This window comes from Photobacterium aquimaris, assembly GCF_002954455.1.
Classification (GTDB): Bacteria; Pseudomonadota; Gammaproteobacteria; order Enterobacterales; family Vibrionaceae; genus Photobacterium; species Photobacterium aquimaris.
Genome location: NZ_MSCC01000002.1, coordinates 639,434 through 697,104, shown reverse-complemented (window position 1 = coordinate 697,104; position 57,671 = coordinate 639,434). Strand labels below are relative to the sequence as shown.

Here is a 57,671-nt window from a genome sequence, read left to right as displayed (position 1 = left end):
TTCAACTAATGACAACCGCGCTTTATAGTCAGAGAGTATTTCTAAATCTGCAGGTTTGGTAGTGATATCCTCATAGCCAAAGTAAATCCCCTTTTTAAATACTTGAATGTATTCCTCGGTTAATGGTTTAGATAGCGTAACCTCATACACTTTAGCGAGCTTTGTTTGTGGCAAACTTATTTGACGCGACCATGCACCATCATTGGTTAATAACACTAACCCTGTGGTATTAAAATCTAAACGACCCACAATGTGTAACTGCTCTTTTTGCGGATGATCAATAAGATCTAATACCGTTTTATGTTTTAAGTCTTTGGTTGCGCTTACAATACCTTGCGGTTTATGCAACATGATATAAATCGGTTTATTATTCTGCAGACATCGTCCATCCAATTCGACTTCTGTAAATTGGGTAACTTTTTGATGAGTAGAGTGCGCTACCAATCCATCGACAATGATTCTTTTTTGAGCCACTAAAAGGCGCGTATCTGAAATAGAATGAGGACTATTTTGACTAATAAAACGATCGAGGCGATGAGTATACGATTTCATGAAATGATGATAGCCATAATATAGAGAAAATTTACCGTTGGAATAATAACAAAAATGAGACGTAGCTATCTTTTAAAACATTAGAATGCAGCTTAAAAAACCGCCCTGCATTCTAAATAAAGCAAATGCTAAAACCTACTGTTTAGTAAGATAAAATTAACGCGTAAACTGATCAGCCCATTGCGGCCATAACGCACTAAGATCCATGTGCTCCTCGATGGTATCAGCAATACGATCAATGCCTTGCTCACGAATTTGTTCAAAATCAGGGGTTTGCGTGGCTTCTAAACCTGCCCATCGTAAAATCGCATCACATCCAGCTTGCTGTTCAAAAATACCATGTAAGTAAGTGCCAAACACCTGATTATCACAACCTAGCTGACCATCAGGGCCATCGGTTAATTGTAATGGTGCATTGGCACTGACACCTTGAGTTACACCGGCATGAATTTCATAACCTTTTACCGTAACAGGTGTTTGATTTGGCAGTGTTAACGTGCCTTTTGTTTGTTGTAGGCATTTGTTTTTCTCAATGGTTGTCGCAATAGATAAATAGCCTAAACCACGGCTTACTCCTGCTTCACCTTCAATTGCATACGGATCGGCAATGGTTTCACCTAACATCTGATAACCACCACAAATTCCTATTACTTTGCCACCTAAACGTAAGTGACGCTGAATCTGCTTATCCCACCCTTGTTGGCGTAAAAAGACTAAATCGCTACGAACACTTTTAGTGCCCGGAATAATGATTAAATCTGCGGCAGGAAATGGCTGTTCTTTACCGACGAACTGTAAATTAACTTGAGGATGCATGCGCAGTGGATCAAAATCAGTATGGTTACTCACTCGAGTTAGAACAGGCACAACCACTTTTAACTGATGATCTGCGGCTTCAACTTGCTGACAATTGATCGCATCTTCAGCCTCAAGCATTAGACCATGTAAATACGGTAAGACATCTAATACAGGCTTACCTGTTTTTTGCTCTAGCCATTCTAAACCAGATTCAAGCAACTTGATGTCACCACGAAAACGATTAATAACAAAGCCTTTAACACGTGCTTGTTCTGATTTAGACAACAATGCCAACGTGCCATAGATATGCGCAAATACACCGCCACGATCAATATCTGCAATAATTATCACGGGCACATCGGCTTTTTCAGCAAAGCCCATATTCGCAACATCATTGTCACGTAGATTAATTTCAGCTGGGCTACCCGCCCCTTCAATAATAATAGTCTGATACTGTTGTTGCAGCAGCGTGAAAGATTCCATAATCGGTGCCATCACCACTTTCTTATAGTTGTGGTAACCAACAGCATTCATATCAGCTAAAGCTTTACCCTGCACGATAACTTGTGCGCCAACATCAGTGTTAGGCTTGAGTAACACTGGATTCATATGCACACTCGGTTCAATACCACATGCTTGTGCTTGAACAGCCTGTGCTCGCCCTATCTCACCACCGTCTTGGGTTACGGCACTGTTTAAGGCCATATTTTGTGATTTAAACGGAGCAACGTTAATTCCGCGGCGTGCCAATACACGACATAATCCCGCCACCAGCACACTTTTACCAGCATCAGAAGTTGTACCTTGTACCATTAGTGCGCGTGTTGTCGGCTGTAATGTATCCGTCATTTACTCATTCCATGTTGATAGTATCGTGCTGCGGTAATCACTCTCGCCGGTACTTATTAAGTATCCGATAGAAAAAGACATTTCAATTATCGCTAATATGATATAAATAGTAACCATTATCATTTTCTATTTATCCTTATATGAATTATCTCCTTTTTCCCTCCATGTTAGTATGGTTATTACTTGCCATCAGTATTGGTTGTGTCTTAGCCAAAAAATCCTATTGGCAACTGCCATTAATACTCACATTAGTAGCAGCAATGACATTTAATGTTCTAACGCCCATCGGTGCCACTATTATCATCAGTGGCCTTGCCATTGCTTATTTTACTGCGCAGCAACATAACAAAGTGCTTATTTATGTTGGCCATAGTGCCGTTATATTGTGGATCATTGGCTTAGTGCTGCACCTCTATCCTGGCATCAATAACTTATTGGTGCTAGACCAAGTCAATAGTGGCCCACTCAGCCGTCCGTTTACGCTTTATTTCAACCTTGATAAACCAATGCTTATTTTTGCACTACTACTATTAGTGCCAAATATAGTAAGCAATAACCAATACAACTGGCGATCTTTTTCACTCTCACGTTCTCAAATAAGTATTATTGGTGGTGGATTGTTCACATTGCTGTTATTCGCGTGGGCATTACAGCTAGTGCGCCCCGAATTAACACTGCCATCATGGTGGTGGATCTTTGCGATGAATAATCTTATTTTTACTTGTGTTGCCGAAGAAGTGCTATTTCGAGGTTATATTCAAGGCTTTTTATTTAAAAAATTAGCGCCTCCTGCTGCCATTATCATTGCCAGTGGTTTATTTGGTTTAGCGCACTTTGGCGGTGGACCACTGTTTATCATAATTGCAACATTGGTTGGCATACTTTATGGACTAAGCTATTATTGGACTAGGAAGATAACGATCGCGATCGTGGTTCATTTTGTATTTAATTTACTACATTTAGTATTTTTCACTTATCCACTCCCACTGTGATAATGCAAATCTGAACACTTTACGACGTGATTTAATAATACAACACAGGGATAAGGGGCAGGATGTCATGTCAAAATTATTGCTCATCGATGTTCTCAATAATCCAAAAATATTACTCAAGGTTGATGACAAACACAGCTATCAAGTTATCACCGAAGCTCGGCACCTATCATTATTAGGCCAATTAAGAGCACGTTGTTATCAAGCACAAATCGAACAAGATTTGCCGCTGCACACTCAACAGCAATTAATGTCAGGCTTTCATAGCTATCAAAAACAACAGCAGCAACTATTACTAGAACATCAGCATCTTACCGAACAGTTACAAGGTATCATTGGCAGTTGGCGTTATTTACGAGGCAGCGCTTTACAGTGGCTTGATAATGATATGTTTGCAGGTCGAGTAAAACGTAATATTGATATTTATGTTCCACCACAGCATGTGGTCAACGTTGAAAAGGCCCTATTAAATAATGGCTGGCGCTATAAAAATATTGCTGACTATGAAGAAACGTTTTATCGCCGCTGGGCGCAACAAACCACCCCACTGATCCACAAACAGCGCCGAACTGAATTGGCTATTCACTTTCAGTTATTACCCAAGACCTTGAGTAATAAACTTAACTCAGGCCCTCTACTACACCATCATTTATCGCCTGTCGCCTGCGAGCCGGCGACATTATTATCACCCGATGCAATGGTGCTTCACCAAGCTATTATGTTATTTAACCAAATAGATTATCAGTATGGGTTGCGTGATATTTACAGCTTATATTTGCAATTTATTTACTTTAGTCAGCAGCCTACTTTTTGGCATAATTTAATTCAACTTCAACAGCAAGTTGGTAATGATAATAGCCTTTATCTAGCGGTAAGTTTATGTCGCGATTTATTCAATTTATCGGTTCCTGAACAAGCATTAACTTATTTTAAACAACAAAAATCACATCGTATCTCTTATTGGATTTATAAGCAGCGCTTTATTGATGCATTTGTTTATCGGTTTCCTTTACACCGCAATGCTGAATATCGAGATGCAGTAAAATCACTGCGTTTTCGAGGCCGTTTAAAGCAAATGCCAATATATTGTATTGTTCCTCATATTATTAAACGATTAATTATTAATAGTATTCCACACGATGATGAAGAAGTAATTTACTAAATACGATAAACGTCTCATATCATCACACCTTATAACAATAACACAAACGCTAATATTCATTGTCATGCTATTATACGAAGTCATTCTATAGCAAGGAAAGCAAATTGAATAACATGCTGTTTTACAAAACATATTCGCATAAAAAAAGCAAAGAATGGGTTGTTTTTGTACATGGTGCTGGCGGAAGCTCTGCAATATGGTTTAAACAAATAAAAGCCTATAAACAGCATTTTAATTTATTGTTACTCGATTTACGTGGCCATGGTAAATCTAATACTATGTTTCAAGACATGATAAATAATAATTACACCTTTAAAATGGTGACTAAAGATATTATTGATGTACTTAATCATCTCAAAATTCAATCTGCCCATTTTGTTGGTATTTCATTAGGTACTATTATTATTCGTCATTTAGCTGAACTTACTCCTGAGCGAGTACAAACAATGACCCTTGGTGGCGCTGTTACACGGCTAAATACCCGTTCTCAATTATTGATAAAACTGGGAAATATCAGTAAACATATTCTGCCTTATATGTGGTTATACCGTTTGTTTGCTTATGTAGTTATGCCACAAAAAAATCAGCGCCAATCAAGGCATTTATTTATTCGTGAAGCTAAGAAGTTATGTCAAAAAGAATTTAAGCGCTGGTTTAAACTTGCTACTGACGTTAACCCAATCATGAAATACTTTAAAGAAAAAGAACTCATGATTCCCACCCTCTATCTAATGGGTGAACATGATTATATGTTTCTTAAATCAGTAAAAGAGATGATTAAACGTCATCAAAATAGTGTTTTAACCCAACTCGCTAATTGTGGTCATGTGTGTAATATTGAGCAGCCAGAAGCATTTAACCGTTATTCTATTGACTTTATTCAACAGCATAGTCAAACATCATTAGCCAACTAGAATATATATAAAAAAAACCAGCGAGGTATTAGTGCCTCACTGGTGTCAATTAACGTATTTTAAGCGGCTAATACGTTACTTAAAAAACGCTGTAATTGTTCGGTTACAAATTGTGGTTGTTCTAAATTACTGATGTGTCCAGCATCTGGAATAAGCACGTATTCACTGCCATCAATCGCATCATGCATTAATTGCGCTTCCAGCGGTGGACGCGGGTTATCTTCAATACCTGACATAATTAATGTTGGTACCGTTAGTTGTTCGATATCATCAAAGGTATCACGACGACCAAACACCATGCGTCCCATGTCAGATACGGCGATAGCACGATCCCCTTGCAAGTTTGATAAATGATCGCGGAAATCACTCACTAATTGTGGATTATAAAGGTGACCGTCACGACGGAAAAATAATGGCGCAATCATATCAATCAATGCTGCAGGAACTTGTTGCTGATCGCGTAACGTATCTAGCATCGCAAAATATTTCGCATGTAGCACCTCCGGTTCATAGCCTAAGAATGTATCCATCAATACTAAAGCTGTTACGCGAGTAGGTGCTTTGAGCGTTAACTCAGCGCCCCACATACCACCGACAGATAATCCAATCATCGCAAATTTTTCAATCTTTAAATGATCAAGTAGTGCTAATACATTATCAGCATAGTCACGTAAGGTACGCGTTGCTATCGGCGCGCTATCAGAGCCTCCATGAGCCCAAAAATCAGGCACAATACAACGATAATGTTGACTTAATACCTCGATTTGTGGGGCCCACATTTCACTATTCCATAAATAGCTATGACCAAAGACCAGTACAGGACCTGTACCTTGATCACGATAAGTCATCTGCTGACCATCAATAGCGAACGTTTGCATTGTTGGTATCCTTTTTAGTTAACATTTTTGATTAATATGGATGAATTATTACACTGCGTTATTACAACACACTAGCGTAACAACTACGCCATTGATGTTACTCAGTATTTATTTCGAATATGCGCAAGTCCTTGACGATAGAATACCCAAGCACATAATCCAGCCGCTATATTACCGATCATTGCTCCAGTAAACAGCCCTGATAAGCCCGCTAAATGGGCTCCAAGCCATAGCACTGGTAAATAACACACAAATAATCGTAATGCAGAAATCAGCAATGCACGCATTGGTAGCCCCATTGCATTACAAACCGACACCATCAACATACAAATACCCAATGCCCCTAAACTGATAGGCACACGGGTTAAATGAATCATTAAGATGTGTTGTACTGAGGTGTCTGTGGTTAATAGCTGTGTTAATGGTTGTGCACTCAAAAATAGCACTGCGGCAATCGCAATTTGCCATAGCAGCACAAATCGCACTGCTATCATGATTAACGCTTCAATACTGGCGATGTCTTTACGTCCCAGCAAACGCCCAACCATAGGTGGCATTGACATAGTGAGCGCAAGTACCACCACCAGCGAAAAGAATTCCAGTCGTGATCCTAATGCCCAAGCTGCAACTGTTGCGGCACCAAAACCAGCCACTAATTTAGTCGCTAAAATCGCTGAAACTGGCGGTAATAATTGGCTTAACATCGCCGGTGCCATAATATGAAGTAATTCTTTAATCGCTTTATAAATCGCTAATCCTCGCCAGTCAAAACTCAACCATTGGCGTTTAATTAACAGCGGATAAACCACCAACATGCCCATAGTGAACGAGGCAATCGTTGCCCATGCTGCGCCATTAATACCCATATTAAAAGTAAACATGAATAATGGATCTAAACCAATGTTAAGCACACTGGTAATAACCATCATAATACCTGGTAACAAAGTATTACCATTGGCACGACAAATGCTATACGCAAAATACACCATCGAGCCACACCAAGCACTTGCTAGCCATACCGGCCAATAAATATCAATGACCGCAAACACATTAGATGGAGCACCAAGCAACCATAGTAATTGATGACGACCAAACCAGATTGCAGTACACAATGCCATAATGCCGAGATCGCCAATAATCACCACCACACCACCGAGTTGACGAGCACGATGATGATCATTATTGCCTAACACTCGTGAAATTAATGCTGTAGTCGCAATGCCTAATCCAACCTGCAAACCAATAACTAACATTTGCATTGGTAAAGTAAACCCTTGCGCAGCTAAAGGTAGAATACCTAGCTGACCAATAAAGGCACTGTCTACTAATTGAAAACTCATTAGCGACAGTACACCAAATAACATCGGCCACGTCATGGTGAACAATTGATGAGCTAAGCCATGGGGTTCGAAATGAGTACGTGTTTTTTGATTCATAATAGTAACTTAAATAAAATTTTTATATAAATATCTAGTGTCAAGCCACAACCTTGTACTCAATACCAATAAAAAATCCCCGCCATAGCGAGGATCAGAAGTAATCTTGAAGCATTAATTAGCGTATAACTAATTTTACTAAATCTGCTGGGCGATAATAAACCGATTTCAACACTTTTCCTGCTCGAATAAGTTTACCATCGACATCTACATCCTGTGCACATTTAGCAATAATATAATCACCTTTGGTGCTTGCCACTAATACAACACCTTGCTTAGCATAGAAAGCTTCTGTTTCGTCGTATTGCTGCTGACTACGACATACTTTGCTCATGTTGCTTGAATGAACTTCATTCCAACAATCAATAAAGTTAAAACCTAGACGCTCAGACATTTGTAAAAGGATATCAATTAAGTAACTGATACCAATATTATCACCAATTTTTTTATCGCCTAAATGAACCAAACGACCCATTAATACATACACTGAATCAACAATGGCATCGGCTTGCTCAACTAAAGAATCAGCTTCAGCCAGTTCCGTCATTTCTTCAACTGCTAATGAGGTATGTAAGGCATCTGCTTGTGCATCAAGACTGGCTGGATTTTCAATATCTAAATCAAAGGTGGAACGAAACTCTCGAATATCGCTGTAAAGGTGATCGAAAAGGGGTTGGTCTAGCGTAGAAAGCTTCATTCGAATATCCTTGTTTCAGGTTTAAAGGCTGGCGGGATTGTAGATTGATCATCAAACTAATGCTCTCAACAAAATCACGCGACGGTCGAAGATACTAATCCAATCCTTTACCAGATACAAAACCAATTACTTAAAAATCGTTAGCTTGATGACAAAATAGACTTAACTATTGTTAGACGACGCTAAAACATAACAATTGAGATATCATTATTCGTATTTAATCACTTGCGAATTAAAGTAAAGCCAATAAAATTTCTACGATAATGCTTATAGCGAGATAATAATATGTATGTTGGAGAAGTGATGATTGCAGGTCACCGTGGCGCTCGTGCAGTCGCCCCAGAAAACACATTAATATCCATGAAAGCCGCAGCTGATGCTGGCGCAACATGGATTGAGACCGATACTCAACTGTGTGATGATTTAATCCCAGTCATTATTCATGATAAAAGTGTTCGTCGTTGTACTAATGGTTCTGGAAGTGTACGCCATAAAACACTCAATGAACTAAAGCAATTAGACGCTGGAAGCTGGTTTGCAACTGAATTTGCAGGCGAAACAATTCCAACATTAACTGAGTTACTGCAAGCTTGTGACGATTACGGATTAAATCTCAATCTTGAAATCAAAGTCCATTATGAAGAAGAAGTCGAACTTCAAGTGCGTAAAACGATTGAAGCGATTAAAGACTATGGTTTCGATACTGAACGCTTAATTCTTTCTAGCTTCTCTTACAACGCAGTAAAGTACTGCTTACAACAATGGCCAGAAGTTCGCCGTGGACTGATTATTGAAGACTGGGTGCCCGATATTGCCCGCTTAGATGCTAAGCTTGATCTCTACAGTATTCATTTAGATCATCATTTACTTAATCAAAAGCTTGCACAAGAAATCACTGATGCTGGTAAAGTGCTCCAAATATGGACCATGAATGATCCTAAAAAAGTAGAGAAATTTACTCGTTGGGGCGTCAGCACTATTATTAGTGATGATCCTGGCTTATTCATTTCAGCAACAAATAACCAATAGCTACTTCCTAAGATATTGTTTGTGGGTCAATTATTTTAAATGATTGACTCGCTACAACACATCCTTTCCCCCTCTTGTTTATTCACTCTTCATTAATCATTGTTAACCTATGATTAAGATAGCTATTATTTACACTTAAAATCGCAACCTTACATTCCAAAATAATACAAACAATTTACGCTTGATCTAATTAAAATGTAACTATATGTTTATAGAGAATATAAATTATTATCATTCTATTTATAACTCTCTTTTATTACACACAAAATCAGATAATTATGCTAACAACCGTCGAACGACAACTTATTTGATATCTAGTGGAGTACACTATTCATGTCAGCTTATGACACCATCTGTATAATGGCAGCTATTGCTATCCTTATATCTATTATTAATCACCGTATCGGTAAGTTTCAGCCGACCATTGCCATCACTGGCTGGTCAATAGCAATATCATTTATTCTCTTAATATTGAGTAAATTAGGCTATATACCATTGAATGATGAACATGCACTGATTCAAATGGTACAAGGTGTAAAATTTGATGATTTCCTACTCAAAGGAGTACTGGGTTTCCTCCTCTTTGGTGGAGCATTAAATATTCAATTACCTCACCTTAAAGATCAAAAGTTTGAAATATCATTTCTAGCACTTGTTGGTACTGTTTTCTCAACCTTCTTTATTGGTACTGTGTTGTGGGTGCTGTTTAAAATTTGCACCATTGATGTTGATTTTATCTATTGTTGTTTATTTGGCTCACTCATCTCACCTACCGATCCAATTGCGGTATTGGCCATTGTCAAAAAACTCAATGCACCTCAACGGATCTCGACCCAAATTGAAGGTGAATCGCTGTTTAATGACGGTGTTGGCTTAGTTATTTTTGTTACTCTGTTTGAAATCGCATTTAGTAAAACTGCTCCTACGGTATCAAGCACTGCACTGCTGTTTATCCGTGAAGCATTAGGCGGTATTGCGTTTGGTGCAGTACTTGGGGTGGTATTCCATTTCTTAATTAAAACCTCACATGACAATATGTTCCGCTTAATTTTAACCATTTTAATTCCAACATTTGGTTATGTGGTAAGTGAGCATATTGAAGTTTCAGCACCGCTTGCGATGGTTATTGCGGGTATTATTATTGGTAACTGGACCCGTAATACGATATCAAAAGAAGCTTCTCACCAGATCTCACATTTATGGGAACTGGCCGATGAAATTTTAAACGCGATTTTATTCTTGCTGATCGGCTTTATGATGATCACCTTTAGTTTCCACTTTATTGATATTTTGGCAGTGGTGATTGCAATACCGCTAGTATTGCTAAGTCGTTATCTAACGATTAAATACTCTTATAAAGTATTTAGCCGCCACCGTCGCTATAACCCACTATCGATTAAAATATTAACGTGGGGAGGATTACGTGGCGGATTAGCGCTAGCAATGGCAATGGCGATTCCAACCGGAATACCGATTGGGTTTAGCCCTGATATTGATGTTAAAGAAATCATTGTATTAATGACTTATGCCGTGGTGATTTTCTCAATCATTGTCCAGGGTTCCACAATTACCCCAATGATTTATCAAGCAAAAGCTGAACAAGAAAAAATGGAGCAAACTGCTGCTGATAGCGTCTCAACCACAGAGCCATCAACATCTGATACCGATAATCGTTAATCGTTAATCGTTAATCGTTAATCGTTAATCAGCATACTGGCCACCGCCAATAACGGTGGCCTTTTTATTCCAAGGTTGCTGAAATTAAACATTAATGTAATAAAAATGTTGACCACTGGAAAATTAATCATATGATGATCATTACTTATTAATTAACCGTTATGACGCTTATGAGCAAGGATTGCACTCTCGTTGAATGGAGCAAAGATCGCATTTGGTATTGCACGATGCCATACCGCGTTGCAGGTGCGCCAATTGACCATCGAATGACAATAATTCGATTGAATAACAATAAACTCTTTATCCACTCTCCTATTGATATTACCCAAAAACTACAGCGACAGATTAGCCAATTAGGTGATGTTGGTTACGTGGTCACCCCGAATAAAAGTCATAATATTTATCTTTCTGATTGGTGGCTCGCTTATCCTCAAGCCTATTTTTATGCACCGCCAGGACTCATTCATAAACGCAGTGATCTTACCTTTGATGATGCCCTTGGTAATAAAACACCCTATCATTGGCAAGGACAATTACTGCAAACCGTTATTCGCGGCAGTGATACGATGGAGGAAATTGCTTTTTGTGATCCTCATTCACAAACGCTTATTTTAGGTGATGCTTTAGCATGGATGGTAGAAAGCCGTCACCCACTGACGTTTGCTATTGCGGTTCTCAATGGTTGCTACTTTAAACCAGCAATGCCGTGGTATTGGCGTATTACTTTTCAAAACCACACCCAACTTCGACAATCAATTCAAGAAATTCTCACTTGGCCTTTTGAGCGTATTATTCTGTCACATGGGAAAGTCATTGATAATAATGCCAAAGCACATTTCTCGAATGCATTCAGTTGGTTAATGGCACATAAAATAAAGATTACCACCACCAAAAAAGCATAAATAAGCTATATATCGATTATTTAAATAGATAGGCCACAATAGATATCAATTTATGTGCAAGATCAATATCGCCACTACTCTAAACGTGCATAGTAATTATAATAATGATAACAACACCCATAGCGATATTTATTATGCTCAGTCGCTAGAGTTTAGGAGTTAATTAATGAACTTATTGAAACTTTATTCTCGTGATATTCTCGGTCTTAGTGTGGTTGGATTTTTTATCCTTAGTGTGCTTGGCTTGATTTTCGGTACCATTGCATTATTCAATTATGTTAGTGGTGATACGGTATTAGCAACATCAAATGCTCAACTTGCAGTATTACATATTGCTTTTATTATTCCGGCACTGATCATCGGCCATTATATTAATCGCCCATCTTGGGTTGCCGCTGTAGAAAAACTAAAATTTACGCGAGAAATAAAATAACGCGACACTGGTATATTCACTGACGCTGATTAATATTATTCTTCTGCAAATTTCTGGCGTAATAACGTTACCATTGCGCGCGTTTTTCAGGTAAAAAACGCCGCGATGGGTAAACTAAGGTCATCATAATATCGGAGTAATTAATATCAGTTAACACTTGAACTAATTTCCCTTGCTGTAAAAATTCCCGCATTAAAATAGTCGGTAATAATCCTATACCCTGCCCTAAACTTGCCATATGTTGAATCATATTAATATCTTCTGATACCAGTCGTATTTTGGATCCTTCCGGCAATAAAGTCGCATTATAACTGCTGGTTAATAACCAATGCTGCTGCAACTCTGCCATATTTTTAGGCTCTGAGTGCTGCTGTAAATAAGCAGGTGATGCAAATAATCCATTGGTCGAGGTTAAGAATGTTTGCTGTACATAATCATGGTTAATAATTTCAACCATATTTGGCAATAACTGCAAGTCAATATTTTCTCTTTCTAAATCAACACTTTTTTGCAAATAAACTAATTCCAACCTCACCAATGGAAATTGGCTAACATAGGTATTTAATACTTCAGCAAACATCGGAGATGAAATAAAAGAGGCTGTCGCCGCTAATCGTAATGTGCCTTGTAAACTATTTTGCTGGCTTTCAAGTAAATTGATTGCATGATTAACATCCGTTAATGGTTGGCTGATATGTTGATACAGTAAGCGCCCATTTTCAGTTAATTCTATGTGACGCGTAGTACGGATCAGTAACTGACAATGAAGCGCTTTTTCTAATTCTTGCAACCGACGACTGACTTTTGAACGTTGTAATCCATGCACTGTCGCAGCCGCACTAATACCACCATGCCTTACTGTTAGCATAAATAAATACAGGTCATCCATTGATGCTTTCATCAAAATATCCACTATTGTCCTATTTTTAGTACGTAAGTGTCACATTTGTTGCAGTATTTAATCAAGCTCAATATTTTTATACTGAATGCTTGATCATGACCACCGGAATATTCTATGCCTAATTCTCATACCACTTTTCAACGTTGGATGCGTTGCCTTATTGTGCTTTTTATTCTACTGATGACTTATATTGTTATTGCTGATAGATACGTTCCATTAACCAGTGAAAGTCGTGTTCAAGGTTATGTTGTACAAATAGCGCCTCAAGTATCAGGAACAATTACCCAAGTCGATATTAAAAATAACCAACCCGTATCCAAAGGCGAGTTGTTATTTCGTATTGATGATAAAAAGTATCGTTTAGCCGTTGATGAAGCACAAGTTGCATTAGAGCAAGCTCACCAACAAGAACAAGGGTTATATGCACAAGCCAATGTAGCTAAGGCTAATATTGCCACCAGCCAAGCTAATTATAATAATGCTCATCGTGACTTTATCCGTATAAATCAGTTAGCCAAAAAAAATCTTGTTTCAGCATCAATGCGTGACAATGCTTATGCAAAAAATGAAACAGCACTGGCTAACTTAGCCGCGGCAAAGCAACAAGCAGTAGTAATCAACACCCAACTGGGGCCTAAACTAGGTCAAAGTACTATCGTCTTAGCAGCTGAAAATGCCTTAGCGCAGGCAAAACTGAATTTAGCCCATACTGATGTCATTGCTCCTAGTAATGGTGTGATCACTAATCTTCAAGTAGATATCGGTACTATGGCAAATGCCAATCAACCGATGCTGACTTTTATTCCTACAGATTCAATGTGGGTAACGGCGGATTTTAGAGAAAAATCTATTGCTAACTTCCATGACCATTCAAAAGCTTATGTCGCTTATGACGCTTTACCTGGTCAAGTATTTCCATTGACCGTTAATAATCGTGATTACGGTGTTGCTGCTGCTCAGCAAATGGCTAATGGTCATCTTACGCATATCGACACCAGTAACCGTTGGGTCCGTGATGCACAACGAGTACGAGTTAATTTCACCAGCCAACAACCATTGCCTCCACAACTCTTTGTTGGCTCTCGTGCAACAGTTGTTGTCTACCCACAACATGATCCTATATGGCAATTATTAGCCAAAATTGAAATCCGTATCGCCAGTGCACTGCATTTTATTTACTAATTCAACTGCGCCATTAATACGCATGGTAATGAATTTACGGAGTCACTACTTATGAAAACAATGCGACTTTGGTTTGGCTGTGTCGTTGGTCTAGCTATTACGATGATATTTGGCTGGTCATATGGATTTTTCGCAGCCTTATTACCAATAATTATTATGACAAATGCCGATCATTGGCATTGGAATAGTTTTCAGCAACTCATCGTTGGCGTTGTTTGGGTCACGATTGAAGTCAGCTTTATTAATGGTTTTTTTCAATCATCGCCCTTACTGTTAACGGTTGTAGTAGGAATATTTTTCCTCGAAAAGTGTATTGCGATGAGCCATAAAAGCAGTTATTTATTTGGCTTTGTCGGTTTACTTGTCGGCTCAATTGCCCTCAATTTTGCCAGCTATAGCAGCTTTGATTTGGAAGACTTTTCAATTACCTTGTGGTGCTGTGCACTTGTTACTGTGCCTATTTGTGCTTTGGCCTATTTTTTATTCCCAGATCCCATCGTTGAACAGGCAGTCGATACAACTCACGATGCACAACGTTACGACCATATCGGTATGATAAGACAAACCGCACTAGGATGGATCATTGCCATGCTGGCATTTGTGGTATTTCAAGTCGGCGATCTTAATGACTCATTATCGGCCCAAGCCTCTATTATTATTGTACTAGCACCAATGACCTTAATTGGTTCATTGGCTGCTGCTAAAATACGTATTATTGGTACTTTTCTGGGGTGTTTAGCTGGGTTAATTATTCAAGTCGGACTCTATTCATGGTCTGATAACGGCATACTCTTTATTATGGCTTATGCTATTGCTGCGGGTTTTTTCTGCTCTTGGCTATCACTTGGCACAATTAAATCGAGTATTGCTTTTTCGGCAATGTCAGCATTAACTGTACCGCTTACCAGTTCATTAATTCCCAATAAAAAAGATGCTGTATATGCTATTTTTTATCGATTTAGCTCTATTGTTGTTGCGGTTGTTTTAACTTCTGTGATGATCTGGATTATTCATCATTTTCTTATCCGTGTGATCAAATCACCTGATGAATCTTTTGGGCACCGATAATAATTGTTGAAACAACCAGACGTTGGTTGTTTCAACAATTACCTCATAAAAACAGAATATAAAGACGATAAAAAAGCCTCCAACGTTGGAGGCTTAATACACTATTTTTATTACGCCAAGTCATCTTTGGTTACACTGACACCTTTAATCTGAGCAAACACTTGATCACCCACTTTAAGAGCTAATTCATCTGCAGCCCATGCGGTAATATTGGCCCATAAATGCGTCTCACCAATACGCAATTTTACTTCAACCTTCTCATCATCAGCATAATGAATTTTATCAACTCGAGCCGCAAGAATATTACGAATACTGCTGGCTTGAGGATAATGGCGCGCAATTGAAACATCGTTAGAAAATATTCGAACACGTACCCATTCCCCTCGTTGATGAGGCAATTGTGTTACCCACAATGAAGCATCATGACTAAGCATCACCTGAGTAAGTGCATAACGTGGATGATTAAGGTTCACTCGCGCGCTCAGCAACGAACTCTGCTCTTTTGCTGGTAACCAAGGACGCATTTCAGGTGAACTCCACACCGAGTTAACATGACCTGAAATTAATACCTTACCCTGATTAAGCATCACCATTGAATCAGCTAACCGTAAGATCTCATCTAAACTATGAGTGACATAAATAATCGGCGTATTTACTTCTTTCGCTAATTTTTCTAAATAAGGCATTAGCTCTTGTTTACGTGGCATATCAAGTGAAGCTAACGGTTCATCCATTAGCAACATATCGGGCTTGGTCAGTAATGCGCGCCCTATTGCCACACGCTGTTTTTCACCGCCAGAGAGTGAAGCCGGATAACGCTGTAATAATGATGATATCCCCAACAGTTTAACCACATCATCAAAATGCTGTTGGTCTGGGTGCTTAACGCCGTAATTCAAATTGCCTTTAACGGTATAATGTGGAAATAAGCGAGCGTCTTGAAATACATAGCCGATATTACGTTTATCAGCACTTAATGCGATCCCTTGTTGGCTATTAAACAATACCCGCTCACCAAGCTGTATATAGCCATTATCGGGATGACTAAGCCCACTTAGAATATTAACTAACGAGGTTTTACCTGCCCCTGAACGACCAAAAATAGCAGTGATCCCTTGCATCGGCACATCAAGATCAATCGCTAATGCCAGATCTCCAAGTTGCTGAGTAAAACACATTTTGAGTCGTTTTTGGTCGATGTTAGTGTTCATTACGCTGCCCCTAATCGTTTTCTGGCAATACGTGTTAGCCATTCAGAGGCAAATAGTGATAATAATGCGATAATAATGGCAACCACACACAGGCGAGCCGCTTCACTTTCTGCACCAGGGGTTTCAATAAAGGAGTACATTGCTAAAGGAATGGTTTGCGTTTGACCAGGAATATTAGACACAAAAGTGATCGTCGCGCCAAATTCACCCAACGCACGTGCAAAGGCTAAAATAGTGCCAGTTAGGATCCCTGGAATCATTAACGGTAAAGTAATGGTAATAAACACTCGCATAGGCGATGCGCCTAAAGTACGTGCTGCTTGTTCTAGCTTCTTATCTACCCCTTCCAATGCTAATCGAATTGAACGAACCATCAATGGGAACGATACTACAGCCACTGCCAATGCTGCACCACGCCAACTAAAGCTAAAACTAAAACCAAACCATTCATATAACAATTTACCAATCGTACCTTGACGGCCCATAGTGATCAGTAATAAATAACCAATGACCACTGGTGGTAACACTAAAGGTAAATGGATCAGCCCATCAAATAAGGATTTACCCCAAAATTGACGTCGTGCTAACACCCACGCACAACCAATGCCTAACGGTAAACTGAAGAACACTGCCACACTGGCAATTTTCAAACTTAATAGTAACGCTTGTAATTCATATTCAGTGAGCACTAACAACAATCCTGTAGCGTTTTGATTCGTTATAGCAATAGCATAGGTAATCATTGACTTTCAGTCAGCAATGATTTGATTTCTGTGCTTTATTCGCCGTCTTTTTAATCATAATCACGTAAAAATATAAAAGGCACTTAGTTTTCACTCAGTACCTTTATTGTTCATTCACAAATGAGCATTGTCGCTAATTATTGCTGTGTAACCTGATCAAAACCATAAGATTTAAAGATAGCTGCAGCTTGAGGTTGCTGTAGATACTGATAAAACCCTTTTGCTGCTGGAGTAACATTGCCTTTCACTAATGCCATTGGGTAGACAATCGGCTTATGTGAATCTGCGGGGAATTGATACACTGTTTTTACTTTTTTAGAAATCTCAGCATCTGTTTTATACACAATTCCTAGTTGCGCTTCACCACGCTCAACTAGCACTAATGCAGAACGGACATTATTTGCACTGGCTAATAATGGCTGTGCTTGTTTCCATACCCCTAATGATTCTAATGCTTGTTTTGCATAAATACCGGCAGGAACATAATTAGGGTCCCCGACCGCTAGACGTGTGCCGTCTAATGCTTTAGCTAAATTCCAACTCGCACTTACTTTGATCTTATTCTGTGGATACGCTAATGGTGCGACCATCACTAAGCTATTTTTAACAATATCTTTACGAGTCTTAGCTACAATTGCCCCTTGCTGCTGCGCATAATCCATCCACTTTTCATTAGCTGATAGATAAATATTAGCCGGCGCACCTTGGCTAACTTGGCGGGCTAATGCTGATGATGATGCAAATGATAACGTGGTTTCAACACCCGTTTGCTGTTGATACTTCGCAGCAATTGCATTAAGTGCATTAGTAAGCGATGACGCAGCAAATACCGTCACTTTCTCAGCAGCTAAAGCAGGTTGTGCAAAAAGAGATAATACAGCGGCGGTAATAACAGCAGATTTTAATGACATAACAGACTCCAAACGATTTCGATATATAGTAATGTATACATCGAAATTTACCAAGGATAACTTGATACTAATATCACCACCCACATTTAAGCTTCGGTAACTATCACCGCCGCATTTACTCTCTATTACAATAAAGAAAGAGATAAATTTAACAAAATAAGTTTTTTATAATTAACGATTTCTATGCACAAAAATAGGCATATTATCAATCAAATAATTAGTGGTTTTTACTACATAATATAGTGAGTAGTATATGAAAATTCTGATCCATGTTAACCAAGCTGAACGTTGGGAGATTGCGTTAAATAATGTCAAAAACATCATTGCAATGGATAACACAGCAATCATTGAATTGGCATTAAACGGAGAAACTCCCGCTCTTGTGACGTCTACAATGCTGGCACAAAATAAACAAACCGAGATTATTAACGATTTCCTACACCATAATGTCATGATCACTGTATGTCACCATTCGCTGACTGCATTAACTATTAGTCCTAAACAGCTTCTTGACGGCATCGAAATAGTACCCTCTGGTGCCTATGAAGTTGCTCTTCGACAGCATCAAGGGTTTGGGTATCTTAAACCTTAACTTCAATCTAAAAAGACATACCAAGGTGTTCAATTTTAAATCCTGTATGATTGAGTATTCTAAAAGCAATCGATTACTATTTTTGAAATTGAGCATCTTTATACCTTTTATTTGTTAAATCAACCTTGTCAACAAGATCTCGATCACAAATAAAAGTAATCCGTGAAATAGTTATTTTCATTCATTTATTGCACTGTATTATCGGCAAAAATCCATCGTCACGGTAATACATCATGTTTAAAAAAACGTTACTTGCTGTTTCTTTAGCTGCCACTTCACTTATTAGCGCATCTGCTTATGCCATCGAAAATGTCGATTTGTTAATAAAAAACGCGACTGTTCTCACCATGGATCAAGACAAAACTGTCTTTGATAATGGCTTAGTCGCCATCAAAGGCAATAAGATCTATGCTGTTACTGATGGTACAAACATTAGTGAATATAAAGCCGCTAAAATAATTGATGCTGATGGCGATATTGTTATGCCAGGTCTAATTAACTCCCATACTCATGCTTCGATGACGGTTTTCCGTTCAATGGCGGATGATGTGCCCGATCGTTTACACCGTTATATTTTCCCATTAGAAAAAAAACTGGTTTCGCGTGATATGGTTCGTATTGGTGCACAACTTGGTAACGTGGAGATGCTAAAAGGCGGCGTCACTACTTACGCTGATATGTATTATTTTGAAGATGAAGTTGCTAAAACTGTAGATCAAATCGGCATGCGTGCGATCTTAGGCGAAACCATTATTCAATTCCCTGTTGCAAGTGCAAAAACACCGGAAGATGGTATTAAGTATACCCTTAATTTTATTGAGCAATATAAAGACCATCCACGCATTACTCCTGCATTTGCACCGCATGGTCCATACACTAACTCAACCGAAACACTGCAAACCATTGCTAAACTATCACTTAAACACGATGTACCTGTGATGATGCACCTTGCTGAATCTGATCGTGAGCGTGAAGTTATTGCCAAGCGTTCAGGTGGTCTATCGCCAATTCAATACATGGAATCAATTGGCGCATTAAACGCTAACTTCTTAGCAGCCCACGTTATTGATGCTAACGATGAAGATATCGCTATTTTAAAAAAACATGATGTGGGTGTGGCTCATAACATGAGTGCGAATATCAAATCAGCCAAAGGTGTAGCACCAGCATTAAAGATGTTTAATGACGGATTACGAATTGGTCTAGGTACTGATGGTCCAATGTCTGGTAATACCTTAAGCACCATTGATGAATTTAACCAAGTAGCAAAAGTACATAAACTGGTTAATAAAGATCGTGCGGCAATGCCTCCAATTAATGTGATTGAAATGGCAACGATTGGTGCAGCACGTGCTTTACATATGGAAGATAAAATTGGCTCTTTAGAAGTTGGTAAGCTAGCTGATATCATTGTTATTGATACCAAAGCACCAAATATGATCCCAGTTTATAATCCTTATTCAGCATTAGTATATTCAGCTTACGCGACCAATGTTAAACACTCAGTTGTTGACGGTAAGTTGCTAATGGAAGACCGTAATATTCTTACTGTTAATGAGAAAACAGTGCGAGATGAAGCATTAAAATTTGCAGATATCGTACGTAAAGCGGTCGTTGAAAGCGGCGAAATTGTACAATAAATTTACACCAGTTGTGGTAGAAAAGAGTGTATTGCACTCTTTTCTATTTTAATCACTCGCATGCTATGCGTGCAATACCTCTAATCGTTGGCTGCACAACCGCTATCATTTTTTGCATTTTTTCATATTGTATTTCTTCAATCACAAATCCAGCATCAGTGATCGATTGTTCAGTAGCTCGATTTAAGTGACAATTATCCGCTACTCGACGCCAAATAAAATTTAGCCGTTGCTGCCAATGATAGCACTGAGATCCAGGTTCAGCGGCAACATGCTCTAAGAAAATAAACCGCCCAGTTGGTTTTAATACTCGCTTAATTTCTTGCAAAGATGCAGCAACATCTTTCACTGAACAACATACTAACGACACAAATACATAATCAAAAAAATCATCATCAGCTTCAATAGATTCCGTTGAGCATGATAATACTGTCGCTTTCATCTCAGATTGTGATTGGAGTTTTTGTTGTAACTGCATTCGCATATGCTGATCGGGCTCAGCTAAATAGAGTGTTAACGATGGTTTAGACGGATACAAGCCTAAACTCGCTCCTGTGCCTGCACCTATTTCCAACACATTGCCATCTACATTTTCAAGTAATGCTCTACGCCATTCAATCAAACAAGCTTGTTCAGTATATTGCATTACTTTGTCATAAAACAAAGCGCTAAAAAAAGACATAAATACTCTTCGCAATCATAAATGATCACCATAGCATGTAAAAGGTCACAAGCAGAGGCTTAAGCCGCTCTTTATTGTTTTCAATCAGCCTAAACAAATGTAAAAACTTGCTAATAAATAGTGATAAAGATAATATTAACAATAGCCACCAATTAGCATATGAACACTAATGAGAACCAACAAAAGAATAGCTGAAGCTTATCGCTATATTGAACCGAACCTTTTTATTATTGGGCTATTTGGTAGTATTGGTTTTCCCGCATACTATTTCATTTGGACTTATCTTTTCCCTCAGCCCTATGAAAATTTGCCATTACGCTTAGTTTGTATGCTGCTATTTGTACCATTTGCCATTAAAGATTATATGCCTAAGCTTTTTTTGCGCTATAAAGAGAAGCATTTTGTTTTTACTATCTGTTTTGGACTACCTTTTTTCTTTTGTTATATGATGATCCGTAATGAATGGTCAATTGAATGGATCATGTCTTTTATGGCTGCCATTTTTTTATCAATTATAATTATCTATGATTGGCTACTTATTCTTATCTCTACCGCAATAGCCGCATGTACCGCAGCTCTCATCGGCTATCTGACTATAGGGAATATTAGCCATGGTTTTCATTATTCTTACGTTGTTGTATTTAGCTTTTCTTACTTTACTGGCATCTGTTTTAATTACCGCAACCGAATAGAAATTGAAAGTAAGCAACTGTTTTCACAATCATTTAGTAGTGGTATTGCCCATGAAATGCGTAACCCTCTTGGTGCTTTATATGCATCTCAAGAAGTCTTGTTAGAACTATTACCTGAAAGTTTAACTGATGATCCTCAGCATAATCGTCTAATATCTAACGCGGAAATAACTAAACTACGCAATATAATTAAAGATAATATTTCAATTATAAATAATGGCCACAGTACAATTAATCTATTACTGAGTTCTATTGATAGTCAAAAAATATCACCTCATTCTTTTCATCATCTTTCTATTGCTGATGTTATTAACGATACGCTTGACGTATATGGCTATCAAACAAAAAGCGATCGAGATTTAGTTTTTTTTCAAATAAACAAAGACAACATTTTATTTGGCAATGATATTCTTCTTCGTTATGTTTTCTTTAATTTATTAAAAAACTCTTTTTATTATAAAGAAAAAACCAATTTTAAAATATTCATCTCTGTGTATAGCAAAAAAAATGAAACCATTGTTAGTGTTAAAGATTACGGTAAAGGTATCCCTTTAACATTAATTAAAAATATATTTGCAGAATATTATACTTCAGGAAAAAAGAACAATACTGGGTTAGGGCTTTCTTTTTGTAAAAAAGTAATAGATGCCTTTGCTGGAAAAATTGAATGTTACTCAACAGAGAATGTATCAACTACATTTATCATTCGTTTACCTAGCGTTTCATCCCCTATTATAGATAAAATTAAATATGATCTAATGGCGATGAAATCTGTACTGTATATAGGTAATAAAAGTAAGATATTATCTGATCTCAATCATCTTGCCTTTTTTTATAATTTTACGCTTCACCGTAAAAAGAACTCGCCACATAATATTGTAGATATTGATAGCGATACTTATGACTGTATTATTATTGATATAAATTCTGTTAATCACCATTTGCTAAAAAAAATACAAAATAAAATTAATACCACAATAATTAACATTATTTTTATTTCACATACAGATTATGATAATAAAATAACTTTGTCTGACACATACAAACCATATTTATTTGAATATAACCATATTGAAGGGTTGCAGAAAAAACTTATAAACCAATTATTCAATAAAAGAAAACCTAATAATAGCCAGCCATCGCCTACTCGTGTTTCTAAAAATAGAATTCTGATTGTTGATGATAATGTTTCACTACGCTTATACTCTGGCATTTTACTAAAGAATGCTGGTTATGACGTAGTAGAGGCTGATAATGGGCTTAATGCTCTCAATTATTTACAAGAAGCTACGGTTGATTTGATTCTAATAGATTCACAAATGCCAGTGATGTCAGGTATTGAGACAACCAAAGAAATTAGAACCAATAATAAATACCATGCACACCAACATATACCTATTATTTGTTATTCTGGATCATTAGATGAAAACCAAAAGGAATCTTTCATCAATGTGGGTATGACTGATTTACTTCTAAAACCAACATCAAAAGCAATATTGCTGCACACTGTCAATAAATGGCTTCAAACATAGTATTAGCCAAAGTAGGTATAAATGATTATACCTACTTTGCACTCTGAATTAGTTCGCCAGTTTACGTCGGCCGTAAACAACTAATGACATCATCATCATCCAAAATAGAGATAAACTGCCGCCAGAGCCACCACCATTATCACTATTTTGAGGCCACTGCGTATTAGAGTCTAATAAATTAATACTCGCTGGCATCACTTCATCATTCGTAACGGCTACTAAATACGTACCTTGATTAGTATCGGCATTATCAAATAATGGATATACCTGATCAAAAGGCAGCGTTACTACTGTTGTTTTACTACCAGCAGTAAAGTTAACATCTATAGGCGCTAATGCCGCTTGCTTATCACCATGCACCTTGGTTGCAACATAAACAGTCGCTTGCTGTGCATTATCAATATCTTTGCTTCTAGTAAGGGTAATTTCAAATTGTTGAGCATTGATATCTTCACGTGGTGAAGCAACTAATGTCTGTACACCAGTTAACGACGTGAGGTTTTCTTTTTTGCTAGCACTATGATTAAGGAGTGTAGCAACATCAGCAATACCTTGATCACAGCCTGCTTGGCCATTCATAAATGGTAAACCATTCGCGTTATTATAACTGGTGAAACCTGACATTAAGCTGGTTGTACCTTCAGCATTACATTGCTTAGTGCCATAGCCATTTTTAAATAGTTCTTGAGTACTATTGACAGCATTGGCTTTGGTATGTTTAGCACCAAAAGTGTGGCCAACCTCATGCGCATATACAAATTGATAACGCTTATTAATAACACTATCGGCACTTAACACTAATGGCGTGTTGTTCATTTCTGCGAAATCTTCATCTCCCATCGGTGAACGTGCGTGGCCTTTGGTAGTATTTGATGGCTGTGCTGCAAATGTGGTTAATGTATTTTTAATAATACTTGGATCATTCTGTATCATTTGCTCAATATCTTCAGATACTTCTTCAATTGTGGCATAAGAATAATCAAGATAACTCACTGTTGCAGGTACTAGATGAATATCAATATTATAATGATCCCATACCTTATTTGCTTGCACGATATTTTGATAATGACCAACAACCCACTGTGAAGCGGTTGGCTGGTTTGATAAATCAGTTGGTAAAATTAATGGTGATTCAAAATTAGCTGCATTTACAGTGCCAGTGAACATTGCTAGTAATAAGCATAATTTTTTCTTTTGCATGATTATCCTTTTTTAAATAATACAATATCGCTTATTTAATGAAGTGAATTCTATTTGTTTCTTAATGTAATTAAATACTACAGAGGCTAAAAACAATATCAACATTTAATTTTATTTATATTTAAAATATTCCCTGAAAGATTATTATCAGACGAAAAACGCATTTAAAACACCATTAGAATAAAAAATACAATTAATTCACAAAAAACAAATAAGCCTACTAAATACTATTAGCAGGCTTAATACCATTTAATTAGTTAATACTATGTTTTAAACTATTACTATATATTAGCTATTATTATGAGACTTGCTTAAAATTAATATTCATCATGGAGCACGCATTTAATATCATATTAATCTCTTTATCTGTTAATTCACTATTCACTGAGAATCGAATTAAGTTTTTATTTTTTGGTGTTGCTGGTGAACAAAAAACAGAACCAAAAACATTCATATCTTCCAAATAATCACGCATAATTTCAGTATTCGTTTCAGTGCCTGTTTCTAGGGCAATAATCTGTGACTGACTTTGAATAGTAAATCCAAGTTTAATCAACCCATAACGTAATTTATCGGCTTGTTCTACTAATCGTGAACGACGATCATCACTGTTTTTTATGACATTTAATGTCGCTTGTAATACCGCAATTTCATGAGGCAATAAAGCAGAACTAAAAATAGCCGGTCGTGCTACAAACGGTAATGCTTGCCCTACTTTATGACTACACAATATCGCCCCAGCACGATAAGCAAACGCTTTTGCTAAACTAACAGTTATGAAGTCAACGTCATCCGTTAACCCTAATTCTGCAACAAGCCCTGCACCTTGTGGTCCATGAGTTCCTAGAGAGTGCGATTCATCAACTAAAATAGCACAACCATATTGTTTAGCTAATGCGACAATTTCAGTTAATGGTGCTACGGTACCAAGCGTACTGTAGACCGAATCAACTAAGATCAACCCTGGCCCATTACGTTTAATCAACTTTTCTAAATGACGAATATTATTATGTAAAAAACTATGAATTTGTGCTTCTGCAATCCGTGCGCCTTCCCATAAAGACATATGCGCAAAGAAATCAATATAAACAGGCATATTAACTGGTAGAATCGTCTGGATTAATCCAATATTAGCGGCCCATCCTGACTGCGATAAAATACAATGCTCAAAACCTGTGTAATCAGCAAGTTGATGTTCAAATGAATGATCATCCTCTTTATGTAGGAATATTGCTGACATAACAACATCTTTTTTATTGTTACGTAATGCATCAATATATACTTTACGGATATAATCATGATTTGAAATTGCCAGGTAATCATTACTTTGTAATAACACCCCATTATCTGTAGGCTTTTTCCCTAAAACTAAATGTTGTTGATTTTTTCGTGGGTAAATAAGCTCCTCTAGATGAAGTTCAATTTTTTTTTATAAATTCTGGTAGCATTTTAGCTGAATTATGAATGGTCATTGATATATACCTTTTATTAAAATAACGTTATTCATACAATTATAAATAACACTGGTATATTATTTATTAATATAACAATAAACAACTATTTATTTATGTTATCTGAGCTTAATTAATCTATTTTGTAATTTAATAATATGAGAAAATATATGAAAAAATAATTACACTGAGAAAATGATGAAATATAATGCCGCAATTTTTGATATGGATGGATTATTGCTTGATACTGAAAAAGTCTGCATGACAGCATTTCAGCAAACATGTATTGAAATGAATATCCCTTTTAAACGTGATATTTATCTCAATATTATTGGCCGTAATCAAGCTGGCATCAAACCGATTATTGAACAAGGGTATGGCGATAGCTTAGATTATGCTGTTTTTCATCCCCGTTGGATGCAACATTATCTTGCCGTCGTTGAACACCAAGCTATTCCTGTAAAAAATGGTGTCATCGAGTTATTACAGTGGCTACAAGCACAGAAGATTCCTATGGTCGTTGCGACATCAACCCATAATGCATTAGCACACAAAAAACTTCATTTAGCTGGGCTGACTCAATATTTTTCACATATAACCAGTGGTGATGAGGTCATTAATGGTAAACCAGCCCCTGAAATATACCTGCTCGCAGCGCAACGCTTAAATATTGATCCTCAACAATGCCTTGCTTTTGAAGATTCAAACAACGGTGTGAAAGCTGCCGTTGCTGCTAATATGACAACCCTACAAATTATCGATTTAGTTGAACCTGATACTTATACGCGCGCATTAGGGCATCATATTTTTAATACTATGGATGAAGCCCTAACATTTTTAAATGCCGTTTAATCAATAGATAATAACGCTTACAGTCAATAAAAAAGCCCACCAGTTATGATTAACCGGTGGGCTTTTTTCGTCAGTCTAGCTTAGAACAAGTAAATGCGTTACTTCACTGCATTTGCTATCTGTGTGGTTAACTCACCAACAGCAGTTGATAATGCTTCAACTTGCGCACTGTAACCATCTTTTGCAAGTGGCACACTAAACTCAAATGGGTGCACTGTTTGCAAATTACCATTCGCACCAATAATCATCCACTCACCGGCTACATTAGCGACACCTGTATATACACCATTAAACTGGTTAATACGTACCTGTAATCGTGACTCTCCCGCGGTTGATAATGTCGGGGTTAATTGTGTTGCCCATAGGTGATGTTGCTTTTGACGCAAATCATGAGTGATACGACGCGTTAATTGTTTTGCTAATGCCTCACCCCATAGATTTTGTTGGGCTTCAACCATTTCAGTTGCCGAGGTCTGATAAACCAAACCATTACCCGCTAAATGGGCAGCTACCTCAACAGGACGTACAATCAATAATGGCTGATTAGTTGCGTGCGATACTGTTAGCGTCTTTCCTGCTGGTAATAAGAATGTATTTACGCCTTCAGGCGCACTACTACAACCACTAGCGGCTAACGTAATTGCTGCGATGACAAACCATTTTTTCATTATTTACGACCTCCAACAGGTACTGGATCTTTTGTTTTCTCATCACCAAACACAAGTGAATTTGGCTTTTCATTGATTTGACGTAACACCGGTTGAAGCTCTGTCATAACAGCTTCAAAACGAGTTAACGCACCTTCAAGATTCTGATATGGTGCAGCATCAGGACCAAAACCATTTAGGGTTGTTTGGATCTGTTTAAGGCTTGCACGTACATCACCAGGCAATGCTTGAGTATCTTTTTGCTTTAGTAATCGGTCTAAATCGTTAATCGTTTTTTGCATCGTCGCCATTGTTTTCTCAGATGCTTTTAATGTCGCTGTCATTGAATTTAACGTATCTTCAACCGGTAACTTATTAAATTTATTCAGCAAATTAGTTAACTGCTTCTGTACTTCAGCCAAATCACCCGCTTTAGTTGGGAATACCTCATAGCCATCATAGGTCATTAATTTTATAGGTTTTTCTGCTTTATAAACATCAGTACCAACATACAATGCACCTGTTAATAAATTACCAGTTTTCAATGTTGCACGTAGACCTTGCTTAAATTCTTTTTCAAGGTTTGCTTTCAATGATGCAAGTGTACCTTCATCTGAACGATCATAAACTCGCCCTAAATCAATGCGCACCAATACTGGAATTTGCTTACTAGTAAAACCTTCTTGGCTGGTAGGTAAACGTAAAGGCACTTTTTGTACTGTACCAATTTGAATACCACGATACTCAATCGGAGCACCGGCTTTTAAGCCTCGAATCGATTCACTAAACAGCATCACAAAATCAAGGTGCTGCTCAAACATTTTTTCACGTACAGCAGTACGAGTATCATATAAGCGGTAATAGGCTTTTTGCTTAAGTTGTGGCGTACCTTGCTCATCTGCCGGTGTTGTAAATGTCACACCACCTGTTATTAATGACTCTAAAGATCCAATTTTTACATTAAAGCCTTCAGCACCCATCTGCACTTGTACACCAGAAGCTAAAATAAAATTACTGCTAGTACGGACCAAACTATCATAAGGTTCAAAAATAAATAATTGATAATTTGCACGCTTACTATTGATATCAAAACTGACTTTCTCTACACGACCAACAGTAAAGCCATCATAAAGAACCGGATCACCAACGCCTAATTTACCCGCTTCACGGCTAGTTAAAATAACCCGTAAACCTTTCGCATCAGCAGGCGCAACAGGAGGGACATCTAAAGCAACAAAATGGTTCTTATCTTTCTTTCCTTCGCCAGGTTGCATTTCAATGTATGAACCAGAGAGCAATGTATCTAAGCCAGACACTCCCCCTTTACCTATGCGCGGCTTAACCACCCAAAATAGGGTGTCATTTTTAAGCATGCGGCCAGTATCATTGTTCATCTGGGCAGTCACGGTGATATAGCTGTAATCTTTACTTAATTGAACTTTTGTAACGACACCAACTTTTACATTCAACGATTTAATCGCTGTTTTTCCAACTTCAATACCCGATGCATTTGGTAATCGAATCGTGATCACAGGTCCTTGGCTATTAAGGTATTGAACAAACATCCAAATACCAATAGCGAGTGCGACTAATGGAACTATCCATATTGGTGAAACTTGTTTCAAACGTTGTACTTTTGCCTCTGCTGGCTGGTTATCACTCATAATCTGCTTTCTCATTTATGTACACTAGGCACTTCTGAATTGGATTCAGGAGCATCTAACTCTGAATCTTGCTTACATGGTTTATTTTTTGGTGTCCAAAATATCCGCGGATCAAAATTCATCGCAGATAACATCGTAAAGATCACCACCGTCGCAAAGCATAACGCTGCCGGACCCGGTGAAATTGCCATCACATTTTGTAACTGTACTAAAGCGACTAAGATAGCAACCACAAAAATATCAACCATAGACCAACGGCCAATAAATTCTGTTAAGCGGTATAATTTTAACCGTTTAATAGCGACATAACTTGAGTCATTAGCGCGTTTACCAGCACAAAAATAAAGCCATGCTAAGGTAAACATTTTTGCCATAGGAATAAAAATACTCGCTATAAATATTACTAACGCTATCGGCCATGATCCCATTTTCCAAAGTAAAACAACGCCACCAAGAATTGTTGAACCTTCAGTTTGCCCTAAACTCACGGTATACATCATTGGATATAAATTGGCGGGAATATAAAACACTATCGATGCGAGTAAATAAGCCCACGAATATTGTAATGACAGGTTAGCGTTAAAAACATGTAATTGACTATCGCAACGTAAACATCGTGCTTTATGCGACGTTGGTAATGGATTAATTTGATTACAGGCATGACAACCCACATGATTATGATCTAAATGGGTATCACCCGCACGTACACCATCTACATGTTTCATAGCAAAGAACTGATCCCACAACCAGGTTCTATCAACTAATGACACACATTTGACCACTAACACACTATAAAGACAAAAAGCCCAAAATGAGTTACCTAAACCAATATGTGCTAATGCAGAAATTTTTACCAGACTGACTAAAACGCCAATTAAAAAAACATCAACCATTAGCCAAGGTTGAATAGTAAATATGATCCGACATAAAAATTTTATCCAAGCGCGAGCATGAACAACATGGCCAACATTCTTTACTTTATGAGCATGATAATAAAGATATAACACCAGCATTATATATACTGCTGGAAAAACAAGAACAGTTACCATTAATAAAATAGCTAATACACTATTTTCAAAATGTTGCAATGTTTCAGCTGCATTTAGCAGTGTAATTTGATGCCCCATACCATTAACTGTAAAAGAGAGAAATGGAAAAGACAGGCTCAAGACTAACATCAACAAACAAGCAATACCGTAAGCAACTGGACGTTGAAAAGGTAAACTAACAGCCTTAGTTAATGTATGCCCACATCGAGGGCAGGTTGCTTTATCACCTTCATTTAAATCAGGGATATCAACGACTAACCCACACTCTTCACACGCAACCATCATTGATTGTTGCACGTCAATCGCCTCTCGTGCGGGCTTAATTTCATTACTCAACGTACATCACCTATAACAAAAATCTGATGGTATAATTCACTGACATTCTAAGCATTGTTTTAAAAACAAACACATACAAGCAAACTATCGCAGATCAATTCGAACTGGTTTATAAATAAATTTAATTTAAATAAATAGTATTATCTATGCTTTCTGATTCAGTACTATCCAATACTAGTCTACTTATTAGAGCTCATTTTGAACGGTATACATTATAGCAGTATTCTCAATTAATACTGTAGTAGATTTGACTTCTCATCATTTCAACAGATATCTAAAGACGACCTTCTAACTCAAATTACTGCTAAGTTTCACTATTTTCACATAAAAAGCTAATTATTATGCAGTAGTGTTTTATAGTAACTTTCAGTTAAAAACATAAGAAATTGTTACAAATAAAGACTATTCATCAATAATTATAAAGCAGTAGAATGCCACATAATTAGCTATCACTACGTTTTCTAATGAAAAAGACACCACAGCATGAACATTAGCCATAGTATTAGAAAAAAAATCATCCACTACACTTTACTATGTCTAAGCTTATTAATTGTATTTAATATCTCTTATTGGTCCTATAACCAATATAGTAATATTCATAAATTACTTTCACGGAATAAAGCTGTTACAGAAAATAACGTTGCAACTATTATTAGCAAGCATACTAATCTACTCACCGCCATTTCAAATGATGATATAGTCAAAGATACGTCATTATTATTAACACAACGAATTGAAATTGTACGTCCTTACCAAGAAGCTTTTAATATCGAAATATTAGGTATCAGTGATATTAAAGGCAACGCAGTAACAACATATAGCGATAGTATCGAAAATATTAGTTATCGTCGCTATTTCCAACAAGCAATACAAAAAAACAAACTAGCAATAAGTAATCTAATCTATTCTCCTATTTCTAATAGCTATGTTTATATTATATGCAAAGCTTTCACTAACGCCGATGACAGCGGTACTATTTTTGCATCTGTCTCATATTCTGAAATAAAGAATGCACTTGCTTATCAAGAAAACACTAGTATTAGAAATGCTATTTTAAATAATTGTAGAGACTCAAATAATAATTGTAGAAATATTAAAATACTTAAAAGTGATAATTTTTATTCTTCATTAGATAGTAAACAAATATCAAAAAACATTACGAATAAAAAAACATTTAATTATTATACAATCAATAATAATTATCAACTTGAAAGATTAACACTTACCCCATTAAAAAACACACCATGGTATTTATTAACAACAATTAATTACAATCAATATTTAAAGGATAAATTTACATTCGTTATCATAAATATTTTAATTTCTATCTTAGCATCAGTCGGACTTGGATTTTATTTAATGAAAAAAGTATCTATCATTACATCACCTATTGATGATTTCATTAAAGAAAGTGCGGGGATTATACCCATTCAATCACAGTCAAAAAATGATAATATTGTAATGAATCACCACTTTAATAACATCATTAGTACAACTAAAGATGGTGTTTATTGCTCACGCACTAATTTATTAAACCGTAAATATTTCATTCAACATGCTAATACTACCATTCAAAAATATCTTAATGACTTTGCATTACTATTTATTGATCTTGATAACCTGAAAACAATCAATGACACATTAGGTCATCATTATGGGGATGATGTTATTGCAATGTTTGCTCAGCATGTAACCTCATTTTTTAATCATCCTACAGATTTAATTGGTCGATTTGGAGGAGATGAATTTATTGTTCTCACCAATAACTACAACAAAGAATTTGATTTAATTACAAAATTACAAAAGCTTGTTGTTGATCTTAATGGCTCAGTAAGTAATGGTACATTAACGATTCCATTTTCAGCTTCTATTGGTGTGGCGCTCACAGATAACGAAACACGCGATATTGAACAATTAATCATTAATGCTGATAAAGCTGTTTATGACAGTAAGAAAAAAGGCAAGAATTGTTATAGCTTTTATATTCGTCATTAAAAAAAAGCCCCTAATTACAATTGTCTTTAGGGGCTTTTATCAAATAATTATCTTTTAATCTTGCTGTACTGCTGGTATTGGAAATAAACGGTCATAAACAATGTTATAAACATATGCATAAATAAGATAAAAAAGCACCATACCAATATCAAGAACAAAAGCCTCCCAAAGAGTCACTTTCAGCACCCATGACAAAATAGGAATAGTAACAACAAGTAGACCAGCTTCAAATCCAAGGCTGTGAACAATACGGATAGCAGTTGTTTTGACTGCTGTTTTATAGCGACGGTACAACATACGATCAAACCATATATTATATATATAGTTCCAACCCGTTGCTAAAATTGAAAAAGCAATCCCTACTACGCCGACATGACCTCCATCAAACCCTAATTGACTTAATACTCCAACCAATAAAATTAGGCCAATAACTTCAAAACAAACCGCATGGCGAATACGATCCAACCGCGTTCTCATCAAAATTTCCTCAGTACATTTATTTTTTATAATTGATAGCTTTTATGCATATTACTATAAATGTTTTTTTGCTCTTAACAAGCTAGAATCCATCCGAAAAACAGATAGACTGACTATTTGTCTAACAATTCAGATGCTTTATAACGTCGTTGAGTCGTCGTTGTTTTTGATGTAAACATATTAGAATGTATCGATTGTTGTAACGCTTTTTTATCTGACTGAAGTTGCATTATCTGTTGCCGCAATTGTTCTATAACTAATTGATAATCGTTATTTTTTTTGTTCCATCTGATAATTTTTGAAATAAATACTCCATATTACCCGCACTATTTTCAGTCAAATTTTTCGATGTGGTTAATGCTTGTTGGCGCTGCTCTGCTTCAATAGCAAGTTGTTTAACAAACGAGCCCATCTCATCAGCTGATCCAACCAGACGATTAAATATTAATAAAAAAGAACAGATTTCTGTATTAGTCGAAAAATTTGGATAACGAATTTTATGATCTATTTCTGTCCATGCTTCTTCAAAAATAGTCCGTACTTGCACTTCAGTAGAAATACGCCGTTGTTGTAACTCGCTACCAAAGACATAATGCAACGAACGGTAACCCGCAGGATGAATTTTCACTTGAATATCTTGTGACAATTCAGCAAAAACTTCATCATCACCACTTCTTACATAATAAATAGGTGGTTCTTCATACTGCCATTGATTGATTAAATAATCATGAATAGTTAAACCATCATCTTTATACAAATGTAATGCTCGAACACCAATCAGATCAGTAACAATTTCATCATAATTATATTGATTAATACCAAGATATTTAGCGTTAAAAGTAGGACTATGCGGCTGGGTTTTTCTAACAATTTTTTCCATTAAATGTTGTGGATTTTTCACGCGCCAACGAACAGAATGAACGTGGGAACACTGCTGAATAGTACGTGCATAAGACTCTGCTGTAAGGTTTAATGCTTCCGTTCGCTGCTCGTGACATAATCCTATAGCTTTTAAGGTCAGCCACGTTATGGGACTGTCTTGCCACTGCTGCTGACCAATTCGATTGTTGTGTAGAAACTCATCTTCTGTCAAAAGAGCAATACTCATTACTAACTCACTTATTGATAAATAACATTTACTTATAATCGCTAACGGTGAATTAAATAATACACCGCATGTTATTTTAATAACGAGTTAAATTATGCCTTTTACGTATTAACTTCAAGCCTATACAAAATTTAAAATGATAACTAAATTACCACTAAGACATTATTGAATAACTTATTTTAATCACTTGCTGATAATATTCATCAATCGACGCTGCTAACCTAAAATGAGAAAAAGCATATAACGATACATGGCTATATATCTCATACTCACCACGCTGGCCAAAATCGATATAAAGGTAATCATTAGTCGCATCATGACCTATTTTCTTTATCAAATCAGAACTGACAATACACCAATTAATCATGCTTACTTTCCGTCTTATCATTGAAAAAACCATGATGCCAAAAACGCTATAACATATATAGCATTTTTTCACTTGCACCATTTTTGCACTCAAAAACAGCACTTAGATAACGCTTCATCGAGTTATGCTAGTCACTTTAATGTCACTCACGTAAACTGAGATAATTATTTCGTGCTCAATCGTTTAGGAATTTAGTCACATATGAAACGTATTCCAACTAATATCATTACAGGCTTTTTAGGCGCGGGGAAAACAACCTCAATTCTCTCTTTACTTGCACGCAAACCAGAACACGAAAAATGGGCTATTTTAATTAATGAGTTCGGCAATGTTGGTGTTGATGGCGCTATTTTAGAACAACAAGGCGCTATCATTAAAGAAGTTCCGGGCGGCTGCATGTGCTGTGTTGCTGGACTGCCAATGTCTGTAGGTATTAATGCTCTACTGGCACAAAAACCTGATCGTTTATTACTTGAACCTACAGGCTTAGGCCACCCTAAAGAAGTTATCCACAAATTAACCTCTGAAAGCTACCGTAATTATGTTGATCTTCGCGCAACAATAACCGTTGTAGATCCACGCCACTTTGCTGATAGCGTTTATACCGATAACGCCAATTTTCAAGATCAACTTGCACTCGCTGATGTCGTGGTTGCTAATAAAATTGACCAATGTGATGATTTTGATTTATACACCTTTCAAACAGCCATGGAAAAAGCCGAACCTAAAAAAGCCTTAATTGCAGAAGTTGAACATGGTCGTCTTGAACTTGAATGGCTTGATATTGAACGCACAGATCGTCAAGCACAGCATAGCCACCATCATCACAGTCACGATCAAGCTGAGCCATTACCAGAATTAGAATTAGCACCAGGTCAGCAATTTATTCGAAAAGAAAACCACGGTCAGGGATATCACAGTTGTGGATGGTTCTTTGCTGCCGATCAATTATTTGAATTTTCAAAATTATTTAGCTTATTTTCTAATCTTAATGCTAACCGTATTAAAGCGGTAGTTAATACTGAAAATGGTTGCTTTGCATTTAACGTTGTCAATCAAGTGGTATCTGTGAATGAGCTGTCATTAGAAGGCTTTGAATCACGCATTGAAGTGATTGATAGTGAAATTCTACCGTGGGATGAACTTGAAAATATTCTGTGTTCGATTGTAGAAAATACTCTCGCTAAATAATTTTATTTATTCGTCATTATCGAACCATTGCTCATACCGATTGCAGTAATAGTGAGAATTTTTATCTCTTTACTGCTAGGTTATAAAATAGAGCTCATAAAAAGAAGGGAGCACAGATGCTAAACCCTAATACTGCTAAAACAGTGATTGATCACGCCCTATTCCTTGGTGCTGACTTCGCTGAATTATTTGTTGAACATCACCAATCCAGTTCTGTCCAACTTATTTCAGCTGAAATAGATAAAGTTAACTCAGGCATTGATTTTGGGATTGGTATCCGCCTATTTTTTGGGCATAAAGTACTTTACGGTTACACCAACAGTACTGATGAAGAAGAATTAAAACGCGTAACGTCCCTGCTCGCGGCGAAAGATAAACGCGACCAGATTTTAACGGCGGGAGCGCTTAACTTAAATCGTTATGACAATAAACATAGCTGTCAATTACCGCTAAGCCAAGATGCCAACATGGCGGCTAAAATTGCTTTTTTACGCCTAGCAGATCAAGCCGCTCGAGCTGAGAATGAAAAAATAGCCCAATTTATCGGCAGTGTTGCTCAACGTGAACAACAAATCGAAATCTTTAATTCCGATGGTCTTCATATCGACGACACCCGCCATTACACCCGCATATCGGCAAATGCCGTTGCCCAAAATGGCAGCGAACAATCTACTGGCTATGAAGCACCTGGTGCATTTACAGGCTGGGAGTTTAATACTCACATTGATGCACAAAAACTTGGCCATGATGTCGCTAAACAAGCAATGGTTAAACTGTTTGCAGAAGCTTGCCCTTCAGGTGAAATGCCCGTCATTATAGGTAATGGGTTTGGTGGCGTAATCTTCCACGAAGCTTGTGGCCACTTACTTGAAACAACCTCTGTCGCTAAAAAAGCATCCGTATTTCATGATAAAATGGGTGAAATAATTGCTAACTCTGTCGTCAGTGCTGTTGATGACGGCACCATGACCAACCAATGGGGCTCAATTAACATTGATGACGAAGGCATGGAAACGCAGCGTACGCAATTAATTAAAGACGGTAAGCTAACTAGCTTTATGGTTGATCGTATGGGTGGCTTAAAAACAGGTTTTGCGCGCACAGGATCAGGCCGCCGAGAATCTTATAAGTTTGCACCAACCTCACGCATGCGTAATACCTTTATTGAACCAGGCACTAGTACGCTTGACGATATGCTTGCTGGTGTTGAACGCGGTATTTACGCTAAAAAAATGGGTGGTGGTTCAGTACAACCCGGCACTGGTGAGTTTAACTTTGCGGTTCAAGAAGCATATTTGGTTGAAAATGGCAAAATTACTAAACCACTAAAGTCTGCAACCTTAATCAGCACCGGACCTAAAGTATTAAAAGAAATTAGTATGATCGGTAATGATTTTGCCCTTGCTGCTGGCATGTGTGGTTCAGTTAGTGGTTCAGTACCGACAACGGTGGGTCAAGCTGCATTGAAAGTAGATAATATTCTTGTAGGAGGTGGCAACTAATGGCAGATCAAAACGCACTACAGCAAGCGATTGATTACGTACTTGATCGTGTTAAGGCACAAGACGCTGCTGCCGATGTCATTGCTAACCGCAGCAACAATTTTTCATTAAAGGCTAACCAAGGCGAACTTGATGAATATAAAGTCACTTCAGGTCAAGTGATTGGTGTACGCGTGGTTAAAGATCAACGCACAGCCACCAGTTATTCTGAATCACTTGATCTCGCGAGCCTGGATTTAATGGTGGATAATGCACTGACTAATGCGCAATATTCCCAACAAGATCCCCACCAAAAAATAAGCTGTATAGATAGTCGACTTGCAACAACTGAGCCTGAAATTTATCAAACTGAAACGGCAACTGTGGATGAAAAGATTGCACTCGCATTATCGTTAGAACAAGGCGTGGTAAGCAAACCCAACGCAACCAGCGCGCCTTACAATGGCTTTGCCGAATCAGATAGTCATATCATTCTTGCTAATACTCAAGGCACATTGTGTAACCACAGTGAACGTTCAACCTATTGCTATGCTTACACCCTTTATGAAAAAGACGGTAAACAAGCCATGCACGGCGGCATGTCATCTGGACGTGTATTTAATCAATTAGATCCTAATTATTGTATTAATCACGGTTATGAGATGGCGCAAGCACTATTAGACGGCGCTCCTATTGCCAGTAAGCATTATTCTGTGATTTTCACCCTTAGTGCTTTAAGTAGTTTATTTTCTGCGTTTGGAATGTGCATGTCAGGACAAGCAGCGATGAAGGGGATCAACCCTTGGCGTGATGCGCTTGATACGCTTGTTGCGAACCCGCTGCTCACCATTACTGATACTGCATATATTAATGGTGGTTTCTCTATTAAAGCGTTTGATAGTGAAGGTTTTGCAACCCATGACACATTATTAGTCGGTGATGGCAAACTGCGTAGCTTATTACATAATAGTCACACAGCAAGCTATTTTGGTATTAATAACACCGCTAACGGTTCACGTTCCGCTAAAGGTGGCTTAGGTGTGAGTTCTCGTCATACTGTTATTAATACTGGTACAAGTTCTGAAGCTGAAATCACTGCTGGTGAGTATCTAGAGTTAGTCGAATTGCAAGGTGTTCATTCAGGTGCAGATGCGGTAAGTGGCGACTTCTCATTTGGTGCTAGCGGATTTCTTTGTCGCGATGGCAAGCGTCAGCAAGCCGTTCGTGGTATTACTGTTGCTGGTAATTTCTATCAAATGCTCAAAGAAATTGATGCTATCAGTAACCAATTAGAAAATGATTATAATCGCAGCTTCTATGCACCTAAAATCCGTTTTACACGGTTAAATATTGCTGGGAAATAATTCTTTTTGAGAATAAAACCTTACTGATGACGATATTGATATAAATCAAATTCAGTGAGGTTTTTTTGCGAATGTTAACACTTTTCTATATACCCTCACCCTATTTATCTACACAACACACAATCATCATGATTAGATTTAAGATCTATTGCAAAATGCGATACCATGAGTAAAACACCTAATAAGAATAAGACCATGAATCTTACTGCCATTGCGACACTACAAATTGATAATAAAATGTTTGCCAATCCGCGTCGAATCGCATTATTAAAAGCGATCGATGCTACAGGCTCAATTAGCCAAGGTGCAAAATTAGCAGATATTAGCTACAAAGCAGCATTTGATGCCATTAAAGATATGAATAGCTGCCACCAACAACCATTGGTTAATAGTGAGAAAGGTGGCAAAGGCGGTGGTGGTGCAACCCTAACACGTTTTGGTCAACGTTTAATCCAAATGTATGATCTGTTAGATAAAATTCAAGACATGGGTTTACAAGCACTTAATGATGATAATGCCCCTCTTGATAGCCTATTAGGCATAATGAGTCGATTCTCGTTACAAACCAGTGCGCGTAATCAACTCTTTGGTCATATAACAACAATCGAAACCCATGACCTACATGATATTGTTACGATTGCAATCACAGAGCATCATCATATTCAGGCGACAATCACTCATGGCAGTACAATGCGATTACATCTCAAACCAAATAAAGATGTAGTGACATTAATTAAAGGTCCAGCCATTACGGTTTGTAGCGAAGAAAATCTCATTCACGGCAAGCGAGATCGATTTGATAACCAATTACTTGGCACACTGACCGCGATGAAGCAAGATCGTAAATCGACTGAGATCACTATCAGCTTAACCGATGATATTAGTATTTGTGCTTTTGTAGATAATCAAGATGTTATGGATGAAACATTACGCTTAGGAATGCCTATTTACGCTTTATTCCACTCCACTCAGGTTATTGTGGCAAGTATGTATTAAATAGCAGGAATGTGTTCAATAATAGTATTACGCTCAAAGGAATGAGCTTATATCGTCGGGGATTGGTTCTGGATTCTGTGAATCAACACTGCATTCCGTTGAGAACGCATTATAATTAAATCCCTTATTTATACAGGCAGTAAAATTAATATAATCCTCGTATTGCTGAATAATAATCAACCCACAAGAAATAAATACAAATATTAATGTTATTATATTTAGCCAAATTTGCTGTTTTAATGAACGCAAAAAAGTGCGACCGATAACGGCACACAAGCAATACTAATAAACCATAGTGCCGATGATGACAATATCATTAAATAACCACTACCCCCAAGAACACTGATAGCAGTTTAAGGCTTTTTATGCAAAATATCCTGTTATAATGCAGAAATATACCTATTTGACAAAAAAATCACACAAATAGCGATACTTTTACAAATAACTGGTGTTTATATGAGCATGTTTATGATCTACAAATCATGGAGTCTATAGATATTAAATACATATAGACTCCATGATTTTGACATGACGTTGAACCATAAGTTGAGAATTAAATAACAAGCCCACCATCTACCTTTATTACTTGCCCTGTAATAAAGCTCGATTGAGCACTAGCTAAAAACAATGCGCAATTCGCAATATCTTGTGCTTTACCCATCCGCTGTAACGGCGTTTTTGATGTCATATGATTAATTACCTTTTCAGGTAAATCGACCGTCATAGGGGTTTCTATAAACCCAGGGGCGATACAGTTTGCACGAACTTGTGCACCTTTACGTGCAAATTCTTTCGCCCATGACTTGGTCATTGCGATCACACCTGCTTTCGTCGCGGCATAGTTAGTCTGACCTATATTACCATCAGTACCAACAACAGATGACATGGTAATAATAGAGCCACTCCCTGTTTGCATCATTGTGGGGGCAATGGCTTGGGTCATGTTAAACACCCCTTTCAGATTTACATCCATGACTAAGTCCCAATCCGACTCTGTCATTTTATCAATCAAATTATCACGCGTAATACCGGCATTATTCACTAGCACGTCAATTTGCCCATATTGCGCTGTGATTTTTCTGACAGCTTCAGTAACGCCATCTCTGTCACAAACATTAAGCTCTAGAGTTGTAACATTAGGAAACTGTTGTTCTAAATCAGCCATCATGCCCATGTTCATGTCACAAGCAATAACACGGGTTGCATTTTGGCGGGCAAATGTTTCAACGATACAACGACCAATCCCTTGAGCCCCACCTGTTACAAGACATACTTTATCTGTTAGCATATTTTTTCCTCATTATATTTATTACCGTCCTACAAATAAGCTAAAAATCAACACTTACTATCAGTCTAGATAACTCTAGCCAGAACATTAAGCTCAATATCACAAGACACAATTGCAGAAATAAGACACTTACAGTTAAATTCAAGCGGTAACAAATGCAACCATGCTTATATTAAGTATACTTTGATCATAGAAGTAATATCGATAAATCGATAACGCAGGGAAAGCGATGTTAGATAAAATTATTTTTTTTCTTCATGTAGTACGCTGCCAATCAGTCACAGAAGCAGCCAAGCAATATGGTATATCTGCCTCAGCAGGAAGCCGTTGGATCACTGAACTGGAAGAAATGATGGGCATAAGCCTTGTTAAGCGCACCACGCGAAAAATTTCAGTCACCCAAGCAGGGCAGCATTTATTTCAACGATTTACACAAATTAATAATCAAATTACTGATGTTCTCAATGAAATTCAAAATATCAGTCAAGAAGATATCGGCACGATTAAGGTCGCATGTACACCACTGTTTGCTAAATACTATCTCAGCGAAATCATTGGTGAATATGTTAGTGATAATCCTAATATTAATTTCGTGGTTATTGAAACTGCTTTTGAAGTTGATAATGTCCATGAAGTCGATTTTGCAATCCGTGCCAATGCGACATACCGTGGTTTTCAAGATAAAGACAGTTTATTAGTAAAACGTACGTTACTACGAGAACCGCTTAAAGCATGTTGCTCACCTGCTTATATTGCGCGTTATGGTCAACCCGTTGTGCCTAATGATTTGAAAAAACATTTATGCTTATTTGCGACAACATTAGTGGGTGGGAATAGGTGGATATTTGAACAAAATGGCGAATATAATTCAGTTCAAATTTCGCGAACTGTTGAGGTTGATGACAGTGAAATTTTAAAAAATATTGCCTTAGCTGGCGGTGGAATTGCTTATCTACCCTACAGTTTAATTCAGAATGATTTACAAAATAACAAATTAATCTCAGTATTAAATGACTATATTAGTAGTGAGTTTGAATTAAGTTTGTATTACAAACCAAGAAAATACATGCCTGCACGCTGTGCAAACTTTAAAGATCATTTACTTAAACGGGTTACTGATATAAACCTGAGTCGTAATGTCACTTAATTTACTAAACATCATATACAAAAAAGCCAGACTTTCGTCCGGCTTTTTTATTACACTAGCGCAAATTACGCGTCAGTACGAGGCTTACGGTCGCCTGCAGGACGTGCTGCACCATCACGGTTGCCACGGTAGCCACCACGGCTATCGTTGCCACGGTTGCGATCGAAACGACGCTCGCCACCACGCTCACCGCTACGGTTGCCGTCACGGCTACCACGGTGACCACTACGCTCACCGCCACGGTTGCCGTCACGATTACCTGTACGTGGACGGTGCTCACGTAATACTTCACCTTCAACAACAACTGCTTTCACGTCATTCTGACGAATACGTAGTTTCTTCAGTTGCTCTGATACTTCTGCAGTCATCTTCTTAGGAAGTTGAACAAAAGTATGAGAAGGAGCAAGTTTGATTGCACCAATGAACTCTTTGCTTAAGCCAAGTTCGTTTGCGATTGCGCCAACGATATCTTTAACTTGAACACCTTGCTCACGACCAACTTGTAATTGGTAAGTATCCCAATCAGCGTTGTTGAAGCTACGACGCTCACCACGCTCAGGACGGTCACCACGACGATCACCGCGCTCAGGACGGTCGCCACGACGATCATCACCACGACGCTCACGACGTTGTGATTCACGCTCGATAGCAGCGATCATTGGATCTGGACCTTTATAGAATAAAGGACGGTTACCTTGCTGACGCTGAAGAAGCATTGCCGCTAGTGTTGCTGCATCAACATCGATTGACTCTTGTAGTTTTTCAACAAGTTCAACAAATGCATCTACGTTAGTTTGTTCTTTTTGTGCTGCTAGTTCTTCACCTAAACGGTTTAAACGAGATGCAGCAACTAGATCACGTAGAGGAAGTTGGATTTCTTCCATACGAGACTTAGTAACACGCTCGATAGTACGTAGCATGCGGATTTGGTTAGTACGAACCAATAGGATCGCTTTACCGTCACGTCCAGCACGGCCAGTACGACCAATACGGTGAATGTATGATTCAACATCAAATGGGATATCGTAGTTGAATACGTGTGTAATACGTGGAACATCAAGACCACGTGCCACAACGTCAGTTGCAACTAGAATATCAATCACGCCACGTTTAATATGATCAACAGTACGCTCACGAAGCGACTGAGGAATATCACCGTGAAGTGCCGCAGCTTTAAAGCCACGAGAAGATAACCAATCAGCTAGACGCTCAGTATCTTGACGAGTACGAACGAATACGATTGATGCATCTGTGTTTTCAGTTTCAAGAAGACGACTCATTGCTTCGTCTTTCTCTACGCCCTTAACAACCCAAAATTGTTGAGACACTTGAGAAACAGTGCGGTTTTCACCTGCAACGTCAATACGTGCTGGATCACGTAGGAAACGATCAACGATTTCTTTAACGATTGGAGGCATAGTTGCAGAGAAAAGTACACGTTGTGCAGTTTCTGGTGCTTGTTCCATGATCCAAGTAACGTCGTCAACGAAACCCATTTTTAGCATTTCATCAGCTTCATCAAGAACGAAAGTATGTACTTCGTCTAGGTGAAGTTGCTTACGTGAAATAAGGTCTTTAACACGACCAGGTGTACCTACAACAATGTGTGAACCATTTTTTAGTGCACGCATTTGGTCAACGATTGAAGCACCGCCGTAAATCTCAAGAACCTTAAGGCCTTTGATGTTTTGACCAAGAACTTTAATTTCTGCAGCAACCTGAATTGCAAGCTCACGTGTTGGAGCCATAACAATAGCTTGTGGCTTATGCTGAGAAAGATTTACTTTATTTAGTACAGGCAGCGAGAACGCTGCAGTTTTACCAGTACCAGTCTGTGCTTTACCAAGCGCATCTCTACCTGTTAGAAGTAGAGGAATAGAGGCTGCCTGAATAGGTGTTGGTGAAACAAAACCCATAGAGTCTAGTGCAGATAATAGTGTGTCGGCCAAATCTAGTTGGCGAAATTCTGTAACAGTTTCTTGCATTGGGATCCCAATATATGAACGACTTAAAAACGGGGCCCCTTTGCTACAGAGGGTTCTGCAACAGCAACCACTAGCACGGGCCTCGACTAATAGGGGGCGTATTGTGGGCTAATACTTGATAAAAAGCTAGAAAAAATTGAACAACGTCACAAAATAACTCACAAACATCTATTTATTGAACAAATAGTACACCTGATAAACATCCGATGATTTTTTATCGATTATCAATTAACTATGTTGTTGAAAATACGAACAATACCATAATTCAAATCTTGCCATCTTTGATTGAACATACTTTTGTTATTAGATTAGAGTTATCTTTTATTAGTCTTTTTATATTGATCGCTACCCTTGATCTTTTTATAGAGGCAGGTTTTAAATTTTTTATTCTCTATTTTAATCATAGCAACATAGAATATTTTTATCCCTTGTTTATAAAGACTTTTATGTGGCTTTTCAGACTCTTCCGCACACAACAACGTGGATAACTTAAACTAAAAGCATAAAATATACTAAGTTAATGCTATTTTTTGTTTCTAACTTATATTTACGACATAAATTAAAAATTTTGTCATATATTGTCTTTGAATATTTCATTTAAGATAAAAAACGCTTTAAATCACACTTAAGCTATTGATTATATAACTTATGATTATGCCGAATGAAAATTTAGACAGGCAAATCTTGGTTTTAGATAACCAAAAACGTATAGTGTCTATGTCGATAATCTGAGACCAGACATAATGTTTCAAGATAACCCGCTGTTAGCACAGCTAAAAAAGCAAATCCAAGAAACACTTCCTAAAAAGGAAGGTTACATCAAAGCGACCGATCGTGGCTTTGGCTTTCTAGAAACTGATAACAAAGAAAGCATCTTCATTCCGCCTATCTATATGAAAAACGTTATGCACGGTGATCGTGTTATCGCCGTGCTTCGTACTGAAAAAGAGCGCGAAGTTGCTGAGCCACAAGAGCTTGTTGAGCAAGCTATTACACGCTTTATTGGCCGTGTAAAACTGATTCGTAATCGCCTGCATGTCATCCCTGATCACCCCCAGTTAAAAGAAGCGATTAGAGCACGTGCAGCAAAAGGCATTAATCCCGAAACACTTAAAGAAGGTGATTGGGTTGTTGCTGAACTGACTCGCCACCCTCTTGCTGGTAGTAATCAACCATTCTTCTGTGATGTTACTCAAAAAATCACTGACAGTAATGACAAGATTGCACCTTGGTGGGTGACACTTGCTCGCCACCAGCTACCGAATGCAGAGCCTGCACCACAAGATAGCTGGACCATGCTTGATGAAGGTATTGAACGCCAAGACTTAACTGATTTACCTTTCATTACTATTGATGGTGAATCAACCAAAGACATGGATGATGCCTTATACACTGTCGCTAAAGATGACGGCAGTTTTGAAATCACCATTGCGATTGCTGATCCTACTTCTTATATTGCTGTTGGCGATAAGATGGATGATGAAGCACGTGAGCGTGGATTTACCATTTACCTTCCTGGCCGCAATATTCCAATGCTGCCACGTGAACTAAGTGATGAATTATGTTCGCTTATCGAAAATGAAAAACGTCCTGTTTTATGCTGCCGTGTTTCAATTGATAACACGGGTGTCATTCAAGACGATATCTCTTTCTTTGGCGCGTGGATCAAGTCTCAAGGCCGTTTATCTTATAACAATGTGTCTGATTTCCTTGAAAACGGCCATTGTGATGACTGGACACCAAACCCAATTATAGAACAACAAATCGTTGCTCTTCAGGGTTTTGCAACACTGCGTTCTGATTGGCGCATGGCAAATGCTGTGGTATTCCCAGATCGTCCTGATTACCGTTTTGAGTTAAGTGAAGATAACGACGTTGTTGCTATTCACACCGACTTACGCCGTATCGCTAACCGCATGATCGAAGAAGCAATGATCACAGCTAACATTTGTGCGGGTCGTGCTTTACAAGAGAAATTTGCAACGGGTGTATTTAACGTTCATAGCGGCTTCAACCAAGAAAAACTTGATGCAGCAATGGAGTTCATTACTAACGCAGAAGCACCGTTTACTAAAGAAGAAGTTGTTACTTTAGAAGGCTTCAGTGCATTACGTCGTTGGTTAAATACGCTTGATAGCACTTATCTTGATAACCGTTTACGTAAATTCCAAGCATACAGTGAAGTAGCTAATACACCTGCGCCTCACTATGCAATGGGTCTAGATGTTTACGCGACATGGACATCACCGATTCGTAAATACGGTGATATGATCAACCATCGCTTACTTAAAGCGTTGATCACAGGCAATGAGCCAACACAAAAGCCTGATGACAATGTAGGTGATGAAATTGCTAATCACCGTCGTCATCACCGTATGGCTGAACGTGATGTGTCTGATTGGTTATACGTGCGTTTATTTAAAGATGCCGTGAAGAAAGAAACGGTCTTTAAAGCTGAAGTCTTTGATATTAACCGTGCTGGTATGCGTGTACGCTTACTTGAAAACGGTGCAGCAGCCTTTATTCCAGGCTCGCTGATTGTTGATAACAAAGAACGTATTGTGTGCAGTGGTGAACTTGGCATTATCAATATTGATGGTGTTAAAGAGTACCAACTAGGTGATACTTTTGATGTGAAGTTAGCCGAAGTTCGCGCTGCAACACGTCAATTAGTGGCTAAACCTGTACAGCAATATCCTGCGCCAGAAGTTACTCCTGCGCCAGAACAAGCAACAGACGCACCACAAAAAGCATAACGATATAAATCGGCTTTACCGCAATAAAAGGCCAGTGATCACTGGCCTTTTTTACAGCTTTCACACTATTATTCCAATATAAATAATTCACAGAAGTCAGCCCTCAATGTCAAATCATACTCCAGCAAACAATAACAAAAAGAACAACACGCCAGAACAAATCCAGCTTATCGAGCAACAAGTAAAACAGTGGCTTGAAGACGTCGTCATCGGCCTTAATTTATGTCCATTTGCTGCAAAACCTAACCGTAACAAACAAATAAAAATTTTTGTTAGTGAAGATAATAATGAAAATGATCTGCTTGAAACTATTTATATGCAGTTCAAAGAGCTTGATGAAACACCGGCAGAAACACTAGAAACTATTTTAGTCGTCGCCCCTTTCTTATTTGAAGAATTTGACGATTACAATCAATTTCTCGATCTTGTTGAAGGCTTAGTGGTACAACTAGGCAAAAGTGGTACCTACCAAATTGCGAGTTTTCACCCTGATTACTGTTTCTATGGCGCAGAGCCTGATGATGCAGAAAACCTGACCAACCGTTCACCCTACCCTGTATTTCACCTTATCCGTGAAGAAAGCATGGCTAAAGTGATCAAGCATTATCCAAATCCGGAAGCTATTCCTGATCGTAATATTGAATGTGTTGAAAATTTAACTTCAGAACAAATGCGTCAGTTATTTCCTTATTTAATCAAATAAATCTTCACTTACTTTCGGTTATAAATCGTGAACTAATCACACTAAAATGACGGCAATATCGAATCATTGCCGTTATTTATTTGTTATATTAATGAGCCGCTAGATTTTTCGTTTAGGTCTCATCATTTAATGTTATTACTGTCACGGTTATACTCACCCAATACTCGCTTTATACTGCCTTTTTTCATTACCACACTAATGATCATCAGTTATCCTTTATTAATACCAATGATGACTGCTCATTCAGCATTATGGATCAATCTTCCTTTTGTATTATTGGGTATTGTAATAATCCTTAATTACAGGCTTCCTCAAGCTGAAAGTGGGCTTATTGCCATCATTATGTTGATTGCCTACAGCATAATTATTAACTGGCTCCAAGTGTCATTAGCAAACACAGATACCAAGTTGATATTTTGCCTTTTAGCGACATTATTACCGCTTAATATGCTGTTGCTGCGTTTTATTCGATACTCACAGCGGTATGTACTTGCTTCAGTAACGCTAGTGTCATTACTGATGCTCCAGTGTGCCATTGGCGCAGCGGTTAGTTACTTTTATCAAGCAGACTTCTCAAACTGGCAACAAATTCACCTGTTTACCTACCACAATATTTCATCATTACCGCTGATATTAGTTGTGTTTAATCTCGCAATAAGTTGTTGTACTGGCGCGTTAGCCATCAAATATCATCAGCGTATTGACCGCCATATCTTTATTTGTACGTTGTTATCAACCACTACCTTTATCTTTTTTCATTACCCTTTTATTTCCAGTAGTGCGTTTACACTGTGTGCGTTGTTGCTATTAATTGACATCGGCTATTGTCGTTATCAGCAAAGCTTTTATGACCCATCGACTCAACTTGCTGATCATCGCGCACTGGAACAGGCCTTAACTCGCCTGCACTCCCCTTATACCATTGCCGTTATCGACCTTGATAATCCCGATAAGATTATCGAGAAACATACTCCCCAAGCTATCATTGATATTCAGCGTTCAGTGGCAAACTTACTCACACAACAGCCACAATTATTACCGCACTGCTATTTTGCATCTCAGCAAATTATTGTCATTTTTGAACATATAGATTGTGATGTTGCACTGGTGATATTAACCCAATTACAACAAGATATTGCGGCTGCAAAACATATTATTGAGCCGATTGCCGTTGAATCTGAGCATAATGAAACCGCTGCAAAACCCCAAAAAGGACGTAAAAAGACCCTCAAGATAAGTGTCAGCATAGGTATTAGTCATAGTCATGATGAACACCTGCCAATGACGGTTTTACAGCGCGCAACTGATGCTTTAATGACAGGAAAACAAACAAAAAAGAAGAAAAATCAGATCTATACTGCGGTAAACAATGACTAACAAACATCTACCCTATGATGTAACAGGCAAATAAAAGCCCGAGAATTATCGGGCTAACTAAAAGTTTACAATCATTGTTGTAATTTTAGTAAAGAGCAAGGCACAACCATAAGTCGTATTAGCGCTCTCAGCGGCCATACCTACGCTAACGACTAGATAAGAAACATTTTTATAACATTATCCACCAAAAAATAACCTTTTTATTTAATGCTCGAGCGAATATCTGAACATAACAGCTTTAAATTGAAATAATCACACCTCAATCGCGAGCTTACTGTTCAACTGCTTATTTGGAATTTTGGTATAAAATAATAAGAGCTAACTAATTATTGATGAGCCATCACACGGGAGGATAAAAATGAACAACCAAGATAGAATTGAAGATATGGAACAAAAAATATCCATTGCCTATCAAGAAGGTCATTTTGAGCAGGCTAGAGCCCTTGAAAAAACACTCAAGCGTATTCGTGGACATCATAATTTATACGATGAAAATGACCCCTATTCCCTAGAGGGAAGAATTTTTAACGATGATGAATAGCATATCAATGGATAAGTAAAATCACCATTTTGCTTATCCGTTGTATAAACTTATCATATTATAACTACTGCTGAATTTCGGTATTATTTGCTTGTTCATTTATAATAGCACCTGAATACAAATCCATTTCTAATTCAACATGCTCGCCTGCTTTATTACGGGCTTTAACAGCAATCTCATTATGTTTGCGCTCGACTTTAATCATTCGAAAATCATAATAGCCACTAGATTCAAGCTGCTTCATTGCAGTAGGTACACTTATCATTTCAACCACAGATGTATCAATTGGATCAGCATTACTGACATAGCTTTGTAGAAGACAACACATACTGCTACTAATGAATAAGACTTTTATACTTCGAATCACCTTTACCCCTTAATAGCATTATCGCTATGGTTTGATTGAATAATAACGTATTCGCAAACTATGATGCCAATAAAAATCCATGCTAACAGTGGCCTATAATAACTTAACAGCCCATGATAATTATTAGCAATTACATCCTATAGCTTGCCATTATCAAACATCGTCATTTTAAAGGATAACATTATGTCAATATTATACCGTATCGAAACTGATAGTATGGGTGAAATAGAAGTTCCTAAAGACGCGCTGTACCAAGCTCAAACCCAACGCGCAATCAATAATTTTCCCATCAGTGGCTTAACCATGCCAAGTGCCTTTATTCAAGCATTGGCTTATATCAAGCAAGCGGCTGCGCGTACCAATCTCGATCTCCAACTGATTGATGACAAAATTGCACATGCTATTATTGACAGCTGTCAGCTGATTATTGATGGTCACCATCATGACCAATTCCCCATTGATGTTTTCCAAACTGGTTCTGGCACAAGCTCTAATATGAATGCCAACGAGGTTATTGCCACTTTAGCCTCACAACATTTAGGCATTAAGGTAAGTCCTAATGACGATGTTAACTGCGCTCAAAGTAGTAACGATACCATTCCAACAGCAATTCAAGTCAGTGCTGCATTAACTTGCCACCAGCAACTCTTACCAGCATTACTTCATTTAGAGCAAGCACTCGAGAATAAAAGTCAGCAAGTTAATCATTGTGTGAAAACAGGCCGTACCCACTTAATGGATGCAATGCCGATAACCTTAGGACAAGAACTAAGTGGCTGGCAAAGCCAAATTGAACATGCGCGACGTGGCATTGAGCTAGCATTAGACAATGTATCAGCATTAGCGCAAGGAGGAACCGCAGTTGGTACGGGTATTAACACTCATCCACACTTTGCTGCGATTTTCGCAAAAAATATTGCTATCGCAACCGCCGTGCCGTTTAGCACTAGCAGCAATTTCTTTTACAGCATGAGTAGCCAAGATGCTGTTGTGGCTTTATCTGGCCAATTAAAAACTCTTGCTGTTGCTATTATGAAAATATCGAATGACTTACGCTGGATGAATTCAGGTCCGTTAGCGGGTTTAGGTGAAATTGCATTAGAGCCATTACAACCAGGCTCATCTATTATGCCCGGAAAAGTTAACCCTGTGATTCCAGAAGCGGCAGCTATGGTCGCAGCGCAAGTTATCGGCAATGATGCAACCATTACCGTGGCAGGTCAATCAGGTAACTTTCAACTCAATGTCATGCTACCTGTTATTAGCTATAATTTACTGCAAAGCATTAGCTTATTAGCCACAACGGCAACGCAATTAGCAGACAAAGCGATTACTACATTTATAGTGCGAGATGATCACCTCAAGCACGCTCTTAGTAAAAATCCAATTCTTATTACCGCATTAAACCCTGTTATTGGTTATTTAAAAGCAGCCGAGATTGCGAAGAAAGCCTATAAAGAACAACGACCAATTATTGATGTTGCTGAACAAGAAACGGATTTAACCCGCACTGAGCTAGAGTTATTATTAGATCCTAAAAAACTCACTCAAGGCGGAATAGCGCAATAATGCATTATGTCACCACAAAATAGAAAACATCGTTCAGTTTTTGAACATTAATCCAGTGAATGTTAGTATTAAGCAATAAATCACTGCCATTACTTGTCCAAAAATAAAACTGGATGTAACGTATAATATAAATAAACGCCAGTTCTGTACTCCGTACTGGATATCACTTACAAGCAAAGAGCATTATTAATGAAAAAATTTGTTTTAGCAGCAGCTATCGCATCAACACTATTTTTAGCAGGTTGCAGTGATAAAGTTGACGAATCCACGCTTACCAATGTTGTTCAAACAAGCCAATATGAGCAACCTAATCTAGGTATTACTGCACAAACAACACCTTTCGCAGTAAAAAACCTTAAGATCACGAAAGTATTACTTGATACTAAAACAGACTACAAGGCAGAAGTAAGTTACGACTTGGTTGCCAATAAGAGCTTAGATGAATTTAAAAGCTCAATGAAAGAAGTGACAGCTAAATCACAAGCACCAGCCTCAGATACCACAGCTGATGCAAAGAAAGATGATATGTCTTCAGCGTTACATACTCTAAAAAACAACCTTGCTGCTGAAGTAATGGTCGTTGCATTTGGCGCTAAATACGGTGATTTTAAAGCAGGTCAAATTGTTGATACTGTTCATGAAACGGTATCATTGAAAAAAGTAAATGATCAATGGGTTAAAGATTAATTTTATTAACCCTATTAGGAAACGCATTTGTTAGTTAAGTCTAAATGATAAGTTGAACTAACTTTTAAAGGTATATAAATCCGAGCCTACCTTATCTATATGCTCGGATTTATTTTTACGTAACAAAAATTAATTATCCCCTCCTGCCTCCAAATATAAATTAAATCAGTACCTAAGTTCATTTTCCCTACACTATTACCCAATATCTACCTGTTGTAGCAGCCACAACCGTTAGAAAAAAGAGCCTAGCTACCTAAGTGATAGTTCTTACTCCTTCTAGAAAAAAAAATTACACTCAAGCATTATTGAAATTAAATAATAAATGTATATTAATTACTGATTGTTACCATAAGTTTTTTTGCTTTAGGTGTCGTGATTTCTGATATATAAAATAAAAAACAATATCTTAACAATAAAAACCACAAGGATTGACATATGTTACAAAGGAATGTATTAGCAGCTGCCATTGGATTAGCGATATCCCCTTTCTTAGTTGTCTCAGACGCTTATTCAGCTCAACCAGATCAAACTAAAACGCTTTACTCTGAACAAAATTATTTTAATCAACAATATCAATCGATGTACTCGCAAGTTAACCAACGATTGGAAGAAGTAAGAACTCAGGCTGAAGATGAAAACAATATTATCATCCAAGACGGAAAACGTTACATCGAACTAAATGGCGTTCAATTTGAGTTGCATGATAAAAACAATCCAATCATACCTTTACGGTCGTATGATGATATATCAGCCATAGAAGCACTATTCCCATTTTTCAATAATGATTGGGAATTAAGTTGGTCTGAGGGCGGTGCTGTATTTGTTAACAAATACTTTGGAAATTATAACTATGGTAACGGCTGTTTAATCGAATATTTCCCAAGAAAAAGCGTGCAAAATGGTGAACTAGTTGATGTGGTTATTGATACATCCAGTTGTTCTGTGAATTCATTTGATAGTACTATCCGCTATTTTGGTAATCCAATAACATTTACTCCAGACCAACTCGATCAAGAAAGTTTCCGTGCAACTGCCATTGAGCGCTATAAAGATCGCCTTTATGTTACTCGTTCCGTTCCAAATGAATATAACTATATCGATGTCTACGATATTAACACCAACCAAAAAGTTGCTCGATTAGATGCTATTACGACTTCAGATGGGCAAACACATAACTTTCGTCAATTAAATGAACTTTATATCGAAGATAACCATCTGTTTATTGTTTCGTGGGAAGCTAACCGTGTAGATGTGCTGGATCTCGATAACAACCATCAGCATGTTATGCAAATAGGTATTGACACTTCTACTGGCAGTGGATTGTACCGCCCTCAATCTGTCGTGGGCAACAGTGACTATCTTTTTGTTTCCGATGCTAAAGAAAATATCGCCGTGATACAGCGCTCGGAAGTAACACCAGAGAACTCTAACCATATGAACCGTTTTGCTTCGCTTGCTTTTGGAGCTGGGCAATACAGTCATCGCTTAGTACAAATGCATATTTTAGGTGATTATTTACTCGTCAATACCACTAATAACAATTACGTTATTTACGATATTCGTAAGATTGAGCAAGGTGAAATATTACAACCTGAAAAAACGGTTACCACAGCACCAAATAAAATTGACCGTTTTGGTGACTATTTAATTGTTAATATTAATAATCGTTTAGAGTGGCACCATATTCCAACTTTTGTTGAAAATAACTTTGAATTTATTGCTCCTGAAGGAAAAGTACTTCAAATCAATAATAGTCAAGTTACTAATTTTCAAGATATTCACTCTGATAACAATGAACTTGTCACTGTTAGCTCGGATAAAATAACGATCAACAAAATCATCGATGGTGCTATTTTATTTAACGCTAACGAAAGAATTGATAGTACTCCGATCATTTATGATCAAATTATGCCAAGTGCTATCCAAAAAATTTATACCAACAACGAATCTTTTGACTTAATCACTAACCCAAGCCTTCGATCCGTAAGGATTAATGAGCTAGTTCATACAACTTTCGTTGATAATAATACTGTTCAAATTACCAATTATAACGCCAAGAAAGTCAACAATATTGATATTGAAGCACGTATTAACGGTGTAAATAAATGGTTTGTCCTTGGTAATATTGACCAAATTCCCCCTTTCACAAGGATCACCTTACCCGTAACTGCTTTTGGTGAAGTCGGTCGTTATAACAGTAAAAATGCTGATGGTGTTTTCGACATCACTCATATCATGATGGGCGAAGATAAATTTAATAAACTCCTTAAGACCTCATTCAGTTCTAAAACCGATGAGTTTGTACAAAAACTTCAAAAGATTAAACCACGTTGGAGTATTCAAACCTTAAATATTCTGGGAGGAGAAGGAAGTAATTGGCTGAAAATGAGCCCATTGCATGCCCGTGAAGCTCTGATAATGCTCACTAACTTTGCCTATATGGCCTCTTCAGAAGAGTTTAAGTTATTCTGGTTTAATTTTAGTGAGATGTTCAGTAATGGCGAAGAAATGTTTGGTAATGCTGGGCGTGTAGATGGACCTGGCGGATATTTTAAACCTGAAGACTATGAATACTATTACAACGGTATGATGAATCGTGATTATTTAAGAATCGGTGCCGTAAAGAATGTCTTTGGATATGGTAATGTTGGCTTTACAGGTGTTAGTGAAACTTTTTACTACACACATTATTATGGATACTACGGTGTGTTAGCCCATGAATTTGGTCATGGTTTTGATGGTAAGCAACTTTATGTAGATGGAAGTGCTTTTGCTTCCGGCAACTTTGGTTTTCAGCCACTGATGACAGATATTGGTATGTTTTTAATTCGTAAAGGAGATATGCCGTACCTTTCGAGCGATGAAGATCTTAATGGTTTTTACAAAGATGAAAATGCCCAATACCGCCACTTTGCAGCAACAAGTAAAAGGGAACACCGAAGTGACAATGAAAGTAATCTCATTGACCAGTGGTATATGAGTACTTCAACTATGCCACAAGGTTGGTTTGCTCATAGCGAAAGTTTCCAATATCAACAGTTAAATAATCATGAGAAAACCGCAATTGCTAAACTGAAAAAAGACGGATCTCAGATCCCTGTCTGCCGCTTCACACAGACCATCGAAGGCAATCTTAAAACTTTGTATGGATTTGTTGATGAGATTGAAACTAATACTTATCGTTGTTCATTTGGTACAGAAATGAGTTACCTATTAAGTGATGGAACGGCTATCTATCCGAACTCTGAGCTCAACGAGTTTGACTGGCTCTCATTGCATCACCCATCTAAAGATGGCGAAGTAGTGCTTACAGGGGATGGACTAACACTGTGCAGCATCGATAAAAATGATTTTTATGGTGTTGGCTTTAAAGATAGTAATAATTATTGTACACAATCACCTGAAGTATATTGGTCAAATGGTAATCGCTGGCGTTTCTTTACTGGTTTTAATTCCTACAGTTATAAAAAATAAATACCTGTAAATAAGTTTTTAATATAAAAACCCGAGGAATAAAAACCTCGGGGTTTATTAAATAATAACTAATTCCACAACTTAACTAATATAATATGTCTATTAATTACAAAGGAAATTGTAATGGATAATAAACGCAGAAAATTTTTAACTGCTGCGACAGGCTCTATACTGATTGCTCCATCTTTATTACCGACTTCAGCATTAGGTTACGAGAATATAAACAATAGTGTGTTATTATCTGAATTCGATGACGTTCAATCACTCCTTAATAATAATATAAGAGTTTTAATTTTAAATCCTGAAGTCGTATATCAATGGAGTAATATTTCATTGCCTAGTGGTACTAGCATAATAGGCAATGGAGCAACAATAAAAACAACATCACTAACTTTTCCTATCATTAAAATTGATGAGCACAGCACAAATATTATAATCAAAGATGTTCGCTTTGATGGTGATGTTAGTACACCTATTAATATGCCAGTTCAAGCAACACATATTGGTATTGAAGTGTATAAAGCATCGAATATAACGATTGAAGGTTGTGATTTTAAAAACTTTCTTGGAACAGGAATTTCTACATTTAATTATACTGGCCAAAAAATGTCTAGTGCGATCCAGGTTAGAGGGTGTCGTTTTATAGCATGCCAATATGGTTTTACAGCATGGTACAACTGCGAATATGGTATACTTGAGGGCTGCCATTTTACAGAGTGTCGAGCTGCGATTTTTATATGTAGTGGAAATTGGCTTGTGACTGGAAATATCGTTGTAAAATGTCGAGCATCGTATATCGCAACAAATTTAGCAAATGAGATAGCCTTCTCTACAGGTGGCAATTTTAGTCATGGAAATGTTTCGAATAATACATTCAACCATAGCAACGATTCACCATGGGCTGCAACCCCATTACAAGCAGGTACTACATTCGAGAATATTGCAGGGATCTACTTTAAAAATGTTCTACCTGTTACATTTACTGGAAATGCTCTCTGGTACACTGATATTAACATCTCAAATATCGAGGATGATTTTTACTTTACTGGTTGTACGTTATCAAATAATACAATAAAAGTAGCGGGAACATCTAAAGTATATCTATCAGGATGCTGGATTAGAGCCTCTGTAAACTATAATAATAACGACGTTATTGTTCACTAGAAAAATATAAATAGTATTACTTTATGATTCATTGTAATTAATAAGTAAAATCCGAGAGACTGTTATTCTCTCGGATTTTATTTCAATAAAAAGCACTTAAATACACATACCATCTGACAAATAAAATCACTTTAATATAGATTTTAAATAGTTATCAATATCTTATACATGTCTTATTAGCAGTATGTTTCTACTCTTGATTACTTATCAATTGGAAATAATTTACCCTCAAAAACAGTACCATAGATAGGAATGTTTTTTAAGTTGTTCAATTCCACTTTATAAGGGTCTTGCTCTAAGATCGTAAGGTTCGCTATCTTACCTGTCTTAATACTACCCAAGTTCTGCTCTTGTCCCCAAGAATAAGCCGCTTCAATAGTAATACCACGTAATGCTGCATCACGCGACAAAGCTAAATCTGGACGAACAACATTACCTGAATTTGTTATTCGCGTAGCAGCACTCCATGCAAGTAATAACGGATCAGACGGTGCCATCGGGGCATCAGAGTGAAGAGAAACCGGTATTTGCTCTTTTTCAATCGTTGCTAAACGTACCATCGCATGAGCACGATCTTTACCTAAACCAACTTCACCAAATTTTTCACTAAAACCTGTAACGTAATAAGGATTTACGCTAATAATTACGCCTAAAGATTTTAGCTTCTTCACTTGAGCATCGGTTGAGTTAGCAAAATGAATAATGGTAAAACGGTGATCCTTTCGAGGGTATTCGGCCTGACGCTTTTCTAGGATCTCAATTAACTTTTCAACGCCTAGACCACCGTTTACATTCACTAATACTTGATAGTCATTCTCCCAAAAGATCTTGGTGATAGCCTCAACATCAGCAGGCGTTTGAATCCATTCATCTTGATAACCATCTTTCATTTGCATGAGCTGTGAAATAATAGCGCCATCAAATAACAATTTAACCTGTTTATCAAAAAATCGTACCTTACC

At 37.5% G+C, this 57,671-nt stretch carries 48 protein-coding genes and 1 pseudogene (1 of these 49 cut by a window edge); 27 read left to right on the top strand and 22 right to left on the bottom strand.

The features are described 5' to 3' along the window. Both BTN98_RS13790 and BTN98_RS13785 read right to left on the bottom strand, forming a co-directional pair. Positions 1–552: the 5' portion of a pseudouridine synthase gene (locus tag BTN98_RS13790; protein ID WP_061000390.1), read on the bottom strand. The gene continues 135 nt to the left of window position 1, outside the view; the window shows 552 of its 687 coding nt (coding positions 1–552); its start codon is at positions 550–552; its stop codon lies beyond the left edge, outside the window. A 156-nt stretch (positions 553–708) separates the two neighbouring features. After that, the gene (locus BTN98_RS13785; RefSeq protein WP_061000392.1) at positions 709–2,199 is read right to left on the bottom strand and encodes a cobyric acid synthase; all 1,491 of its coding nucleotides are present in this window, start codon (positions 2,197–2,199) and stop codon (positions 709–711) included. 164 nt (positions 2,200–2,363) lie between these two features. Between BTN98_RS13785 and BTN98_RS13780 the strand changes: the two genes are divergently transcribed. From BTN98_RS13780 to BTN98_RS13770, 3 genes are all read left to right on the top strand, one after another. Beyond that, positions 2,364–3,191: a CPBP family intramembrane glutamic endopeptidase gene (locus BTN98_RS13780; RefSeq protein ID WP_231730735.1), complete on the top strand. Its 828-nt coding sequence runs from the start codon at positions 2,364–2,366 to the stop codon at positions 3,189–3,191. 67 nt (positions 3,192–3,258) lie between these two features. Beyond that, entirely contained in the window at positions 3,259–4,353 is a 1,095-nt protein-coding gene (locus tag BTN98_RS13775) for a nucleotidyltransferase family protein (protein WP_061000396.1), read from the top strand. Positions 4,354–4,466: 113 nt separating this feature from the next. After that, on the top strand, positions 4,467–5,267 hold the full coding sequence (locus tag BTN98_RS13770) for an alpha/beta fold hydrolase (RefSeq protein ID WP_065190105.1): 801 nt from the start codon (positions 4,467–4,469) through the stop codon (positions 5,265–5,267). Positions 5,268–5,326: 59 nt separating this feature from the next. Here BTN98_RS13770 and BTN98_RS13765 read toward each other — a convergent pair whose 3' ends face one another. The 3 genes from BTN98_RS13765 to BTN98_RS13755 form a co-directional block, all read right to left on the bottom strand. Further along, positions 5,327–6,145, bottom strand: coding sequence for an alpha/beta fold hydrolase (locus BTN98_RS13765; protein ID WP_061000059.1), 819 nt, complete (start codon positions 6,143–6,145; stop codon positions 5,327–5,329). Between the two features lie 101 nt (positions 6,146–6,246). Further along, entirely contained in the window at positions 6,247–7,581 is a 1,335-nt protein-coding gene (locus BTN98_RS13760) for an MATE family efflux transporter (RefSeq protein ID WP_061000057.1), read from the bottom strand. A 118-nt stretch (positions 7,582–7,699) separates the two neighbouring features. Continuing rightward, complete coding sequence (locus BTN98_RS13755) at positions 7,700–8,278, bottom strand: nucleoside triphosphate pyrophosphohydrolase family protein (protein WP_061000055.1); 579 nt, start codon at positions 8,276–8,278, stop codon at positions 7,700–7,702. Between the two features lie 285 nt (positions 8,279–8,563). On the opposite strand from BTN98_RS13755, the gene BTN98_RS13750 reads away from it, so the two are divergent. From BTN98_RS13750 to BTN98_RS13735, 4 genes are all read left to right on the top strand, one after another. Beyond that, positions 8,564–9,307 (top strand): glycerophosphodiester phosphodiesterase family protein, encoded by a 744-nt coding sequence (locus BTN98_RS13750; RefSeq protein ID WP_231730724.1) that lies wholly within the window; start codon positions 8,564–8,566, stop codon positions 9,305–9,307. Between the two features lie 333 nt (positions 9,308–9,640). Continuing rightward, entirely contained in the window at positions 9,641–10,984 is a 1,344-nt protein-coding gene (locus tag BTN98_RS13745) for a cation:proton antiporter (protein ID WP_061000051.1), read from the top strand. 170 nt (positions 10,985–11,154) lie between these two features. Further along, positions 11,155–11,886: a DUF4336 domain-containing protein gene (locus BTN98_RS13740; protein WP_061000049.1), complete on the top strand. Its 732-nt coding sequence runs from the start codon at positions 11,155–11,157 to the stop codon at positions 11,884–11,886. Between the two features lie 166 nt (positions 11,887–12,052). Then, positions 12,053–12,319: a hypothetical protein gene (locus BTN98_RS13735; protein ID WP_061000047.1), complete on the top strand. Its 267-nt coding sequence runs from the start codon at positions 12,053–12,055 to the stop codon at positions 12,317–12,319. Positions 12,320–12,386: 67 nt separating this feature from the next. On the opposite strand, the gene BTN98_RS13730 is transcribed toward BTN98_RS13735, so the two are convergent. Then, entirely contained in the window at positions 12,387–13,220 is an 834-nt protein-coding gene (locus tag BTN98_RS13730) for a LysR family transcriptional regulator (protein WP_240616126.1), read from the bottom strand. Between the two features lie 114 nt (positions 13,221–13,334). Between BTN98_RS13730 and BTN98_RS13725 the strand changes: the two genes are divergently transcribed. Together BTN98_RS13725 and BTN98_RS13720 are read left to right on the top strand one after the other, a co-directional pair. After that, positions 13,335–14,402 carry an HlyD family secretion protein gene (locus BTN98_RS13725; protein ID WP_061000043.1) on the top strand — a complete coding sequence of 356 codons (1,068 nt, stop codon included), beginning with the start codon at positions 13,335–13,337 and terminating at the stop codon, positions 14,400–14,402. Between the two features lie 51 nt (positions 14,403–14,453). Continuing rightward, the gene (locus BTN98_RS13720) at positions 14,454–15,470 is read left to right on the top strand and encodes a DUF2955 domain-containing protein (protein ID WP_061000041.1); all 1,017 of its coding nucleotides are present in this window, start codon (positions 14,454–14,456) and stop codon (positions 15,468–15,470) included. A 110-nt stretch (positions 15,471–15,580) separates the two neighbouring features. On the opposite strand, the gene modC is transcribed toward BTN98_RS13720, so the two are convergent. The 3 genes from modC to modA form a co-directional block, all read right to left on the bottom strand. Next, a complete protein-coding gene (modC, locus tag BTN98_RS13715) occupies positions 15,581–16,681 on the bottom strand; it encodes a molybdenum ABC transporter ATP-binding protein ModC (protein WP_061000039.1) in 1,101 nt (366 codons plus the stop codon). Further along, positions 16,681–17,370, bottom strand: coding sequence for a molybdate ABC transporter permease subunit (modB, locus tag BTN98_RS13710; RefSeq protein ID WP_061000068.1), 690 nt, complete (start codon positions 17,368–17,370; stop codon positions 16,681–16,683). The genes modC and modB overlap by 1 nt, the downstream gene beginning before the upstream one ends. 191 nt (positions 17,371–17,561) lie before the next feature. Then, positions 17,562–18,335, bottom strand: a complete 774-nt coding sequence (modA, locus tag BTN98_RS13705) for a molybdate ABC transporter substrate-binding protein (protein WP_061000037.1) — start codon at positions 18,333–18,335, stop codon at positions 17,562–17,564. A gap of 253 nt (positions 18,336–18,588) precedes the next feature. Between modA and BTN98_RS13700 the strand changes: the two genes are divergently transcribed. Next, on the top strand, positions 18,589–18,927 hold the full coding sequence (locus BTN98_RS13700; protein ID WP_061000034.1) for a DsrE family protein: 339 nt from the start codon (positions 18,589–18,591) through the stop codon (positions 18,925–18,927). Positions 18,928–19,160: 233 nt separating this feature from the next. Further along, complete coding sequence (locus tag BTN98_RS13695; RefSeq protein WP_061000032.1) at positions 19,161–20,567, top strand: amidohydrolase; 1,407 nt, start codon at positions 19,161–19,163, stop codon at positions 20,565–20,567. 52 nt (positions 20,568–20,619) lie between these two features. On the opposite strand, the gene BTN98_RS13690 is transcribed toward BTN98_RS13695, so the two are convergent. Then, positions 20,620–21,249: a class I SAM-dependent methyltransferase gene (locus BTN98_RS13690; RefSeq protein WP_061000030.1), complete on the bottom strand. Its 630-nt coding sequence runs from the start codon at positions 21,247–21,249 to the stop codon at positions 20,620–20,622. 169 nt (positions 21,250–21,418) lie between these two features. Here BTN98_RS13690 and BTN98_RS13685 point away from each other — a divergent pair, with 169 nt between their 5' ends. After that, complete coding sequence (locus BTN98_RS13685; protein ID WP_061000029.1) at positions 21,419–23,473, top strand: response regulator; 2,055 nt, start codon at positions 21,419–21,421, stop codon at positions 23,471–23,473. A gap of 48 nt (positions 23,474–23,521) precedes the next feature. Here BTN98_RS13685 and BTN98_RS13680 read toward each other — a convergent pair whose 3' ends face one another. Both BTN98_RS13680 and cqsA read right to left on the bottom strand, forming a co-directional pair. Further along, positions 23,522–24,673 carry a M12 family metallo-peptidase gene (locus BTN98_RS13680; RefSeq protein ID WP_061000027.1) on the bottom strand — a complete coding sequence of 384 codons (1,152 nt, stop codon included), beginning with the start codon at positions 24,671–24,673 and terminating at the stop codon, positions 23,522–23,524. A gap of 298 nt (positions 24,674–24,971) precedes the next feature. After that, positions 24,972–26,145, bottom strand: a pseudogene (cqsA, locus tag BTN98_RS13675) (alpha-hydroxyketone-type quorum-sensing autoinducer synthase). A 177-nt stretch (positions 26,146–26,322) separates the two neighbouring features. Here cqsA and BTN98_RS13670 point away from each other — a divergent pair. Further along, positions 26,323–26,976 (top strand): HAD family hydrolase, encoded by a 654-nt coding sequence (locus tag BTN98_RS13670; protein ID WP_061000025.1) that lies wholly within the window; start codon positions 26,323–26,325, stop codon positions 26,974–26,976. 98 nt (positions 26,977–27,074) lie between these two features. Here the strand turns inward: BTN98_RS13670 and BTN98_RS13665 are convergent, their stop codons facing one another. From BTN98_RS13665 to BTN98_RS13655, 3 genes are read right to left on the bottom strand one after another with little or no spacing between them, the layout of a single operon-like run. Then, entirely contained in the window at positions 27,075–27,644 is a 570-nt protein-coding gene (locus BTN98_RS13665) for a PqiC family protein (RefSeq protein ID WP_061000023.1), read from the bottom strand. After that, positions 27,644–29,287 (bottom strand): intermembrane transport protein PqiB, encoded by a 1,644-nt coding sequence (gene pqiB, locus BTN98_RS13660; protein WP_061000021.1) that lies wholly within the window; start codon positions 29,285–29,287, stop codon positions 27,644–27,646. Before pqiB ends, BTN98_RS13665 begins: the two co-directional genes overlap by 1 nt. Before the next feature lie 11 nt (positions 29,288–29,298). Then, positions 29,299–30,621: a paraquat-inducible protein A gene (locus BTN98_RS13655; protein WP_061000064.1), complete on the bottom strand. Its 1,323-nt coding sequence runs from the start codon at positions 30,619–30,621 to the stop codon at positions 29,299–29,301. Between the two features lie 534 nt (positions 30,622–31,155). On the opposite strand from BTN98_RS13655, the gene BTN98_RS13650 reads away from it, so the two are divergent. Further along, a complete protein-coding gene (locus BTN98_RS13650) occupies positions 31,156–32,667 on the top strand; it encodes a sensor domain-containing diguanylate cyclase (RefSeq protein ID WP_061000019.1) in 1,512 nt (503 codons plus the stop codon). Between the two features lie 54 nt (positions 32,668–32,721). On the opposite strand, the gene BTN98_RS13645 is transcribed toward BTN98_RS13650, so the two are convergent. The 3 genes from BTN98_RS13645 to BTN98_RS13635 form a co-directional block, all read right to left on the bottom strand. Continuing rightward, complete coding sequence (locus BTN98_RS13645; protein ID WP_061000017.1) at positions 32,722–33,144, bottom strand: PACE efflux transporter; 423 nt, start codon at positions 33,142–33,144, stop codon at positions 32,722–32,724. A gap of 256 nt (positions 33,145–33,400) precedes the next feature. Further along, entirely contained in the window at positions 33,401–34,252 is an 852-nt protein-coding gene (locus BTN98_RS13640) for a RelA/SpoT domain-containing protein (RefSeq protein WP_231730723.1), read from the bottom strand. A gap of 154 nt (positions 34,253–34,406) precedes the next feature. After that, positions 34,407–34,619, bottom strand: coding sequence for a KTSC domain-containing protein (locus tag BTN98_RS13635; protein WP_061000016.1), 213 nt, complete (start codon positions 34,617–34,619; stop codon positions 34,407–34,409). A gap of 201 nt (positions 34,620–34,820) precedes the next feature. Between BTN98_RS13635 and BTN98_RS13630 the strand changes: the two genes are divergently transcribed. The 4 genes from BTN98_RS13630 to BTN98_RS13615 all read left to right on the top strand — a co-directional run bounded on the left by BTN98_RS13630 (position 34,821) and on the right by BTN98_RS13615 (position 39,651). Further along, positions 34,821–35,810 (top strand): CobW family GTP-binding protein, encoded by a 990-nt coding sequence (locus tag BTN98_RS13630; protein WP_061000014.1) that lies wholly within the window; start codon positions 34,821–34,823, stop codon positions 35,808–35,810. A 116-nt stretch (positions 35,811–35,926) separates the two neighbouring features. After that, a complete protein-coding gene (locus BTN98_RS13625; protein ID WP_061000012.1) occupies positions 35,927–37,312 on the top strand; it encodes a TldD/PmbA family protein in 1,386 nt (461 codons plus the stop codon). Then, positions 37,312–38,655, top strand: a complete 1,344-nt coding sequence (locus BTN98_RS13620) for a TldD/PmbA family protein (RefSeq protein ID WP_061000011.1) — start codon at positions 37,312–37,314, stop codon at positions 38,653–38,655. The genes BTN98_RS13625 and BTN98_RS13620 overlap by 1 nt, the downstream gene beginning before the upstream one ends. Positions 38,656–38,820: 165 nt before the next feature. After that, positions 38,821–39,651: a TOBE domain-containing protein gene (locus tag BTN98_RS13615; protein WP_231730722.1), complete on the top strand. Its 831-nt coding sequence runs from the start codon at positions 38,821–38,823 to the stop codon at positions 39,649–39,651. A 553-nt stretch (positions 39,652–40,204) separates the two neighbouring features. Here the strand turns inward: BTN98_RS13615 and BTN98_RS13610 are convergent. After that, positions 40,205–40,939, bottom strand: a complete 735-nt coding sequence (locus BTN98_RS13610) for a beta-ketoacyl-ACP reductase (RefSeq protein WP_061000010.1) — start codon at positions 40,937–40,939, stop codon at positions 40,205–40,207. 229 nt (positions 40,940–41,168) lie between these two features. Here BTN98_RS13610 and BTN98_RS13605 point away from each other — a divergent pair, with 229 nt between their 5' ends. After that, the gene (locus BTN98_RS13605; protein WP_061000008.1) at positions 41,169–42,086 is read left to right on the top strand and encodes a LysR family transcriptional regulator; all 918 of its coding nucleotides are present in this window, start codon (positions 41,169–41,171) and stop codon (positions 42,084–42,086) included. A gap of 65 nt (positions 42,087–42,151) precedes the next feature. Here BTN98_RS13605 and BTN98_RS13600 read toward each other — a convergent pair whose 3' ends face one another. Continuing rightward, on the bottom strand, positions 42,152–44,071 hold the full coding sequence (locus tag BTN98_RS13600; RefSeq protein ID WP_061000006.1) for a DEAD/DEAH box helicase: 1,920 nt from the start codon (positions 44,069–44,071) through the stop codon (positions 42,152–42,154). Positions 44,072–44,814: 743 nt separating this feature from the next. Here BTN98_RS13600 and BTN98_RS13595 point away from each other — a divergent pair. The 4 genes from BTN98_RS13595 to BTN98_RS13580 all read left to right on the top strand — a co-directional run bounded on the left by BTN98_RS13595 (position 44,815) and on the right by BTN98_RS13580 (position 49,448). After that, a complete protein-coding gene (locus tag BTN98_RS13595; protein WP_061000003.1) occupies positions 44,815–46,827 on the top strand; it encodes an exoribonuclease II in 2,013 nt (670 codons plus the stop codon). A 106-nt stretch (positions 46,828–46,933) separates the two neighbouring features. Beyond that, complete coding sequence (locus tag BTN98_RS13590; protein ID WP_082732204.1) at positions 46,934–47,530, top strand: DUF1415 domain-containing protein; 597 nt, start codon at positions 46,934–46,936, stop codon at positions 47,528–47,530. Between the two features lie 228 nt (positions 47,531–47,758). Further along, positions 47,759–48,907 carry a GGDEF domain-containing protein gene (locus tag BTN98_RS13585; RefSeq protein WP_146107023.1) on the top strand — a complete coding sequence of 383 codons (1,149 nt, stop codon included), beginning with the start codon at positions 47,759–47,761 and terminating at the stop codon, positions 48,905–48,907. A 358-nt stretch (positions 48,908–49,265) separates the two neighbouring features. After that, positions 49,266–49,448, top strand: coding sequence for a hypothetical protein (locus tag BTN98_RS13580; protein WP_061000000.1), 183 nt, complete (start codon positions 49,266–49,268; stop codon positions 49,446–49,448). 64 nt (positions 49,449–49,512) lie between these two features. Here BTN98_RS13580 and BTN98_RS13575 read toward each other — a convergent pair whose 3' ends face one another. Further along, positions 49,513–49,815 (bottom strand): PepSY domain-containing protein, encoded by a 303-nt coding sequence (locus BTN98_RS13575; RefSeq protein WP_231730721.1) that lies wholly within the window; start codon positions 49,813–49,815, stop codon positions 49,513–49,515. Positions 49,816–49,998: 183 nt separating this feature from the next. Here BTN98_RS13575 and BTN98_RS13570 point away from each other — a divergent pair, with 183 nt between their 5' ends. The 4 genes from BTN98_RS13570 to BTN98_RS13555 all read left to right on the top strand — a co-directional run bounded on the left by BTN98_RS13570 (position 49,999) and on the right by BTN98_RS13555 (position 56,709). Beyond that, positions 49,999–51,384 (top strand): class II fumarate hydratase, encoded by a 1,386-nt coding sequence (locus tag BTN98_RS13570; RefSeq protein ID WP_060999997.1) that lies wholly within the window; start codon positions 49,999–50,001, stop codon positions 51,382–51,384. 189 nt (positions 51,385–51,573) lie between these two features. Further along, positions 51,574–52,071, top strand: coding sequence for a hypothetical protein (locus BTN98_RS13565; protein WP_060999996.1), 498 nt, complete (start codon positions 51,574–51,576; stop codon positions 52,069–52,071). A gap of 435 nt (positions 52,072–52,506) precedes the next feature. Beyond that, positions 52,507–55,545, top strand: coding sequence for a YncE family protein (locus BTN98_RS13560; RefSeq protein WP_060999994.1), 3,039 nt, complete (start codon positions 52,507–52,509; stop codon positions 55,543–55,545). Positions 55,546–55,668: 123 nt separating this feature from the next. After that, positions 55,669–56,709 (top strand): right-handed parallel beta-helix repeat-containing protein, encoded by a 1,041-nt coding sequence (locus BTN98_RS13555; protein WP_060999992.1) that lies wholly within the window; start codon positions 55,669–55,671, stop codon positions 56,707–56,709. A 200-nt stretch (positions 56,710–56,909) separates the two neighbouring features. On the opposite strand, the gene BTN98_RS13550 is transcribed toward BTN98_RS13555, so the two are convergent. Further along, positions 56,910–57,671 (bottom strand): amidohydrolase family protein (locus tag BTN98_RS13550; RefSeq protein WP_146107035.1); only part of this gene is annotated, 762 nt, incomplete at its 5' end.

Excerpts from the sequence above, each read along its gene's own strand:
- BTN98_RS13785 (WP_061000392.1), bottom strand. The coding sequence starts at position 2,199 with ATGACGGATACATTACAGCCGACAACACGCGCACTAATGGTACAAGGT.
- BTN98_RS13780 (WP_231730735.1), top strand. The coding sequence starts at position 2,364 with ATGTTAGTATGGTTATTACTTGCCATCAGTATTGGTTGTGTCTTAGCC.
- BTN98_RS13775 (WP_061000396.1), top strand. The coding sequence starts at position 3,259 with ATGTCAAAATTATTGCTCATCGATGTTCTCAATAATCCAAAAATATTA.
- BTN98_RS13770 (WP_065190105.1), top strand. The coding sequence starts at position 4,467 with ATGCTGTTTTACAAAACATATTCGCATAAAAAAAGCAAAGAATGGGTT.
- BTN98_RS13765 (WP_061000059.1), bottom strand. The coding sequence starts at position 6,145 with ATGCAAACGTTCGCTATTGATGGTCAGCAGATGACTTATCGTGATCAA.
- BTN98_RS13760 (WP_061000057.1), bottom strand. The coding sequence starts at position 7,581 with ATGAATCAAAAAACACGTACTCATTTCGAACCCCATGGCTTAGCTCAT.
- BTN98_RS13755 (WP_061000055.1), bottom strand. The coding sequence starts at position 8,278 with ATGAAGCTTTCTACGCTAGACCAACCCCTTTTCGATCACCTTTACAGC.
- BTN98_RS13750 (WP_231730724.1), top strand. The coding sequence starts at position 8,564 with ATGTATGTTGGAGAAGTGATGATTGCAGGTCACCGTGGCGCTCGTGCA.
- BTN98_RS13745 (WP_061000051.1), top strand. The coding sequence starts at position 9,641 with ATGTCAGCTTATGACACCATCTGTATAATGGCAGCTATTGCTATCCTT.
- BTN98_RS13740 (WP_061000049.1), top strand. The coding sequence starts at position 11,155 with ATGAGCAAGGATTGCACTCTCGTTGAATGGAGCAAAGATCGCATTTGG.
- BTN98_RS13735 (WP_061000047.1), top strand. The coding sequence starts at position 12,053 with ATGAACTTATTGAAACTTTATTCTCGTGATATTCTCGGTCTTAGTGTG.
- BTN98_RS13730 (WP_240616126.1), bottom strand. The coding sequence starts at position 13,220 with ATGAAAGCATCAATGGATGACCTGTATTTATTTATGCTAACAGTAAGG.
- BTN98_RS13725 (WP_061000043.1), top strand. The coding sequence starts at position 13,335 with ATGCCTAATTCTCATACCACTTTTCAACGTTGGATGCGTTGCCTTATT.
- BTN98_RS13720 (WP_061000041.1), top strand. The coding sequence starts at position 14,454 with ATGAAAACAATGCGACTTTGGTTTGGCTGTGTCGTTGGTCTAGCTATT.
- modC (WP_061000039.1), bottom strand. The coding sequence starts at position 16,681 with ATGAACACTAACATCGACCAAAAACGACTCAAAATGTGTTTTACTCAG.
- modA (WP_061000037.1), bottom strand. The coding sequence starts at position 18,335 with ATGTCATTAAAATCTGCTGTTATTACCGCCGCTGTATTATCTCTTTTT.
- BTN98_RS13700 (WP_061000034.1), top strand. The coding sequence starts at position 18,589 with ATGAAAATTCTGATCCATGTTAACCAAGCTGAACGTTGGGAGATTGCG.
- BTN98_RS13695 (WP_061000032.1), top strand. The coding sequence starts at position 19,161 with ATGTTTAAAAAAACGTTACTTGCTGTTTCTTTAGCTGCCACTTCACTT.
- BTN98_RS13690 (WP_061000030.1), bottom strand. The coding sequence starts at position 21,249 with ATGTCTTTTTTTAGCGCTTTGTTTTATGACAAAGTAATGCAATATACT.
- BTN98_RS13685 (WP_061000029.1), top strand. The coding sequence starts at position 21,419 with ATGAGAACCAACAAAAGAATAGCTGAAGCTTATCGCTATATTGAACCG.
- BTN98_RS13680 (WP_061000027.1), bottom strand. The coding sequence starts at position 24,673 with ATGCAAAAGAAAAAATTATGCTTATTACTAGCAATGTTCACTGGCACT.
- BTN98_RS13670 (WP_061000025.1), top strand. The coding sequence starts at position 26,323 with ATGAAATATAATGCCGCAATTTTTGATATGGATGGATTATTGCTTGAT.
- BTN98_RS13665 (WP_061000023.1), bottom strand. The coding sequence starts at position 27,644 with ATGAAAAAATGGTTTGTCATCGCAGCAATTACGTTAGCCGCTAGTGGT.
- pqiB (WP_061000021.1), bottom strand. The coding sequence starts at position 29,287 with ATGAGTGATAACCAGCCAGCAGAGGCAAAAGTACAACGTTTGAAACAA.
- BTN98_RS13655 (WP_061000064.1), bottom strand. The coding sequence starts at position 30,621 with ATGATGGTTGCGTGTGAAGAGTGTGGGTTAGTCGTTGATATCCCTGAT.
- BTN98_RS13650 (WP_061000019.1), top strand. The coding sequence starts at position 31,156 with ATGAACATTAGCCATAGTATTAGAAAAAAAATCATCCACTACACTTTA.
- BTN98_RS13645 (WP_061000017.1), bottom strand. The coding sequence starts at position 33,144 with ATGAGAACGCGGTTGGATCGTATTCGCCATGCGGTTTGTTTTGAAGTT.
- BTN98_RS13640 (WP_231730723.1), bottom strand. The coding sequence starts at position 34,252 with ATGAGTATTGCTCTTTTGACAGAAGATGAGTTTCTACACAACAATCGA.
- BTN98_RS13635 (WP_061000016.1), bottom strand. The coding sequence starts at position 34,619 with ATGATTAATTGGTGTATTGTCAGTTCTGATTTGATAAAGAAAATAGGT.
- BTN98_RS13630 (WP_061000014.1), top strand. The coding sequence starts at position 34,821 with ATGAAACGTATTCCAACTAATATCATTACAGGCTTTTTAGGCGCGGGG.
- BTN98_RS13625 (WP_061000012.1), top strand. The coding sequence starts at position 35,927 with ATGCTAAACCCTAATACTGCTAAAACAGTGATTGATCACGCCCTATTC.
- BTN98_RS13620 (WP_061000011.1), top strand. The coding sequence starts at position 37,312 with ATGGCAGATCAAAACGCACTACAGCAAGCGATTGATTACGTACTTGAT.
- BTN98_RS13615 (WP_231730722.1), top strand. The coding sequence starts at position 38,821 with ATGAGTAAAACACCTAATAAGAATAAGACCATGAATCTTACTGCCATT.
- BTN98_RS13610 (WP_061000010.1), bottom strand. The coding sequence starts at position 40,939 with ATGCTAACAGATAAAGTATGTCTTGTAACAGGTGGGGCTCAAGGGATT.
- BTN98_RS13605 (WP_061000008.1), top strand. The coding sequence starts at position 41,169 with ATGTTAGATAAAATTATTTTTTTTCTTCATGTAGTACGCTGCCAATCA.
- BTN98_RS13600 (WP_061000006.1), bottom strand. The coding sequence starts at position 44,071 with ATGCAAGAAACTGTTACAGAATTTCGCCAACTAGATTTGGCCGACACA.
- BTN98_RS13595 (WP_061000003.1), top strand. The coding sequence starts at position 44,815 with ATGTTTCAAGATAACCCGCTGTTAGCACAGCTAAAAAAGCAAATCCAA.
- BTN98_RS13590 (WP_082732204.1), top strand. The coding sequence starts at position 46,934 with ATGTCAAATCATACTCCAGCAAACAATAACAAAAAGAACAACACGCCA.
- BTN98_RS13585 (WP_146107023.1), top strand. The coding sequence starts at position 47,759 with ATGATGACTGCTCATTCAGCATTATGGATCAATCTTCCTTTTGTATTA.
- BTN98_RS13580 (WP_061000000.1), top strand. The coding sequence starts at position 49,266 with ATGAACAACCAAGATAGAATTGAAGATATGGAACAAAAAATATCCATT.
- BTN98_RS13570 (WP_060999997.1), top strand. The coding sequence starts at position 49,999 with ATGTCAATATTATACCGTATCGAAACTGATAGTATGGGTGAAATAGAA.
- BTN98_RS13565 (WP_060999996.1), top strand. The coding sequence starts at position 51,574 with ATGAAAAAATTTGTTTTAGCAGCAGCTATCGCATCAACACTATTTTTA.
- BTN98_RS13560 (WP_060999994.1), top strand. The coding sequence starts at position 52,507 with ATGTTACAAAGGAATGTATTAGCAGCTGCCATTGGATTAGCGATATCC.
- BTN98_RS13555 (WP_060999992.1), top strand. The coding sequence starts at position 55,669 with ATGGATAATAAACGCAGAAAATTTTTAACTGCTGCGACAGGCTCTATA.